This is a genomic window from Ottowia sp. (assembly GCF_035444425.1).
In the GTDB taxonomy this organism is placed as follows: domain Bacteria; phylum Pseudomonadota; class Gammaproteobacteria; order Burkholderiales; family Burkholderiaceae_C; genus Ottowia.
Genome location: NZ_DAOMOQ010000029.1, coordinates 1 through 40857, shown reverse-complemented (window position 1 = coordinate 40857; position 40857 = coordinate 1). Strand labels below are relative to the sequence as shown.

42 protein-coding genes and 1 tRNA gene are annotated in these 40857 nt (G+C 68.4%); 27 read left to right on the top strand and 16 right to left on the bottom strand.

Annotated elements, in window-relative coordinates:
• A partial coding sequence (locus PK606_RS11785; protein WP_324564162.1) for a putative PEP-binding protein occupies positions 1–356 on the top strand: 356 nt, incomplete at its 5' end.
• Positions 357–420: 64 nt separating this feature from the next.
• On the top strand, positions 421–834 hold the full coding sequence (locus tag PK606_RS11780) for an acyl-CoA thioesterase (protein WP_324564160.1): 414 nt from the start codon (positions 421–423) through the stop codon (positions 832–834).
• 10 nt (positions 835–844) lie between these two features.
• Here the strand turns inward: PK606_RS11780 and PK606_RS11775 are convergent, their stop codons facing one another.
• Positions 845–1729 carry a DMT family transporter gene (locus PK606_RS11775; RefSeq protein ID WP_324564157.1) on the bottom strand — a complete coding sequence of 295 codons (885 nt, stop codon included), beginning with the start codon at positions 1727–1729 and terminating at the stop codon, positions 845–847.
• A gap of 124 nt (positions 1730–1853) precedes the next feature.
• Between PK606_RS11775 and PK606_RS11770 the strand changes: the two genes are divergently transcribed.
• A complete protein-coding gene (locus PK606_RS11770; RefSeq protein WP_324564155.1) occupies positions 1854–2432 on the top strand; it encodes an antibiotic biosynthesis monooxygenase in 579 nt (192 codons plus the stop codon).
• 28 nt (positions 2433–2460) lie between these two features.
• Here the strand turns inward: PK606_RS11770 and lipA are convergent, their stop codons facing one another.
• Together lipA and lipB are read right to left on the bottom strand one after the other, a co-directional pair.
• On the bottom strand, positions 2461–3492 hold the full coding sequence (lipA, locus tag PK606_RS11765) for a lipoyl synthase (protein WP_324564153.1): 1032 nt from the start codon (positions 3490–3492) through the stop codon (positions 2461–2463).
• Positions 3493–3504: 12 nt separating this feature from the next.
• Complete coding sequence (gene lipB, locus PK606_RS11760; RefSeq protein WP_324564151.1) at positions 3505–4191, bottom strand: lipoyl(octanoyl) transferase LipB; 687 nt, start codon at positions 4189–4191, stop codon at positions 3505–3507.
• Between the two features lie 58 nt (positions 4192–4249).
• On the opposite strand from lipB, the gene PK606_RS11755 reads away from it, so the two are divergent.
• Both PK606_RS11755 and PK606_RS11750 read left to right on the top strand, forming a co-directional pair.
• Positions 4250–4768, top strand: coding sequence for an O-acetyl-ADP-ribose deacetylase (locus PK606_RS11755; RefSeq protein WP_324564148.1), 519 nt, complete (start codon positions 4250–4252; stop codon positions 4766–4768).
• Between the two features lie 140 nt (positions 4769–4908).
• Complete coding sequence (locus PK606_RS11750) at positions 4909–5814, top strand: DMT family transporter (protein WP_324564146.1); 906 nt, start codon at positions 4909–4911, stop codon at positions 5812–5814.
• A 58-nt stretch (positions 5815–5872) separates the two neighbouring features.
• On the opposite strand, the gene PK606_RS11745 is transcribed toward PK606_RS11750, so the two are convergent.
• Together PK606_RS11745 and PK606_RS11740 are read right to left on the bottom strand one after the other, a co-directional pair.
• Positions 5873–6217, bottom strand: a complete 345-nt coding sequence (locus PK606_RS11745; protein ID WP_324564143.1) for a YbeD family protein — start codon at positions 6215–6217, stop codon at positions 5873–5875.
• A complete protein-coding gene (locus PK606_RS11740; protein WP_324564140.1) occupies positions 6214–7116 on the bottom strand; it encodes an aminotransferase class IV in 903 nt (300 codons plus the stop codon). The genes PK606_RS11745 and PK606_RS11740 overlap by 4 nt, the downstream gene beginning before the upstream one ends.
• Positions 7117–7385: 269 nt before the next feature.
• On the opposite strand from PK606_RS11740, the gene PK606_RS11735 reads away from it, so the two are divergent.
• The 9 genes from PK606_RS11735 (at position 7386) to PK606_RS11695 (ending at position 14663) form a co-directional block, all read left to right on the top strand.
• Positions 7386–7859, top strand: a complete 474-nt coding sequence (locus tag PK606_RS11735; RefSeq protein WP_324564138.1) for an ATP synthase subunit I — start codon at positions 7386–7388, stop codon at positions 7857–7859.
• Between the two features lie 39 nt (positions 7860–7898).
• Entirely contained in the window at positions 7899–8786 is an 888-nt protein-coding gene (gene atpB / locus PK606_RS11730) for a F0F1 ATP synthase subunit A (RefSeq protein WP_324564136.1), read from the top strand.
• Positions 8787–8847: 61 nt separating this feature from the next.
• Complete coding sequence (gene atpE, locus PK606_RS11725; RefSeq protein ID WP_231695453.1) at positions 8848–9096, top strand: F0F1 ATP synthase subunit C; 249 nt, start codon at positions 8848–8850, stop codon at positions 9094–9096.
• Positions 9097–9132: 36 nt separating this feature from the next.
• Positions 9133–9603 (top strand): F0F1 ATP synthase subunit B, encoded by a 471-nt coding sequence (locus tag PK606_RS11720; RefSeq protein WP_324564132.1) that lies wholly within the window; start codon positions 9133–9135, stop codon positions 9601–9603.
• Positions 9604–9631: 28 nt separating this feature from the next.
• The gene (locus tag PK606_RS11715) at positions 9632–10162 is read left to right on the top strand and encodes a F0F1 ATP synthase subunit delta (protein ID WP_324564130.1); all 531 of its coding nucleotides are present in this window, start codon (positions 9632–9634) and stop codon (positions 10160–10162) included.
• Between the two features lie 55 nt (positions 10163–10217).
• Entirely contained in the window at positions 10218–11777 is a 1560-nt protein-coding gene (gene atpA, locus PK606_RS11710; protein ID WP_324564128.1) for a F0F1 ATP synthase subunit alpha, read from the top strand.
• Between the two features lie 26 nt (positions 11778–11803).
• Positions 11804–12682 (top strand): F0F1 ATP synthase subunit gamma, encoded by an 879-nt coding sequence (gene atpG / locus PK606_RS11705; RefSeq protein ID WP_324564126.1) that lies wholly within the window; start codon positions 11804–11806, stop codon positions 12680–12682.
• Between the two features lie 37 nt (positions 12683–12719).
• Positions 12720–14150, top strand: coding sequence for a F0F1 ATP synthase subunit beta (gene atpD, locus PK606_RS11700; protein ID WP_324564124.1), 1431 nt, complete (start codon positions 12720–12722; stop codon positions 14148–14150).
• Positions 14151–14243: 93 nt separating this feature from the next.
• Positions 14244–14663 carry a F0F1 ATP synthase subunit epsilon gene (locus PK606_RS11695; protein ID WP_324564122.1) on the top strand — a complete coding sequence of 140 codons (420 nt, stop codon included), beginning with the start codon at positions 14244–14246 and terminating at the stop codon, positions 14661–14663.
• Between the two features lie 94 nt (positions 14664–14757).
• On the opposite strand, the gene PK606_RS11690 is transcribed toward PK606_RS11695, so the two are convergent.
• From PK606_RS11690 to PK606_RS11680, 3 genes are read right to left on the bottom strand one after another with little or no spacing between them, the layout of a single operon-like run.
• On the bottom strand, positions 14758–15312 hold the full coding sequence (locus PK606_RS11690) for a TPM domain-containing protein (RefSeq protein ID WP_324564120.1): 555 nt from the start codon (positions 15310–15312) through the stop codon (positions 14758–14760).
• A 2-nt stretch (positions 15313–15314) separates the two neighbouring features.
• Positions 15315–16244 (bottom strand): TPM domain-containing protein, encoded by a 930-nt coding sequence (locus tag PK606_RS11685; RefSeq protein ID WP_324564117.1) that lies wholly within the window; start codon positions 16242–16244, stop codon positions 15315–15317.
• Positions 16245–16288: 44 nt separating this feature from the next.
• Positions 16289–16909: a LemA family protein gene (locus tag PK606_RS11680; protein ID WP_324564114.1), complete on the bottom strand. Its 621-nt coding sequence runs from the start codon at positions 16907–16909 to the stop codon at positions 16289–16291.
• A 184-nt stretch (positions 16910–17093) separates the two neighbouring features.
• On the opposite strand from PK606_RS11680, the gene PK606_RS11675 reads away from it, so the two are divergent.
• The 3 genes from PK606_RS11675 (at position 17094) to PK606_RS11665 (ending at position 19265) form a co-directional block, all read left to right on the top strand.
• Positions 17094–17540 carry a YybH family protein gene (locus PK606_RS11675; RefSeq protein WP_324564164.1) on the top strand — a complete coding sequence of 149 codons (447 nt, stop codon included), beginning with the start codon at positions 17094–17096 and terminating at the stop codon, positions 17538–17540.
• Between the two features lie 144 nt (positions 17541–17684).
• Positions 17685–18680: a YheT family hydrolase gene (locus PK606_RS11670; RefSeq protein WP_324564112.1), complete on the top strand. Its 996-nt coding sequence runs from the start codon at positions 17685–17687 to the stop codon at positions 18678–18680.
• Positions 18681–18722: 42 nt separating this feature from the next.
• Positions 18723–19265 (top strand): DUF2946 family protein, encoded by a 543-nt coding sequence (locus PK606_RS11665; protein ID WP_324564110.1) that lies wholly within the window; start codon positions 18723–18725, stop codon positions 19263–19265.
• Between the two features lie 93 nt (positions 19266–19358).
• On the opposite strand, the gene PK606_RS11660 is transcribed toward PK606_RS11665, so the two are convergent.
• The 4 genes from PK606_RS11660 to PK606_RS11645 all read right to left on the bottom strand — a co-directional run bounded on the left by PK606_RS11660 (position 19359) and on the right by PK606_RS11645 (position 26573).
• A complete protein-coding gene (locus tag PK606_RS11660) occupies positions 19359–20318 on the bottom strand; it encodes a c-type cytochrome (protein ID WP_324564107.1) in 960 nt (319 codons plus the stop codon).
• A 128-nt stretch (positions 20319–20446) separates the two neighbouring features.
• Positions 20447–21976 (bottom strand): efflux transporter outer membrane subunit, encoded by a 1530-nt coding sequence (locus PK606_RS11655; protein WP_324564105.1) that lies wholly within the window; start codon positions 21974–21976, stop codon positions 20447–20449.
• Positions 21973–25245 (bottom strand): efflux RND transporter permease subunit, encoded by a 3273-nt coding sequence (locus PK606_RS11650; protein WP_324564102.1) that lies wholly within the window; start codon positions 25243–25245, stop codon positions 21973–21975. The genes PK606_RS11655 and PK606_RS11650 overlap by 4 nt, the downstream gene beginning before the upstream one ends.
• Positions 25246–25265: 20 nt before the next feature.
• The gene (locus PK606_RS11645; protein ID WP_324564100.1) at positions 25266–26573 is read right to left on the bottom strand and encodes an efflux RND transporter periplasmic adaptor subunit; all 1308 of its coding nucleotides are present in this window, start codon (positions 26571–26573) and stop codon (positions 25266–25268) included.
• 202 nt (positions 26574–26775) lie between these two features.
• Between PK606_RS11645 and PK606_RS11640 the strand changes: the two genes are divergently transcribed.
• From PK606_RS11640 to PK606_RS11630, 3 genes are all read left to right on the top strand, one after another.
• The gene (locus PK606_RS11640) at positions 26776–27456 is read left to right on the top strand and encodes a TetR family transcriptional regulator (protein WP_324564097.1); all 681 of its coding nucleotides are present in this window, start codon (positions 26776–26778) and stop codon (positions 27454–27456) included.
• Positions 27447–27522 (top strand) — tRNA-Arg (locus PK606_RS11635). The genes PK606_RS11640 and PK606_RS11635 overlap by 10 nt, the downstream gene beginning before the upstream one ends.
• Before the next feature lie 228 nt (positions 27523–27750).
• Complete coding sequence (locus PK606_RS11630; protein ID WP_324564095.1) at positions 27751–28740, top strand: Bug family tripartite tricarboxylate transporter substrate binding protein; 990 nt, start codon at positions 27751–27753, stop codon at positions 28738–28740.
• A 130-nt stretch (positions 28741–28870) separates the two neighbouring features.
• On the opposite strand, the gene mnmA is transcribed toward PK606_RS11630, so the two are convergent.
• The 3 genes from mnmA to PK606_RS11615 form a co-directional block, all read right to left on the bottom strand.
• Entirely contained in the window at positions 28871–30037 is a 1167-nt protein-coding gene (gene mnmA / locus PK606_RS11625) for a tRNA 2-thiouridine(34) synthase MnmA (RefSeq protein WP_324564093.1), read from the bottom strand.
• Between the two features lie 70 nt (positions 30038–30107).
• Positions 30108–31364, bottom strand: a complete 1257-nt coding sequence (locus tag PK606_RS11620; RefSeq protein WP_324564091.1) for an FAD-dependent oxidoreductase — start codon at positions 31362–31364, stop codon at positions 30108–30110.
• 317 nt (positions 31365–31681) lie between these two features.
• A complete protein-coding gene (locus PK606_RS11615) occupies positions 31682–32173 on the bottom strand; it encodes an NUDIX hydrolase (protein WP_324564089.1) in 492 nt (163 codons plus the stop codon).
• 159 nt (positions 32174–32332) lie between these two features.
• On the opposite strand from PK606_RS11615, the gene PK606_RS11610 reads away from it, so the two are divergent.
• From PK606_RS11610 to PK606_RS11585, 6 genes are all read left to right on the top strand, one after another.
• Positions 32333–33493 (top strand): Re/Si-specific NAD(P)(+) transhydrogenase subunit alpha, encoded by a 1161-nt coding sequence (locus PK606_RS11610; protein WP_324564087.1) that lies wholly within the window; start codon positions 32333–32335, stop codon positions 33491–33493.
• A gap of 16 nt (positions 33494–33509) precedes the next feature.
• Positions 33510–34316 carry a hypothetical protein gene (locus PK606_RS11605; RefSeq protein WP_324564085.1) on the top strand — a complete coding sequence of 269 codons (807 nt, stop codon included), beginning with the start codon at positions 33510–33512 and terminating at the stop codon, positions 34314–34316.
• Positions 34317–34383: 67 nt separating this feature from the next.
• Positions 34384–34698, top strand: coding sequence for an NAD(P) transhydrogenase subunit alpha part 2 (locus tag PK606_RS11600; RefSeq protein ID WP_324564082.1), 315 nt, complete (start codon positions 34384–34386; stop codon positions 34696–34698).
• A 4-nt stretch (positions 34699–34702) separates the two neighbouring features.
• A complete protein-coding gene (locus PK606_RS11595) occupies positions 34703–36133 on the top strand; it encodes an NAD(P)(+) transhydrogenase (Re/Si-specific) subunit beta (protein WP_324564079.1) in 1431 nt (476 codons plus the stop codon).
• A 257-nt stretch (positions 36134–36390) separates the two neighbouring features.
• Positions 36391–38103 (top strand): long-chain-fatty-acid--CoA ligase, encoded by a 1713-nt coding sequence (locus tag PK606_RS11590; RefSeq protein ID WP_324564077.1) that lies wholly within the window; start codon positions 36391–36393, stop codon positions 38101–38103.
• Positions 38104–38196: 93 nt separating this feature from the next.
• Entirely contained in the window at positions 38197–38922 is a 726-nt protein-coding gene (locus PK606_RS11585; RefSeq protein ID WP_502920836.1) for a 5'-methylthioadenosine/adenosylhomocysteine nucleosidase, read from the top strand.
• A gap of 250 nt (positions 38923–39172) precedes the next feature.
• On the opposite strand, the gene corA is transcribed toward PK606_RS11585, so the two are convergent.
• Positions 39173–40159 (bottom strand): magnesium/cobalt transporter CorA, encoded by a 987-nt coding sequence (gene corA / locus PK606_RS11580; RefSeq protein WP_324564072.1) that lies wholly within the window; start codon positions 40157–40159, stop codon positions 39173–39175.
• Positions 40160–40507: 348 nt separating this feature from the next.
• On the opposite strand from corA, the gene hpf reads away from it, so the two are divergent.
• On the top strand, positions 40508–40837 hold the full coding sequence (gene hpf, locus PK606_RS11575) for a ribosome hibernation-promoting factor, HPF/YfiA family (RefSeq protein ID WP_324564070.1): 330 nt from the start codon (positions 40508–40510) through the stop codon (positions 40835–40837).
• The last annotated feature ends 20 nt before the right edge of the window (positions 40838–40857 follow it).

The following is a 40857-nucleotide window of genomic DNA, read 5'->3' as shown; positions in this document are numbered from 1 at the left end:
ACTTCCTGTCGATCGGCACCAACGACCTGATCCAGTACACGCTGGCGATCGACCGTGCCGACGAATCGGTCGCGCACCTGTTCGATCAGCTGCACCCGGCGGTGCTGCGCCTGATCGCCGACACCATCGCCGCCTGTCAGGCCCAGGGCAAGGGCGTCACCGTGTGCGGCGAGATGGCCGGCGACACCGAGATGACGCGGCTGCTGCTGGGCCTCGGCCTGCGCAGCTTTTCGATGCACCCGGCGCAGATCCTGGCGGTGAAGCAGGAGATTCTGCGCGCCGATGCCGGCAAGCTCAAGCCCTGGGCCGAGGCGGTGCTGGACAGTGACGAACCGGCCGTGCTGCTGGGGCTGTAGCTTCCGCCGCTCCTTGGTTTACGCCCGCGGTCGCGCAGAATGGATGCCTGAGAGGTGCGCCACGATGAATGAGTTCCAGCGCCAGCGGCGCATCCGTTTTTCCGACTGTGACCCGGCCGGCATCGTGTTCTACCCGCAGTATTTCGTCATGTTCAACGGGCTGGTGGAAGACTGGACCGGGCACCTTGGCTTCGAATACCAGCGGCTGATCGGGCAGCGCCGCATCGGTCTGCCGACGGTGCGGCTGGAGGCCGATTTCCAGGCCGTCAGCCATTTCGGCGACGAGGTGGTGCTGCGGCTGGCGGTCGAGCGGCTGGGCGGGCGCTCGATCACGCTGGGCCTGCGCTGCACCGGCGCGGACGAGGCTGATCTCCGGATGGCGGTGCGCCAGGTGCTGGTGACGACCTCGCTGGTCGACCACCGGTCGATCGACATTCCCGCCGACCTGCGCGCGGCGATCGAGCGTTTCCAGACCTGATCACCCACCCTCAGTGCGCGCGGGTGCCGACCACTGCGGCGCCCAGGATCAGTGCCGTCGCCAGCGCCACGTTCCAGCTCAGGGGGCGGCCGCTGGCCCACAGCAGCAGCAGGGTGGACAGCAGCGGCGTCAGGTAGCTCAGCACGCCGATCTGGCGCGCATCGCCCAGCTTGAGTGCCTTGTCCCACAGGAAGAACGCGCCGCCCAGCGGGCCCAGGCCCAGCACCGCGATCAGCAGCAGATCCTGTGCCGACAGGCTCGTAGGCGGCTCCAGCAGCGCGTGGCAGAGCAGCGCGAGCAGGCCGGAAACCAGGCCGAAGCTGCCGATCGCGGCGGTCGGAAAACCGTGCCCGGTCAGCGCCAGCCGCTTGGTCAGCAGCGAATAGCTGGACCAGATGAAGGCCGCGGTCGCCGCGCTGGCGTAGCCCAGCATGGCGTCGCCCGGCGCCTCACTGCTTAGCCCCGAGCGGCCGAGGATGGCGATGGCCGCACCGGCGAAGCCGGCCAGCGCCGCCAGCACATGGGCGCGGCTGAGCCGCACGCCGGGCAGGAACAGCGGTGCCATCAGCACGATGCCGAGCGGCCACAGGTAGTTGACCAGGTTGGCCTCCACGGCCGGCGCCTGCCCGAGCGCGGTGAACAGCAGGAAGTGGTAGCCGAACAGGCCGTAGACGCCGATTGCCAGCGTTCGCCAGGGGACAGCCAGCCGCCGCAGATCGAAGCGCGCCAGCGGCAGCGCGATCAGGCTGCCGGCCAGCAGCCCGAGGCCGGTCAGCAGGAATGGCGGCACGTGGCGCAGCGTCGCGCCCAGCGTCGCCAGGCTCGCCCACAGGGCGATGGTGGCCAGCGCGAGCAGATTGGCGCTGGCGTGGCTTGAGCGCGGGGATGCGGACATGGAGGGCGGTTCGGGCGGAGTGCGCGCATCTTATGCGGGCGCCGGCGCAGCGCGCATGGCGGACAATTTCGGCGCGGGCGCTGGCCCGTCACTTCATGATTTCCTGCCGGAGAAATGCCAGGCCATGTCAACCGCTTCCGCACAGGCCGCCATCGGCGACCAGGCCGCTTCCGTGACGCGCATCGCACGCCGCCGCCCCCGGCCGGGTCAGGCGCCGGCCTATGAGGCGCTGGCGCGCGAGATGCTGGCGACGATGCGCCAGTGGCCCGGCTTTCAGCGCGGAGAATTGATCCCGCCGGCTGAATCCGACGGCGATTACCACCTCATCAGCCGCTGGGACAGCGCGTCGGCGCTCGGGCGCTGGGACGGCAGCCCCGAGCGTGCCGCGATCCTGGCGCGCATGAACCTGGTGGCCGAGGCCGAGCCGCAGTACCGCGTGCTGACCGGGCTGGAGGCCTTTTTCGGGCTGCCCGTGGTGCCGGCCAGCATGCATCCGCCACGTGCGCGCATGGCGTTCGTGACCTGGCTGGGCATCTTCCCGACGGTCGCGTTCTACCTCTGGTTCGTGATGCCCTGGCTGGCCGACTGGCCGTTCCTGCCGCGCACGGCAGTGCTCACGCTGCTGATCGTCTACACCATGTCCTACGGCGTGGCGCCCTGGCTGACCCGCTGGCTGCGGCCGTTTCTGCACCCCACGACCTGAGGGGTCGGGCGGCGCCCGCGGCGCGGACTCAGACGCCCGCCGCGTGCGCCTGCTGGTCGGCGTGGTAGCTGGAGCGCACCAGCGCGCCGGCGGCCGCATGGCTGAAGCCCATGGCACGCGCCTCGCGCCCGTACATCTTGAAGGTGTCCGGGTGCACGTAGCGGCGCACCGGCAGGTGCGCGTTGCTGGGCGCCAGGTACTGGCCGATGGTGAGCATGTCGATGCCGTGCGCGCGCATGTCGCGCATCACCTCGAGGATTTCCTCGTCGGTCTCGCCCAGGCCGACCATCAGTCCGCTCTTGGTCGGGATGTCGGGGAACAAGGCCTTGAACTTCTTCAGCAGGTTGAGCGAGAACTGGTAGTCGGCGCCCGGGCGCGCCTGCTTGTACAGGCGCGGCACCGTTTCCAGGTTGTGGTTCATCACGTCCGGCAGCCCGTGCTTCAGGATCTCGAGCGCGCGGTCGTCGCGGCCGCGGAAATCGGGTGTCAGGATCTCGATCTGGGTGCCGGGCGCGCGGGCCCGGGTTTCGCGGATGCAGTCGACGAAATGCTGCGCACCGCCGTCACGCAGGTCGTCGCGGTCGACGCTGGTGATGACCACGTATTTCAGCTTGAGCTCGGCAATGGTGTTGGCCAGGTTGACCGGCTCGTTGACGTCGAGCGGGTCGGGCCGGCCATGGCCAACGTCGCAGAACGGGCAGCGCCGCGTGCACTTGTCGCCCATGATCATGAAGGTCGCGGTGCCGCGGCCGAAGCATTCGCCGATGTTGGGGCAGCTGGCCTCTTCGCACACGGTGACCAGATGGTTCTTGCGCAGGATGTTCTTGATCTCGTAGAAGCGCGTGTTGCCGGAGCCGGCCTTGACCCGGATCCACTCGGGCTTCCTGAGCGCCGGCCCGTCGTTCTGCACCTTGACCGGGATGCGGCTGAGCTTGGCCTCGGCCTTCTGCTTGGCGTGCGGATCGTAGCTGGCCTGCGGCTGTGCCTCGCGCACCACGGGCGCGTCGGGTCCGACGGGCGTCGCCGCGCTCTGGCCGGCAACGGAGGAGGGAGAAGTCATGAATCGCGTCCTTCACAGCGCCAGCAAACGGGTGAGCTGCGTGGCTAGGGTGTGTGCGGCTTCGTCCCAACTGGCGGAAACGCCGATTGTAGAAAGATCGACCGTCTGCAGCCCGGCGTAGCCACAGGGGTTGATGCGCTGGTAGGGTTGAAGATCCATCGCCACGTTCAGCGCCACCCCATGGTAGGCGCGGTGGTTGCTGACCTTGATGCCGAGCGCGGCGATCTTGCCCAGGCCGCTGAAGTCGGGCCGCGGCGCCGGCGATCCGGGCGTGCGCCGCTGTGGACGCTGCGGCAGCACGGCGTGGCTAAACGGGTCGCCCGGCCGCACGTAGATGCCAGGCGCGCCGCCGACGCGGTGGCCGGTGACGCCGAACTCGGCCAGCGCGCGGATCACCGCCTCCTCGATGCGGTAGACGTACTCCTTGACGAAATAGCCGCGCGTCTTCAGGTCGATCAGGGGGTAGGCCAGCACCTGCCCCGGCCCGTGGTAGGTGACCTGCCCACCACGGTCGGTTGCCACCACCGGAATGTCGCCCGGCGCCAGCACGTGTTCCGGCTTGCCCGCCAGGCCGAGCGTGAACACCGGCGGATGCTCGCAGATCCACAAGGCCTCACCAGCAGCCGATGAAGCGCTGAAATCCTTCATGGCCTGGAGCGTGGACGCGTAATCGACGCGGCCCAGAAAGCGGACGTCCATGCGCGAAGTGTGACAGCATCGCCATGGGCGCATTCGCAGCGCTGCGAAAGGATTTGCCATGACCATCCTGCGCGCGGTTCAGGCCGACATCACCACGCTGACGGTCGATGCCATCGTCAACGCCGCCAACAGCAGTCTGCTGGGCGGCGGTGGCGTGGACGGCGCGATCCACCGTGCGGCCGGACCCGAACTGCTGGCCGAATGCCGCACGCTGGGCGGCTGCGCCACGGGCGACGCCCGGATCACGCGCGGGCACCGCCTGCCGGCGCGCTGGGTGATCCACGCGGTGGGGCCGGTGTGGCATGGCGGCGGGCGGGGCGAGGCGGAACTGCTGGCCGCCTGCTACCGGCGCGCGATCGAACTGGCGGCGCAGCACGGTGTGCGCACCATCGCGTTCCCGGCCATCAGCACCGGCGTCTACGGCTACCCCAAGCAGCAGGCGGCGCGGGTGGCGGTGGCGGCGGTGCGTGCGGCGCTCGCTGCGCACACGGGCATCGAGGAAGTCGTGTTCTGCTGCTTCAGCGAGGACGACCGGGCCGTGCTGCAGGCGGCGCTGGATGCCGGTTCGCGGTCATAGGCCCACCGTGATGCCGGTGCGCCCCGGTCGCGGCTAACATGCCCGCGCATGCTGGCGCCTTCCTTTTCCCACCGTGCGCCGAGGCGATCGGCATGGGTTCGTGATCTGGCGCGCCCAGGCCCGACGCCGGTGTGCAGGTAATGCGCCTGCCGCTGCAATCACCCGCCACGCTGCTGCTGGCCGTCGGCGCCCTGTTGGGGCTGAACTTCCCGCTCGGCAAGCTGGCGCGCCTGGCCGAGGTGTCGCCGACGCTGTGGGCGGCGCTGATCTCGCTCAGCGTCAGCCTAGTGCTCGGCGGCTGGCTGTTGCTGCAGCGCCGGCCGCAGCCGTGGAACGCCCAGTACGCGCGCTATTTCGTGCTCACCGGCGTATTTTGCAATGCGCTGCCCAACCTGCTGATCCTCAGCGCGCTGCTGCACCTGGGCAGCGGCCCGACCTCGGTGATGCTGACGCTGTCGCCGATGGTCACGGCGCTGCTGTCCAGGCTGGCGGGGCTGCGCGCGCCGGGCCGGCTGGAGTACGGGGGCATTGCCGTCGGCTTCGTCGGCGCGCTGCTGGTGGTGCTGGCGCGCGGCAACGGCGGAGCTTCCGCGACCTGGCTGTGGATGGCGGTCGGGCTGTCGATTCCCTTGCTGCTGGGTGTCGGCAACGTCTACCGCTCGCTCGACTGGCCGCAGGGTGCCGACGAGACCTGGCTGTCGGTCGGCAGCCACGCCGTGGCCGCCGTGCTGCTGCTGGCCGCCTGCGCGCTGACCGGGGCCTTCGACAGCCTGCCGCGACTGCTCGAGATCCCCTGGATCGTGATCGCGCAGATGGTGGCCAGCGTGCTGACCTTCCCGCTGTTCTTCCGCCTGCAGGCGGTGGGTGGGCCGGTGCTGCTGAGCCAGATCGGCACCGTGGCGGCGGCCGTCGGCGTGGCGGTCGGCGCCGGCCTGCTTGGTGAACGCTACCCGCCAGGGGTCTGGAGCGGCGTGCTGCTGATCGCGCTCGGCATCGGCCTGACGGTGCGAGCGCAGCGTGGCAGGTCAGGCGTGCGGATGCAGTAGAAGTCGGGCGCTTTCGATGGCGCGCGCCCCGGCGCGGCTCAACGCGGTCGGATGCGGCCTAAAGCACCCACTTGGCCATCGGGTGCGTGTTGAGCGTGCGGTACAGCTCGTCGAGCTGTTCGCGGCTGGTGGCCAGCACGGTGAAGGTCAGGCCCAGGTACTTGCCGCCGCCGCTGGCGCGCAGTTCGATGGTGGCGGCGTCGAAGCCGGGGTCGAACTGCCTGACGAGGTGCGTCATGGCGTGCACGAAACCGTCCTCGTTGAGGCCGACGACCTTGATCGGAAACCGGGATGGGTAGTCGATCAGCGATTCGCGCGCCTGCTGCGCCGGGCTCAGGCCCTCCTGCGCTCCGGCGCCGGCCGGTGGCGGGGCGGGCGGCTTGGGGTTGGTGTCGTCGCTCATGTGGCGAACAGCGCCTGCTTGGCGCGTTGGTAGGCGGCGTAGAGGCGCTGGTACACCGGGCCCGGCCGGCCGGAGCCCACCGGCCGGCCGTCGAGCGTGGTGATGGCCAGCACTTCCTTGGTCGCCGAGGACAGCATCAGCTCGTCGGCGCTCAGGACTTCGTCGCGTGCGATGCGGCGCAGTTCGAAACCGATGCCTTCCTGCGCGCACAGCTCCTCGATGGCGCCGTAGCGGATGCCTTCCAGCACCAGGTTGTCCTTGGGCGGGCCCATGACGGTGCCGTTCCGGACCACCCAGACGTTGCTGGCGGCGGCCTCGCTGAGGAAGCCGTCGCGGAACATCACCGTTTCCAGCGCGCCCTGCTCGTAGCTGAGCTGGCGCGCGAACACCGCGCCCAGCAGGCTGATCGATTTCAGGTGCGCCTTCTGCCAGCGGAAGTCGTCGGCTGTCACGCAGGCCACGCCTTGCGCGCGCTGCTCGGCCGTGGGCGGCTTCATCGGCAGGCAGGTGGCGAACACGGTGGGCGTCAGGCCGGGCAGCATCGGGTGATCGCGCAGCGCCACGCCGCGCGTGACCTGGAAGTAGTAGAACCAGTCGAGCACCTGCTCGCGCGCCGGGTGGGCGGCGATCAGGTGCAGCGCGATCTGGCGCCATTCCTCGCGCGTGTGCGGGTTGGGAATGCGCGTTTCCTTCAGGCCGCGCTCCAGCCGCGCCATGTGCTGCTCGAAACGGAACGGCTGCGGCGTGTGACCAGGCTTGCCGTAGACGGCAATGCCTTCGTAGATGCCGTCGCCGAAGATGAAGCCGCGGTCGAGCGGACTGATGCGCGCCTCGCGCAATGTGGTCAGTTCGCCGTTCAGATGGCAGGGCAGCGCGGGCAGGTGGCTGGTATCGATCATGGGTGGGGATTCCGGTCGGCGGACTCGGGATTGTGGCGCAGTCGCCGTCAGGCTGTTGTGCCTGCGCGACGTGTCGCCGCCGTGGATGGCATGCCGTTGCGCGGCAAGCCTCGACCGCTATGCATTTTGAACCCGAGCGGCTTTATTGATGCCGGATGCGGGCTGGAACAAGGGTTTAACGAGGGTTTCTCCGTATAATCGATTGGTTTTGCGGAAGCGGACAGGGCGTCAACGCGGTGTCAGACGAAACCATCACAATAGCACCGCGCGTGGCTACTGGCGACGCCGAATCCCGATACGAAGAGGAATCCGACGAGGGCTTTGAGCCGCTCAGCGCCGAACAGGCGCGAGAGTGGCGCACGAGGAACCCGCCCCTGTCGCTCTGGCGCGTGCTGGCCATCCAGGTGGTGGCCGGCGCCGCAACCACGCTGCTGACCTGGTCGGTGGCGGGTGCGCAGGGTGGCTGGTCAGCGGCCTGGGGTGTGCTGGCGGTGGTGTTGCCAGCGGCGTTGTTTGCACGCGGCCTCAGTCGGGCTACCACGGGCAGTGCCGGTGGTGCGTTGGCCGCACTTTTCGTCTGGGAGGGTGCCAAGCTGCTCCTGACGCTGGCCCTGCTGGGCCTGGCGGTCAAGGTGCTCGGTTCCGTGAACTGGCTGGCTTTGCTGGCGGGTTTCGTGGTGACGCTGAAGGTGTACTGGCTGGCCCTGTGGTGGCTGGCAGCGCGCCGAGGTCGCCACGGCTGAATGGCTTTGGTTGTGCTTGATTTCTTGGATTGATGAGATATGGCTGCTGAAGGCGCTGCGCAAGGACAAACCGCTGGGGAGTACATCCAGCACCACCTGCATCACTGGCAGAAGAACTTCTCGTTCGAGAGCGTGCAACAGCACAGCATCGTCGATTTCAGCCTGTTCAACCTCGACTCCGTGCTGTGGTCGATCGTGACCGGGGTGATCTGCTGCTGGTTCTTCTACCGCGGCGCGCGCAACGCGACCTCGGGCGTGCCGGGTCGCTTCCAGGCGGCGGTGGAAATCCTCTCCGAGATGGTGGAGAACCAGGCCAAGGGCGTGATTCACAACGCCAAGAGCCGCAAGCTGGTGTCGCCGCTGGCGCTCACCGTGTTCATCTGGATCCTGCTGATGAACGCGATGGACCTGCTGCCGGTCGATGGCATCCCCTACCTGTGGCACACGCTCGGCCCGGCCATGGGCGAGCCCGATTTCCAGCGCATCGTGCCGACCGCCGACCTGTCGACCACGCTGGGCCTGTCGGTCAGCGTGCTGGTGGTCTGTCTGGTCTACAACGTCAAGATCAAGGGCGCGGGCGGCTGGGCGCACGAGCTGATCTCGGCACCGTTCGGCGCCCATCCGCTGCTGTGGCCGTTCAACTTCCTGATGCAGATCATCGAATTCGTCGCCAAGACCGTCTCGCACGCGATGCGACTGTTCGGCAACATGTTTGCCGGCGAACTGGTTTTCATGCTGATCGCCCTGATGGGCGGCGTATGGGCCTGGCAGTTCAACCCCCTCACGGGTGGGTTCTGGCTGGGTGTCGGGCACGTGATTGCGGGGTCTGTGTGGGCCATCTTCCACATCCTGATCATTACGCTGCAGGCGTTCATCTTCATGATGCTGGCGCTGATTTATGTGGGTCAGGCGCACGACGCGCACTAAGACTTCCGTCAACCACTTCCTTTTCTCTCAACTCTTCCCTTTCTTTCACCTAGGAGCAATCATGGAAAACATTCTCGGCCTCGTCGCTCTGGCTTGTGGTCTGATCGTCGGCCTGGGCGCCATCGGCGCCTCGATCGGCATCGCGCTGATGGGCGGCAAGTTCCTCGAGGCATCGGCACGCCAGCCCGAGCTGATGAACGAGTTGCAGACCAAGATGTTCGTTCTGGCCGGCCTGATCGACGCCGCGTTCCTGATCGGCGTCGCCATTGCCCTGTTGTTTGCCTTCGCCAACCCGTTTACCCTTGCTTAAGCGGCGAAGCCTTTCGGGACTGAAAGGAGTCGAACCGTGAATATCAACGCGACCCTGTTCCTGCAGGCCGTTGTCTTCGCGATCCTGGTCTGGTTCACGATGAAGTTCGTGTGGCCGCCGATCACGAGGGCACTGGACGAGCGGGCTCAGAAAATCGCCGATGGCCTCGCTGCCGCCGACAAGGCCAGAACCGAGCTCGCCGCCGCCAACCAGCGCGTCGAGCAGGAACTGGCCAGCTCGCGCAACGAGACCGCGGCGCGCCTGGCGGATGCCGAGCGTCGCGCGCAGCAGATCATCGAGGATGCCAAGCTGCGTGCCGCCGACGAAGCCAGCAAGATCATGGCGGCCGCCAAGGCCGACGCCGAACAGCAGGTGGTGCAGGCGCGCGAAGCGCTGCGCGACCAGGTGGCGGTGTTGGCTGTCAAGGGCGCCGAGCAGATCCTGCGCAAGGAAGTCAACCCGGCGGTGCATGCGGACCTGCTGTCCCGCCTGAAGACCGAGCTCTGATCCAGGGCGTCGGCACGAGGAAACGACCATGGCAGAACTCGCCACCATCGCCAGACCCTACGCCGAGGCCTTGTTCAAGGCGGCCCGCGCTGATCTGGCCGCGACCCAGGGCTGGCTCGACGGCCTGGCCGGCGCGGCGGGCAGCGATGAGTTGCTGCAGTTCGCCGCCAACCCCAAGGTCGAGGCCGAACAGGTGTTCGACCTGGTGGGCAGCGTGCTGAAGAGCCCGCTGCCGCCGCAGGGCGTCAACTTCCTGCGCACCGTGATCGACAACGACCGGCTGGCGGCGCTGCCCGAGATGGCGCGCCAGTTCCGGCTGCTCGCCAACGGCGTCAGCGGTTCTGCCGACGCGCTGATCCAGAGCGCGTTCCCGATCGGCGAGGCCGAGCTGGCCGCGCTGGTGGCGACGCTGGAACAGCGCTTCGGCCGCAAGCTGCAGGCCAGCGTTCAGGTCGATCCCGAACTGATCGGCGGCGTGCGCGTGACGGTCGGCGACGAGGTGCTGGACACCTCGGTCAAGGCCCGCCTCGACCAAATGAAGATGGCCCTCACGGCCTGAGCCCGGCTCAGACTTTCCGGAGCCCCTCGATAACCTTTAGGACAAGGAAAGAGTCATGCAACTCAATCCCGCAGAAATTTCAGAACTGATCAAGAGCCGCATCGAGGGCCTGGGCGTCAGCGCCGATGTGCGCAACCAGGGCACGGTGGTGTCGGTGACCGACGGCATCGTGCGCGTGCACGGCCTGTCCGAGGCCATGCAGGGCGAGATGCTGGAGTTCCCGCCCACGGCGGCCGGCGAGCCCACCTTCGGCCTGGCGCTGAACCTCGAGCGCGACTCGGTCGGCGCCGTGATTCTGGGCGAATACGAGCACATCTCGGAAGGCGACACCGTCAAGTGCACCGGCCGCATCCTGGAAGTGCCGGTCGGCCCCGAGCTGATCGGCCGCGTGGTCAACGCCCTGGGCCAGCCGATCGACGGCAAGGGCCCGATCGAGGCCAAGATGACCGACGTGATCGAGAAGGTCGCGCCCGGCGTGATCGCGCGCCAGTCGGTCAGCCAGCCGGTGCAGACTGGCCTGAAGTCGATCGACTCGATGGTGCCGATCGGCCGCGGCCAGCGCGAGCTGATCATCGGCGACCGCCAGACCGGCAAGACCGCGGTGGCGATCGACACGATCATCAACCAGAAGGGTCAGAACATGACCTGCGTCTACGTCGCCATCGGCCAGAAGGCGTCGTCGATCAAGAACGTGGTGCGCGCGCTGGAGCAGTACGGTGCCATGGACTACACCATCGTGGTGGCGGCATCGGCCTCCGAGTCGGCCGCCATGCAGTACGTGGCCGCCTATTCCGGCTGCACCATGGGTGAGTACTTCCGCGACCGCGGCCAGGACGCGCTGATCATCTACGACGACCTGTCCAAGCAGGCCGTGGCGTACCGCCAGGTGTCGCTGCTGCTGCGCCGTCCGCCGGGCCGCGAGGCCTATCCGGGCGATGTGTTCTACCTGCACTCGCGCCTGCTGGAGCGCGCCGCACGCGTCAACGCCGACTACGTCGAGGCCTTCACCAAGGGCGAGGTCAAGGGCCAGACCGGCTCGCTGACCGCACTGCCGATCATCGAGACGCAGGCCGGTGACGTGTCCGCCTTCGTGCCGACCAACGTGATCTCGATCACCGACGGCCAGATCTTCCTGGAGACCAGCCTGTTCAACGCCGGTATCCGCCCCGCCATCAACGCCGGTATCTCGGTGTCGCGCGTCGGTGGTGCCGCTCAGACGGACCTGATCAAGAAGCTGTCCGGCGGTATCCGTACCGACCTGGCGCAGTACCGTGAACTGGCCGCGTTCGCGCAGTTCGCGTCCGACCTCGACGCCGCCACCAAGAAGCAGCTCGACCGCGGTGCCCGCGTGACCGAGCTGCTCAAGCAGCCGCAGTACGCGCCGCTGCCGATCAGCCTGATGGCGGCCTCGCTGTTCGCCGTCAACAAGGGTTACATGGACGATGTCGAAGTCAAGCAGATCCTGCCGTTCGAATCCGGCCTGCACAGCTTCCTGAAGGACAAGCACGGCGAGCTGCTCGGCAAGATGGAGGCCGGCAAGGCGCTCGACAAGGACAAGGAACTCGAGGCGGCCCTGACCGCCGCCATCGAAACCTTCAAGAAGTCGTTCGCCTGAGCGCCTTGGCATAAGGAGCTTTCACTATGGCAGTCGGCAAGGAAATTCGCGGCAAGATCAAGTCGGTGGAGAACACCAAGAAGATCACCAAGGCCATGGAAATGGTGGCTGCGTCCAAGATGCGCAAGGCGCAGGACCGCATGCGCGCCGCCCGCCCCTACGCCGAGAAGGTGCGCAACATCGCAGCTCACCTGGGCGAGGCCAACCCCGAGTACGTGCACCCCTTCATGCGGGCGAACGAGGTCAAGAAGGCCGGCCTGATCGTGGTGACCACCGACAAGGGGCTGTGCGGCGGCATGAACACCAACGTGCTGCGCGCCGTCACCACCAAGCTGCGCGAGCTGCAGGCGGACGGCATGGCGATCGACACGGTGGCGATCGGCAACAAGGGCCTGGGCTTCCTGACCCGGATCGGCGCCAAGGTGGTGTCGCAGGCGACCCAGCTGGGCGACACGCCGCACCTCGAGAAGCTGATCGGGCCGGTCAAGACCCTGCTGGATCAGTACGAGCAGGGCGAGTTGAGCGCGGTCTACATCGCCTACACCCGCTTCATCAACACCATGAAGCAGGAAGCGGTGATCGAGCAGCTGCTGCCGCTGTCGGGCGAGCAGATGCAGGAAGACACGTACGCCAGCGGCACGCAGCATTCCTGGGACTACCTCTACGAGCCGGACGCGCAGTCGGTCATCGACGACCTGCTGGTGCGCTACGTCGAGTCGCTGGCCTACCAGGCGGTGGCGGAAAACATGGCGTCCGAGCAGTCGGCCCGCATGGTGGCCATGAAGGCCGCCACCGACAACGCCGGCAACGTCATCGACGAGCTCAAGCTGGTCTACAACAAGACGCGCCAGGCGGCGATCACCAAGGAGCTGTCCGAAATCGTGGCCGGCGCGGCCGCCGTCTGAGCGCGGTTCACCGAATCAAATCATTGGAGCAAGAGAAATGGCCCAAGAGAACATGACGACGAGCGCCGGTGGCGTTCAGGGAAAAATCGTTCAGTGCATCGGCGCCGTGGTCGACGTCGAGTTCCCGCGCGACCGGATGCCCAAGGTGTACGACGCGCTCAAGATGGAGGGCTCGGCGCTGACGCTGGAAGTGCAGCAGCAGCTCGGCGACGGCATCGTGCGCACCATCGCGCTGGGCTCGTCGGACGGCCTGCGCCGCGGCATGATGGTGACCAACACCGACAATCCGATCACGGTGCCGGTGGGTCCCGCCACGCTCGGCCGCATCATGGACGTGCTGGGCAACCCGATCGACGAGCGCGGCCCGGTCGACCTGACGCAGACCGCCTCGATCCACCGCAAGGCGCCCAGCTACGACGAGCTGTCGCCGTCGCAGGAACTGCTGGAGACCGGCATCAAGGTGATCGATTTGATCTGCCCGTTCGCCAAGGGCGGCAAGGTCGGCCTGTTCGGCGGCGCCGGCGTCGGCAAGACCGTCAACATGATGGAACTCATCAACAACATCGCCAAGGCGCACTCGGGCCTGTCGGTGTTCGCCGGCGTGGGTGAACGCACCCGCGAGGGCAACGACTTCTATCACGAGATGGCCGAATCCGGCGTGGTGAACCTGGAGAACCTGGGCGAGAGCAAGGTGGCCATGGTGTACGGCCAGATGAACGAGCCGCCCGGCAACCGCCTGCGCGTGGCGCTCACGGGCCTGACCATCGCCGAATCGTTCCGCGACGAGGGCCGCGACGTGCTGTTCTTCGTCGACAACATCTACCGCTACACGCTGGCCGGTACCGAGGTCTCCGCCCTGCTGGGCCGCATGCCTTCCGCCGTGGGCTACCAGCCGACGCTGGCCGAGGAAATGGGCCGCCTGCAGGAGCGCATCACCTCCACCAAGGTCGGCTCCATCACCTCGATCCAGGCCGTGTACGTGCCGGCCGACGACCTGACCGACCCGTCGCCCGCCACCACCTTCGCCCACCTGGACTCGACCGTGGTGCTGTCGCGCGACATCGCGGCACTGGGCATCTACCCGGCCGTCGACCCGCTCGACTCCACCAGCCGCCAACTCGACCCGCTGGTGGTCGGCGAGGAGCACTACAACGTCGCCCGCCAGGTGCAGGGCACGCTGCAGCGCTACAAGGAACTGCGCGACATCATCGCGATTCTGGGCATGGACGAACTGAGTCCCGAGGACAAGCTGGCGGTGGCGCGCGCGCGCAAGATCCAGCGCTTCCTGAGCCAGCCGTTCCACGTCGCCGAGGTGTTCACCGGCTCGCCCGGCAAGTACGTGTCGCTGAAGGACACCATCCACGGCTTCAAGATGATCGTGGACGGCGAGTGCGACGCCATGCCCGAGCAGGCCTTCTACATGGTCGGCACCATCGAAGAGGCGATGGAGAAGGCCAAGAAGGTCTGATTCGCAGGTTCAGCGTTCGGCGTTCAGCGTTGAGCGTATGCCCGTGGTCTCCACGCCCAACGCCCAACGCTCAACGCTCAACTGGAGATAAGCATGGCCAATACCATCCATGTGGACGTCGTCAGTGCCGAGGAGTCGATCTTCTCGGGTCCGGCCACGTTCGTGGCGCTGCCCGGCGAGGCCGGCGAACTCGGCATCTACCCACGCCACACGCCGCTGATCACGCGCATCAAGCCGGGTTCGGTGCGCATCACCAAGCCGGACGGTGGCGAGGAGTTCGTCTTCGTCGCCGGCGGCATCCTGGAAGTCCAGCCCAACGTCATCACGGTGCTGTCCGACACCGCCATCCGCGGCAAGGACCTCGACGAAGCCAAGGCAGCCGAGGCGCGCAAGCAGGCCGAGGAGGCGCTGAAGAACGCCAAGAGCGAGATCGACATGGCACGGGCCACGTCCGAGCTGGCGATCCTGGCGGCGCAGATTGCGGCGCTGCGCAAGTACCGGCAGAAGCGCTGATCAGCGCTGGCTGACTCGTCACAAGCCCGCCACCCGGCGGGTTTTTGCTTTTCAGCCAGTCGTATTTTTTCGGGCCCGGCGTGAGGCTGCCGGATCAGCGGAACACCGGCTCGTCCGGCAACTGGTTCTGTGCTACTGCATCCGGCTGGTCCGGTTCGGCGCCGGCAGCTTCGGGGAAGTGCATCACCAGCACCGCCGAGACTTCCTCCAGCGCCCGGGTCAGGCCGTCCTCGAAGCGGCCTTGCTTCAGCGCGCTGCCCATGCGCTCGACCACGGCCTGCCAGGCCTCGGCGCCGACGCGCTGATGCACGCCGCGGTCGGCCACCAGTTCGATCGCGTGCTCGGCCAGCAGCAGGTAGATCAGCACGCCGTTGTTGTGCTCGGTGTCCCAGACCCGCAGCTTGCTGAACATCATCAGCGCGCGCTGCTGCACGATCTCGGCCATCGGCACGCGATCGCGCAGATGGCGCCACAGGTAGCTGGTCGGCAGCCCGCCCTCGACGCAGATGCGCACCTCGCCGGTGTGGCGCTGCTCGCTGGCATGCACGCGGCGGCGCAGCTGCTCGGCCAGCGCCGGTGGCACGGCGCGGCGTGCATCGGCCTCGTCGAGCCAGCGGTGGCGGATCAGGCGGGCGATGGTCTTGAACATGCTCACCATCCTCCGCTGGCGCCGCCGCCGCCGAAATCGCCGCCGCCACCGGAGCCGAAGCCGCCACCGAACCCGCCGCCGCCAAAGCCGCCACCACCGCCCCAGCCGCCGCCGGGCGGCAGCGGCCAGCCGCCCGAGTGGCCGCGTCCGCGTGGACGGGCCTGCGGCAGCGCCGACATCACGCCGCTGAACAGCGCGAAGATCAACGCCAGGACACCGGCGGCGAGTGCCAGCGCCAGGCTGGCGGTGATCAGGAAGGCCAGCCCGCCGGCGCCGGCGCCGGTTGCCAGCGCCCCCAGCTTGCGGCCGAAGATGCCGCGCGCGAAGGCGTTGATGACCGGCACGAAGATGAACAGCAGGATCGCCAGCTCGAATAGGTCGAATCCTTCCGAGCCGCCGCCGCGCTGGCCGGGCGCGGCGACCGGCGGCAGCGGCTCGCCGCGGATGCGCGCGGCGATCTGGTCGATGCCGGCGTTCAGGCCGCCGGCGTAGTCGCCGCTGCGGAAGAACGGCGTGATGGCTTCATTGATGATGTGGCTGGCGGCGATGTCGGGCACCGCGCCTTCCAGCGTCTTGGCGACCTCGATGCGCACGCGCCGGTCCTGCACCGCCACCAGCAGGATCAGTCCGTCGCCGACCTCGCGGCGGCCGATCTTCCAGGTATTGCCGACCCGGTTGGCGTAGGCGGCGATGTCTTCCGGCGCCGTCGTCGGCACCATCAGCAGTATCACCTGCGAGCCCTTGTCCCGCTCCAGCGCCGCCAGCTTGGCCTCCAGCCCGGCCTTCTGCGCCTCGCTGAGCGTGCCCGAGGTGTCGATCACGCGGGCGGTCAGCTCCGGCACCGGCTGCAGGGGCTGCGCCTGTGCCGACAGCGCCGCCCAGGCCAGCAGCACGATGGCGGCCAGCGTTTTCAGAAGCTGGATAAGGGGCACGGCGTGGCGAGCGGTGCGGATTCAGGCCAGGCGCGAGACGTGTATCACTTCGCCGGCGCGGGCTTCGGACCGGCCGAGAAGTCGACCTTCGGCGGTGTCGAGATCGCGGCCTCGTTGGCGACGCTGAAGTTTTCCTTCGGCTTGTAGCCGAAGATCATGCCTGTCAGATTGGTCGGGAACTGGCGCGCCAGCACGTTGTAGTCCTGCACCGACTTGATGTAGCGGTCGCGCGCGACGGCGATGCGGTTCTCGGTGCCTTCCAGCGCCACTCGCAGGTCGGCGAAGGCCTTGTTGGCCTTCAGGTCGGGGTAGCGCTCCACCGTCACCATCAGGCGGCTCAGGGCACTCGACAGCTCGCCCTGCGCGGCCTGGAACTGCTGGAACGCCTGCGGGTTGTTCAGTGTCTCGGGCGTGACCTGGATGCTGGTCGCCTTGGCGCGCGCGTTGATCACCTGGTTCAGCGTGTCCTGCTCGAACTGCGCCTCGCCCTTGACGGTGTTGACCAGGTTGTCGATCAGGTCGGCGCGGCGCTGGTACTGGTTGACCACTTCGCTCCAGGCCGACTTGGTGGCTTCGTCCAGGCGCTGGAAGTCGTTGTAGCCGCAGCCGCTGAGTGACAGCGCCAGCGCGAGCAGGGCACCGAATTTGATGAGCCAGTTTTGCATGGCGTGGGTTCCTTTGCTGAGGTGATGGGGATCAGGCGCGCAACATAGCATGCCGCGTCGCCGACGCTTGTAGGCGGAAGGCGTTTTCTCGCCAGGCGCCGCCGGCCGGCGTGATGGATGTCCGCAAGCTGACGTGGGTGGCCGACACGGCACAATGGGGATCGGATTGTTGCACCTGCACGCCATGCTCAAGTCACGCTACCGCGCCGCCCAGACGGGCGGCTCCGCCGACGACGTCGAAGCCGCGTTCTACGAAGCGCTGCAGGCCGGCGATCTCGTGCAGATGATGGCCTGCTGGGCCGACGAGGACGACATCTTCTGCGTGCACCCGGGCGGGCCGCGGCTGGTCGGCGCGGCGGCGATCCGCGCCGCCTTCGAGGCCATGTTCAGCCACGGCAGCGTGCGCGCCTACCCGGAGCGGCTGCGCAAGGTCGAATCGCTCGGCGCCGCCGTGCACAACGTGCTGGAGCGCATCGACCTGACGACCGCCGAGGGCACGCAGCACGCCTGGGTGGTGGCCACCAACGTCTACATGAAGACCGCGCAGGGCTGGCGACTGGTGGCGCACCATGCCAGCCCCGGCCGCAGCGAGGTGGCCGAGGTGGCGGCGACGGCGCAGGTGCTGCATTGAGCGTCTTGAACATGAATGACGTCGCTGCCGTGCGGCATCGCTGACAAATGACCGATGCCGTGTGGCCAGCGCGCAAGCATGGCCAAGCGCGTTTGTCATGCCGGCGCAGCCACGGGTCATCGAAGCGCAGCGAAGTCGTTTGTCATGGCCGCCGTGCCTGACTACCAAGCCCCCGCCTGGTTGCCCGGCGGTCATCTGCAGACCATCTGGCCGGCGCTGCATGCGCGCCGCGTCGCCGGTGCACGCGTGGCCTACCGGCGCGAGCGCTGGGACACGCCGGACGGCGACTTCATCGACGTCGACTGGCTGCTGCCCGCGCCGCCGCCCGGCGCGCCGCTGCTGGTGCTGCTGCACGGGCTGGAAGGCTCGTCGCGCAGCCACTACGCCGAGGCCTTCGCCGGTTGGGCGCGCCAGCGCGGCTGGGGCTTCGCGGTGCCGCATTTTCGCGGTTGCTCGGGCGAGCTGAACCGCGCGCCGCGTGCCTACCACTCGGGTGACCACGAGGAGGTCGGCTGGATGCTGCAGCGCTTTCGCGTCCGTCAGCACGCACGCGGCGGTGGCCCGCTGCTGGTGGTCGGGGTGTCGCTGGGCGGCAACGCGCTGCTGCACTGGGCCGGTGCGGCCGGGCAGTCGGCGTCGTGCGTGGTCGACGCGGTGGCGGCGGTGTGCGCGCCGCTCGACCTGGCCGCCGGCGGCCATGCGATCGGGCGCGGCTTCAACCGGCAGGTCTACAACCGCCTGTTCCTGCGCAGCATGAAGGCCAAGGCACGCGCCAAGCTGGCGCAGCACCCGGGCCTGTTCGATGCGCGTCGCCTGCAGGCGGCGCGCGACCTGTACGCCTTCGATGACGTGTTCACCGCGCCGCTGCACGGCTTTGCCGGTGTGGAGGACTACTGGCGCCGTGCTTCCGCCAAGCCGCAACTGGCCGGCATCCGGGTGCCGGCGCTGGCGCTGAACGCAGGTAACGACCCGTTCGTGCCGGCGGCGTCGCTGCCGCGCGCCGAGGAGGTCGGCTCCTGGGTCACGCTGTGGCAGCCCCAGGCAGGAGGTCACGTCGGCTTTGCCCAAGGCCGTCCGCCCGGCCAGGTGTTCTGGCTGCCTGAGGCCGTGGGCGGCTGGCTGCGGTCGATGCTGCGCTGATGCGGGTCGGGGTGCTTTCCCCGCGCCCGATAAGATGCCTGCATGGACGAGATCGTCAGGCAGGCCATGGCCAAGTGGCCGCAGGTGCCGAACGCCTATGGCTGGCTGGGTCTGGATGCGCGCGGCAACTGGTACCTGCGCGACGCGGCGGCGCAGGCGCTGGGCGGCTTCGCCAGCGGCGTGCCCGGTGCCAAGGGCGCGTTGCTGCAACACGCCAAGCTGATCGACTTCATCCAGCGCAACTACGAGGCCGACGCCGTTGGCCAGTGGTTCTTCCAGAACGGGCCGCAGCGCGTGTTCGTCGAGCTGGAGGCGGCGCCCTGGATCTGGCGCGTCGACGACCGGGGCGCGGTGGCGGCGCACGACGGGCGCCCGGTGCGGGTGCAGCAGGTGCTGCTCGACGAACTCGGGCGCGTGTTCATGCGCACCGACCTGGGTTTCGGGCTGGTCCACACGCAGGACATGGGCGCGGTGGCGGATGCGGTCGAGGCCGGCCGCTGGACCCCCCAGCCGGTGCAGAGCGCGCAATTGCCGGCGCGGGAGGGTTTCGTGCCGAGTCCGTTGGCGCTGCGAACCGGCCGCTGAAGGCGCGGGGCGCCTGCCGGGCCGCCGCAGCCGCATGCGCCGGCGAAGAAAAAAAGCCGCTCGGCGAGCGGCTTTCGTGCGGGTGCCGGCGCCTTACTTGGCGGCGTTCACCATGTAGTCGGTGGCGGCGTGCAGTTCCTCGTCGGTCGCGGTCGACGCGCCGCGCGGCGGCATGGCGTTCAGACCCTTGATGGACGAGGTGTAGAGCGCCTCCATGCCCTTGGCGATGCGCGGTGCCCAGGCCGCCTTGTCGCCGAACTTCGGCGCGCCGGCGACGCCGGCCGCGTGGCACATCGCACAGGACTTGTCGTACACCGCCTTGCCGACTGCCGGGTCGGTGGCAGCCACCGCCGCCGGCGCGACAGCTGCTGCCGGAGCCGCTGCAGCGGCAGGTTCGGCGGCCGATGCCGGCGCGGAAGCAGCGGGGCTCTCGGCCGGTGCGGAGGCTGCTGCAGGTGCGGGAGCCGCGGCCGGCGCCGGTTCGGCAGCCGGAGCGGGCGATGCGGCCGGTGCCGCAGCCGCCGCGGGTGCGGCCGCCGAAGCAGCGCCGCTGGCCGGTGCGGCCGGCTCGGCCATCTTGCCGCCGGCGTTGTTGACCATGTAGACCACGGCGCGACCGATCTCCAGGTCGGAGAAGTTGCCGCCACCCTGCGGCGCCATGGCGCCCTTGCCGTGCAGCGCCGACTTCAGCAGCGTCTCGTAGCCGAGCTTGATGCGCGGCGCCCATTCGGTGGCGTTGCCGGACTTGGGCGCGCCTGCCACGCCGGTGGCATGGCAGGCCGTGCACTGGGCCTTGTAGACTTCCTCGCCGCTAGCCAGCGGGCGGTTGGCATCGCGGATCTCGACGCTGCCCACCTTCTGCAGGCGCGCGGCGACGCCTTGCTCGACATTGGTGGCGCCCGGCGCCAGCAGGTTGGCCGAGGTGACGTAGTAGACCAGCCCGATGATGATGAAGATCGGCAACACGAACGCGCCCATGCTGACCCAGAACAACTGCTTGGGCGTCTTGATCAGGCCGGTGTGTGCTTCCTCGTGCGTGTTGTTGTCGCTCATGGCGTCCTCGGGGGCTTTGTCGGGATGAATGAAACGCGTCGCGCGGCCACGGTCGCCGCGCGGAAATCAGTCCGCAACGATTATAGGACGCAGCCGTGCGCGGCCGCGCCGGGCGCGTTCCCGGCGGTTCAGTTGGCCGTGCGCGTTCCCGGCAGCTCCGCGACCGGCTCGGTCCAGCCGCCGCCCAGCGCCTTGTACAGCTGCACCTCGTTGGCGCGCTGCGCCAGCCGCACCTGGGCCAGCGCCTGCTCGATGGCGAACAGCGAGCGCTGCGCGTCCAGCAGGTCGAGGTAGTTGGCGATGCCGTTGCGGTAGCGCAGGTCGACCAGGCGGAAGCGCTCGCGCTCGGCCTCGGCCTGCGCCTGCAGCGCCGCCAGCTGGTCCGTCCAGGTGGCGCGGCCGGCCAGCGCGTCGGCGACTTCACGGAAGGCGGTCTGGATCGCCTTCTCGTACTGTGCCACGGCGATCTCGCGTGCCGCCTGGGCGGCTTCCAGGGTGGCCTGGTTGCGGCCCATGTCGAAGATCGGCAGCAGCAGGCTGGGGCCGAACGACCAGGCACGGCTGCCGCCGGAGCCCAGCAGGCCGTCGAGGTCGCTGCTGACGCGGCCGAGCGAGCCGGTGAGCGAGATGCGCGGGAAGAAGTTGGCGCGCGCGGCGCCGATGTTGGCGTTGGCGCCGATCAGCTGCTGCTCGGCGGCGCGGATGTCGGGCCGGCGCAGCAGCAGCTCGGACGGCAGGCCCGCCGGCACCTCGGCGAAGGCCGGCAGCTCGGCCACTGGCGCCACCACTGGCGTCGGCTGTGACAGGTCGCGCGGCGGCTCGGGCGTGAGCACGGCCGGTACCGAAGGTAGCAGGTGCGCGGGAATCGGCTGGCCGACCAGCAGCGTGAGCAGGTTGATGTCCTGGGCCCGCAGGCGTGCCTGCTGCGCACGCGTGGCCTGCGCGTTGGCCGTCAATGACTCGGCCAGCCGCATGTCGAGCGCCGACGAGGCGCCATGGTCGAAGCGCAGGCGCGTCAGCTTGAGCGACTGCTCGCGCGTGCCGAGCGTGCGCTCGGCCAGGGCCAGCAGCTCGGTGTCGGTCTTGAGCTGCAGCCAGCTGCTGCTGACGGCGGCGATCAGGCTGATCTGCGCCGACTTGCGCGCTTCCTCGGTGGCCAGGTAGTTGGTCAGCGCCACGTCCTTGAGCGCGGCGACGCGACCGAAGAAGTCGAGCTCCCAGGAGGCGCCGCCGACCATCACGCTGTAGTTCGAGGCCACGCTGGGCGCGTCGGGGCCGGCCGGGTTGGGCGCCGAGCGCGAGGCCGCGGCGCTGACGCCGATGGTTGGGAACTGGTCGGAACGGCGGATCTGGTACTGGGCCCGCGCCTGCTCGATGGCCTGCACCGCCACGCGCAGGTCGCGGTTGCTGTCGAGCGCGAGCTGGATCAGTTCGCGCAGCTGCGCGTCCTGCACGAACTGCTGCCAGGGCAGGTCGGCGGCGGCCACGGCGCCTTCCAGCTGGGCGCCGGCGCTGTCGGGCCAGCTGCTCGCGACCGGCGCCGCGGGGCGCTCGTACACCGGCACGAAGGAGCAGGCCGCGAGCGTGGCCAGCAGCACGCCGGCGCCAAGCAGGCGGCCGACGGGGCGCAGCAGGGTGGGCGAGGTGATCGATCTCATGACGGCTCCCTTGAGGTCGGCGCTGATCCGGTGTTGCCGTTGTCGTTGCCCTTGCCGAGTGCACGGCGCTCCGCATCCGACAGCTCCGACTCGGCGTCGGCCACGTACTGCTGGGCTGCCTCGGCGGTGATGCCGGCATCGAGCGCGTGCTCGGCGGCGCGTGCCTGCTCGTGCGCGGTGGCCTTGAACACGCTGCGCACGACGACGAAGAACAGCGGCACGAAGAACACCGCCAGCGCGGTGCCGACGATCATGCCGCCCATCACGCCGGTGCCGATGGCGCGCCGCGCGGCCGAGCCGGCGCCGGTGGCGATCGCCAGCGGCAGCACGCCGAAGGTGAAGGCCAGCGAGGTCATCACGATTGGCCTAAAGCGCAGGTGCGCCGCCGCCAGCGCCGCGCGCGCCACGCTCATGCCCTGCGCCTGCAGGTCCTTGGCGAACTCGATGATCAGGATGGCGTTCTTGGCCGACAGGCCGATGATGGTGATCAATCCGACCTGGAAGTAGACGTCGTTCAGCAGCCCGCGCCCGGTCACCGCCAGCAGCACACCCAGCACGCCCAGCGGCACCACCAAGATGACGGCGAACGGGATCGACCAGCTCTCGTACAGCGCCGCCAGCGCCAGGAACACCGCCAGGATGGCGAAGGCGTACAGGATCAGCGCCTGGTTGCCGGCCAGCTTCTCCTCGCGTGACTGGCCGGTCCACTCGAAACCGAAGCCCTCGGGCAGTTTCGCGGCGAGCTGCTCCATCTCGAGCATGGCCTCGCCGGTGCTGTAGCCGGGCGCCGCGCCGCCGGCGATGCGCATGGCCGGATAGCCGTTGTAGCGCACCGTCTGCATGGCACCGGTGATCCAGCGCGTGCTGGCGAAGGTGGCCAGCGGAACCGGCTGGCCCTTGCTGTTGAGCGCAGTGAGCTGCAGGATGTCGTCCGGCTTCATGCGCGCTGGCGCGTCGGCCTGGATGATCACGCGCTGCAGCCGGCCCTGGTTCGGGAAGTCGTTGACGTAGGCCGATCCGAGCGAGGCCGAGATGGCGTTGTTGATGGCGGCGAAGCTGACACCCTGGGCAGCGGCCTGGTCACGGTCGATGTCCACCTGCAGCTGCGGTGCATCCTCCAGCCCGTCCGGCCGCACACCGGCCAACACCTTGCTCTGCATCGCCATGCCCAGCATCTGGTTGCGCGCTGCCACCAGCGCCTCGTGCCCCTTGCCGCCGCGGTCCTGCAGGCGGAAGGTGAAGCCCGAGCTGACGCCCAGTTCCGGGATCGGCGGCGGGTTGAGTGGGAAGATGAAGGCGTCCTTGATGCCCGACAGCGCGCCCATGGCGCGGCCGGCGACGGCGGTGGCCGAATGCTGGGCGCCTGCGCGTTCGCTCCAGGGTTTCAGCGACACGAAGGAGATGCCCGCGTTCTGCCCCTGGCCCGAGAACGAGAAGCCCATCACCGCCACCATGTTGGCGACCTCGGGCTGCTGGAGCAGATAGCCTTCCACCTGCTCGACCACGCGCTGCGTGCGCTCCTGCGTGGCGCCGGGCGGCAGTTGGATGTTGACCAGGATGTTGCCCTGGTCCTCCTGCGGCAGGAACGAGGTCGGCAGGCGCAGGTACATCCAGCCGACCACGGCGGCCAGCGCCAGGTAGATCACCATCATCCGGCCGGCGCGCCGCACCAGCTTGGCGACGACGCCCTCGTAGCCCTTGGCGGTGCGCTTGAAGCGGCGGTTGAACCAGCCGAAGAAGCCGCGCTTTTCCAGCGCGTGGCCTTTCTCCACCGGCTTGAGCAGGGTCGCGCACAGCGCCGGCGTCAGCGACAGCGCCATGAAGGCCGAGAACGAGATCGACACGCCCATCACGGCCGCGAACTGGCGGTAGATGTTGCCAACCGAGCCGGCGAAGAAGGCCAGCGGCACGAACACCGAGATCAGCACCACGGTGATGCCGATGATGGCGCCCGAGATCTGGCTCATTGCCTTGCGCGTGGCCTGCAGCGGCGGCAGGCCTTCCTCGTGCATGATGCGCTCGACGTTCTCGACCACCACGATGGCGTCGTCGACCACGATGCCGATCACCAGCACCATGCCGAACATGGTCAGGGTGTTGATCGACATGCCGAAGGCCAGCAGCGCGCCGAACGCGCCCAGCAGCGCCACCGGCACCACGATGGTGGGGATGATGGTGTAGCGCCAGTTCTGCAGGAACAGGAACATCACCAGGAACACCAGCGCCACCGCTTCCAGCAGCGTCTTGACCACCTCGCTGATCGAGATGCGCACGAAGTCCGAGGAGTCGTAGGGAATGGTCCAGCTGACCCCGGGCGGGAAGAATCGCTCCAGTTCGGTCATGCGCGCGCGCACCGCGTCGGCGGCGGCCAGCGCGTTGCCGGTGGGCGACAGCTGCACGCCCATGCCGGCGGCCGGCTTGCCGTTCAGGCGTGCGGCGGTGGCGTAGCTCTGCGCGCCCAACTCCAGCCGCGCGACGTCGCGCAGGCGCACCGTGCTGCCGTCGGCGCGGGCACGCAGCGAGATGGCGCCGAACTGCTCCACCGTGCTGATCTGCCCCGGCACCACCACCGTCGCGCTCATGACCTGGCCGCCGGCCAGTGGCAGGTCGCCGATGCTGCCCGCCGCGACCTGGGCGTTCTGCTGCGCGATCGCGCTGGCCACGTCGGCCGGCGACAGCCCGTAGCTCTGCAGCTTCACCGGATCGATCCACACCCGCATGGCTCGTTCGGCGCCGAACAGCTGCACCTGGCCGATGCCGGGCAGGCGCTGCAGTTCGGGCAGCACGTTGCGCGAGGCGTAGTCACTGAGTTGCGTGATGTCGAAGTTCGGATCCGACGACGACAGCATGGTGAACAGCAGGAAGTTCGAGCGCGCCTTGTCGACCCGCACGCCCTGCTGTACCACCGTGGTCGGCAGCCGCGGCGTGGCGCGCGAGAGGCGGTTCTGCACGTCCACCTGCGCCAGGTCGGGGTCGGTGCCGGGTTCGAAGCTGAGCGTGATCTGCCCGGTGCCGTTGGCCTGCGCCACCGACTCCATGTAGGCCAGGCCGGGCGAGCCGTTCATCTCGCGCTCGATCACTGCCAGCACGGCGTCTTCCAGCGTCTGCGCCGAGGCGCCGGGGTAGGTGGCCGACAGCACGATGGTGGGCGGTGCCACCGGCGGGTACTGGGCGATCGGCAGCTGGGTGATGGCGGTCACCCCCAGCACCATGATGAACAGCGCGATCACCCAGGCGAAGATCGGGCGATCGATGAAGAACTTGGCCATGCGTGCGCCTTACCGTCTGGTCAGCGGGATGCCGCAGGAGCCGGACCGGAGGCGGCGGGCGCAGCGGATGCCACTGCCGCCGGGGCGGCGGCGCTGGCGGCCGCGGAGGCAGGCGCCTGCGCTGCGCGCGGCGCCGGCTTGCCGGGCTGCCAGGGCACCGGCTTGACCACCTTGGCGCCCAGCATCAGCTTCATGGCGCCTTCCACCATCACCTGCTCGCCCGCTTGCAGGCCTTCGGTGACGATCCAGTTCTGGTCCTTGGCGCCGCTGATCTTGATCGACCGCGGCGCCACGCTGCCATCGGGCGCCACCACCATCACGGTGTCGCCCTGGTTGCCGCGCGTGACGGCCTGCTGCGGCAGCAGGATGGCGTTGTCGACCTGCGCCTGCTTCAGGCGCACGCGCACGTACATGCCCGGCAGCAGCAGCCCGCCGGGGTTGGGCAGTTCGGCGCGCAGGCTGACCTGGCCGGTGGCCGGATCGACGCTCAGGTCGGTGAACAGCAGGCGCGCGGCCTGGCCGTGCGGCTGGCCGTTTTCCAGCAGCACCTGCACCCGCGCCGCCTCGGCGCCGCCGGCGCGCGCCAGCCGGCCGCTTTGCAGCGACTGGCGCAGTGCCATCACCTCGGCCGCCGACTGCGTGATGTTGATGTACAGCGGGTTGATCTGCTGGATCAGCGCCAGCTGCGTGCCTTCCTGCGCGCTCACCAGCGCGCCCTCGGTCACCAGCGAGCGACCGATGCGGCCCGAGATCGGCGCCGTCACCGTGGCGTAGCCGAGGTTGATGCCGGCCGTGCGCACGGCGGCGCGGCCCGCCGCCACCTGCGCCTGCGCCGCCTTCTCGGCGGCGACGGCGGCATCGAACTCCTGCTTGCTGACGGCGTTGGCCGTCACCAGGGGCTTGAGGCGCGTCACCACGGCGCTGGCGTTGGCCAGTTGCGCCTGCGCCTGTGCCAGCTGGGCCTGCGCGCTTTGCTGCGCCGCCTGGTAGGGCGCCGGATCGATCTGATAGAGCAGCTGGCCGGCGCGCACATCGCTGCCCTCGGTGAACACGCGCTTGTTCAGGATGCCGGTGGCGCGTGCGCGCACCTGTGCCACGCGCGAGGCTTCCAGCCGTCCCGGCAGCTCGGTGCTCAGGCTCACGGTGCCCGGCTGAACCGTGACCACAGCGACCTCTGGCGGCGGCATGCCGCCGCCCGGCCCACCCGGGCTGGCGGTCTGGCCCGGCTTGTCGCCGCAGGCGGCGAGCGTGAAGCTGAACAGCAGCGCGGCGCCCACGGGCAACAGGCGGCGCGGCAACAGGCGGCGGGCGGCGGGATGGTCGGGCATGCTTGCTTTTCTTGCGGATGCGTCCGCTGCCCCGAGAGCCAGCGCCAACGCGAATGGGTCACGCGATCATGCGCGCTGTGCCGGGATTCTCCGTGACAACGACTGCGATCCGGTGGACGTGAAGCGGTGAATTGTACATACATCCGTGAATGTATGTGCTAAAGTCCGGCGATCATGAACACTGGAACCGGTTGCTGAATCCATGGCGCGCCGCACCAAGCGCGATGCGCTGGCCACGCGTGAAGCCTTGCTGGACGCGGCCGAGCGCATGTTCGAGCATGGCGGCGTGTCGCGCACCTCGCTGGCCGACATCGCGCAGGCGGCGGGCGTCACGCGCGGCGCTCTGTACTGGCACTTCAAGGACAAGGCCGACCTGTTCAACGCCATGATGGAGCGCGTCACGCTGCCGCTGGAGTGCGAACTGGCTGGCGCGGCGCAGGTGCCGGGCGATCCGGTCGATGCGCTGGTGGCGCGCCTGCTGCGCTCGTTTGGCCAGATCGCCGGTGATGCGCGCATCCAGCGCGTGCTGAGCATCGCCGTCATGATGGTCGAGCATGTCGAGGACCTGTGGCCGGTGCGTGAGCGGCACGTGCAGATGGACCGCGCCAACGTGGAGGTCGTGCGGCAGGTGTTCGAGCGAGCCAGCGCGTTGCGTGGCCAGCCGCTGCCGGCAGCGCCGCGGGAACTGGCGGAAGGCTTCCATGCGATGGTGCGCGGACTGGTCTACAGCTGGCTGCTGCAACGCGCGTTCGACCTCGAGGCCACGGCGCGCGTGGCGGTGCAGGCCTACCTTGACGGCATCGGCCTGCCGCGCCAGGCACTGCTGCCGCCCCCGGCGCCCGCGCAATCGGGGATAATCGCCCACTTGCCTGCGCGGCTGTAGCTCAGTGGATAGAGTATCGGCCTCCGAAGCCGAGGGTCGTGGGTTCGATCCCCGCCAGCCGCGCCAAATGAGGGTCTCAAGAAGCCCCGAAACCCCTCAAAACCCGCGTGCCATCCAGGTTCGCGGGTTTGCTGCTTTTCCGGCAACGCCTGCCGGGCAGCATGAAATGCCGGCAGGTCGCCGGCATCTGAAGCGCCCGCCTCGCAGGCATCCGATCAGGTTTTCACCTCTTGCCATCCAGTGCGCGATTCCCCTAGAGTCGGCAGCCTCAACCGCTGTCAAGGAAATCGACCGATGACCTCGCCTCACGCACCGAATCGCCGCCGCATCGCCCAAGCCATCACCGCCTCCCTGGCCTTCGCGGCCCTGGGCGCCGCGGCGCAGGCCAGTTACCCCAGCAAGCCGGTGCGCATCATCGTCGGCTTCTCGGCCGGCGGCACCACCGACATCGTGGCGCGCCTGATGGCCAAGGAAATGACGGCGGCGCTGGGCCAGTCCTTCGTGGTCGACAACCGCCCCGGCGCGGGCAGCAACATCGCCACCGATTTCGTCGCCGCCGCGCCGCCCGACGGCTACACGCTGCTGTTCGTCGCCGTCACCAGCACCATCAACCAGACACTGTATTCCAACGTCAAGTTCAACCTGGAGCGCGACTTCGACGCCATCGCCCTGGGCGCCAAGGTGCCCAACATGCTGGTGGTGCACCCCAGCGTGCCGGCCAACAATGTCAAGGACTTCATCGCCTGGGCGCGCGCCAACGACGACAAGATCGCCTACGCCTCGTCGGGCAGCGGCACCTCGATCCACATGGCGGGCGAGCTGTTCAAGGCGCGCACGGGCCTGAAGACGCAGCACATCCCCTACAAGGGCAGCGCGCCTGCGGTGACCGACCTGATCGGCGGCCAGGTGCAGTTCATGTTCGACAACATGCCGGCGTCCTGGCCGCATGTGCAGGCCGGCAAGCTGAAGGCGCTGGCGGTGACCACCAAGACGCGCTCGGCGACGGCGCCCGATCTGCCGACCATGGAGGAGAGCGGCGTGACGCCGTTCGACGTGTCGTCCTGGTTCGGCCTGATCGCGCCCAAGGGCACACCCAAGGAAGTCATCGACAAGCTCAACAAGGTGATGAACGACGCCTTCGACAAACCCGAGGTGAAGGAAGCCTACGCCAAGCTGGGCGCGGTGGCCGAGAAGAACAGCCCGCAGGACTTCAGCCGCTTCATCCAGTCGGAGGTCAAGAACTGGGCGCCGATCGTCAAGGCATCGGGCGCCAAGGTCGATTGAGGGTTCATACCGAACAGCGTTCCAAAGCATAGGAACCGTTCGGGCTGAGCGTGTCGAAGCCCTGCGTGCAGTCGGCACTTCGACGGGTTCAGTGCGAACGGGTTTCTAAACCGTCGAGAGCTAACCGGTATCAGGCGTTCGCTGGCGCCGGCGCAGCGTCGGCACCCGCGTGCTGCCGGTCCAACGTGCGCGCGCCGGTGATGACGCCGCCGCCGAGGCAGACGGCGCCGTCGTAAAGCACCGCGCTCTGTCCGGGCGTCACCGCCCATTGCGGCTCGGTGAAGCGCAGGCGGAAGCTGCCGGCTCCCGATCCGGCGGCCAGCGTGCAGGGCGCATCCTGCTGGCGGTAGCGGGTCTTGGCGCTGTAGCCGCCCAGCGCAGGTGGCGCACCGGCAATCCAGGCCGCATCGTCGAACACCAGTTCGCGCGACAGCAGCCAGGGGTGGTCGTGGCCCTGCACCGCAATCAATGTGTTGCTGGCCATGTCCTTGCGCGCCACGAACCACGGCGCATGGTCGCCGCCGCCGCGTTGGGCGCCTTTTTCCTTCACGCCGCCGATGCCCAGCCCCTGGCGCTGGCCGAGCGTGTAGAAGCTCAGGCCGACGTGTTCGCCGATGGTGCGGCCGCGCTGGTCCTTGATCGGGCCGGGCCGGGTCTGCAGGTAGCGGCCGAGGAACTCACGGAAAGGCCGCTCGCCGATGAAGCAGATGCCGGTCGAATCCTTCTTCTTCGCGTTCGGCAGCCCGATCTCGGCCGCGATGCGGCGCACCTCGCTCTTGTGCAGTTCGCCGACCGGGAACAGGGTGCGCGCCAGCTGCGCCTGCGTCAGGCGGTGCAGGAAGTAGCTCTGGTCCTTGCTCGGGTCGAGCCCTTTCAGCAGTTCGTGCCGCTGCACGGCGTCATTGAAGCGCGCCCGCGCGTAATGTCCAGTGGCGATCTTCTCGGCGCCCAGCCGCATCGCGTGGTCGAGAAAGGCCTTGAACTTGATCTCGGCGTTGCACAGCACGTCCGGGTTGGGCGTGCGGCCGCTTGAATATTCCCGCAGGAACTCGGCGAACACGCGATCCTTGTAGTCGGCGGCGAAATTGACGTGCTCGATCTCGATGCCGATCACGTCGGCCACCGCCGCCGCATCGACGAAGTCGACGTTGGACGAACAGTACTCGCTGTCGTCGTCATCTTCCCAGTTCTTCATGAAGATGCTGACCACCTCGTGGCCCTGGGCTTTCAGCAGCCAGGCGGCGACCGCGGAATCGACTCCGCCGGACAGGCCGACCACGACGCGCATCTTCTTCATGACGCGGGAATTATCCCGCGCGCACCGAAAGCGTGCGCTCCAGGGTGGTTCTGGCGTGCGCCCGCCGGGCTCAACCCAGCATCTGCTGCCACATGCCGCGGCCCCAGTTCATGGCGCTGGTGCCGGAGCTGCGGTTGTGCTCGGGATCGACGGTGAACTTCAGCTGCGGCGGCTGGCCCGGCGCCACGCTGGCGGTGACGTTGATGTTGACGGCCTCGTCGCGCGTCACGTTGGCCCAGCAGATGCCCATCGGCAGCGGGGTCGGGCCGGTGTGGGCCGGCGGTGCCTTGCCGGCCAGGCGATCCAGCACCTGCTCGCCGACCTGCTTGCCGGCGCCGAAGGCCACGTGGCCGCTCTTGGGCAGCGGCGTGCCCTGGGCGTCGCCGATGATGTAGATGCGCGGGTCGGCCTGGCTCTCAAAGCTCGGCAGCCGCACGGCGGCCCAGCGCTCGCCCAGGCCGGCCTGGCGCACGATGTCGGGCGCGCGCATCGGCAGGATCAGGTTGGCGGCACGGAAGTCGACGTCGCCGAAGCTGGTCGCCAGCCGGCGCCGGCCGATGTCGACGGCGGTGACGTCGGTGTTCGGCAGGTACTCGATCTGCCCCGCGTACAGCTTGCGCATGCCGTTGATCAGCGGTGGCGCGATGGCCGCCGGCATGGGTGCGGCATTGGCGTCCAGCAGCAGGATCTTGCCCTTGGTGCCGCGCTGCTTCATGGCCTCGGCGATCATGAAGGCGCGTTCGTACGGCGCCGGCGGGCAGCGGTAGGGCGGCTTGGGCGCCGACAGCACGAAGTTGCCGCCCTCGGCCAGGAAGCGGTCGACCTCGCGCCGCACCGCCATCTGCTCGAAGGCGCGAAAGCCGACCGGCAGCTGCTCGCGCGCCTCGGCGTAGCCCTGCACGGCGTCTTCCATGTAGTCGATGCCGGGTGACAGGATCAGCATGTCGAACGGCAGCCGCTGCGTGGGCGTGACCACCAGGCCGGCGGCGCGGTCGATCTGCAGCGCACGCTCGCGCAGCCGCCGCACGCCCAGGCGGTCGATGGCTGCGTAGCTGCGCTGGAAGTCCGATGCCGGCTGGTGGCCGGCAATGTAGTGGGCGCTCAAGGGGCACGACATGAAGCCGTCGTTGGGCTCCACCAGCGTCACCTCGACGCCGGGCTGCTGGGCCAGTGCGCGCACCGCGCCGAGGCCGCCCCAGCCGCCGCCGACCACCACCACGTGCGATCGCGCGCTGCCGATGGGCGTGGCGCAGCCGGTCGCCAATGCCGCCAGCCCGAGGCCGCCAGCCTGAAGAACACGCCGTCGGGTGCTGTTGCCGATCTTCATGAGACCTCCTCCTTGCAATCAAGCGGATGGAAACGTACGCGATCAAAATCAGTTTATGCGCAAGTGCGCAATTAGTTATTCGCGTAAACCCTAGTGCGTCGCCCCGGAGATTTCGGAACAAGGTGAAAGTGATGGGTTCGACCCGAGGGCAAGGCGCCAAGCGCAGCGATACCGGGCGGTATCGCGAGCATTGGCAATGCCGCCATCGGGGCGAAGCCGCGCTCTCACGTTTCGAAGTTTCCGGGGCGGTGTACCGGTTGTGAATGGGGTACTGAGCGTGGTCGCTGGCGGTGGGAGCCGCGGCTCATCCAGACGCGCTACACGAAGTTGCCGCCCGCGCTCGCCGAGTCGTCCATGTGGACCACGTCGAGCGCAAAGCGCTGGCCGTGCAGGTGGTCCTGCACGCAGCGCCACACCAGCGGGCTGCGGTGGCGGTCGCGGCTGGCCTCGATCTCGGCCGGCGTCAGCCACAGCGTGCGCACGATGCCGGTGTCGAGCGCGCGTGTCGGGTCGGGCTCGGAAGCGCTGCCGCAGAAGGCGAAGCGCAGCCAGGTCGTGGGCACGCCCCCCGCGTCGGCGGCTGCCGCCATGTAGATGCCCAGCAAGCTGGTGGGCGTGAACACGCGCCCGGTTTCCTCCAGTGCCTCGCGCACCGCGCCCTGCTGCGGCGATTCGCCTGCCTCCAGGTGTCCGGCCGGTGTGTTCAGGCGCAGCCCGGCGGCGGTCTGCTCCTCGACCAGCAGGTACCTGCCGGCCTGTTCGATCACCGCCGCCACGGTGACGCTCGGCTTCCATCGCGCGCTGTTCATCGCCGGATTATCGGTATGCACGTGCGCCGTGATGCGGCGCCGATTTGCGATGCCGCAAAATCCGGCCCTTGGCTTTTGTTAAGCTTACGGTCCACTGACCAGGCCGGTGCATCACTCGCGTGACGTCGAGCCGCGCAACCCAGAACAAGGAGATCTTCCATGCTGATTGGCGTGCCCACAGAGACGGCCGCTGGTGAGACTCGCGTTGCCGTGACCCCGGAAACGACCAAGAAGCTGGTGGCCCAGGGGCATACCGTGCGGGTGCAGTCCGGCGCGGGGCTGCGTGCCAGTGCCACCGACGAGGCCTACCGCGCCGCCGGCGCCGAGATCACCGACGCGGCCGGCGCGTTCGGCGCCGAGATGGTGCTGAAGGTGCGCAATCCCTCGCCCGAGGAGATCGCGCAGATGCAGCCCGGCACGGTGCTGGTCGGCATGCTGGAGCCGTTCAACGCTGACGGCCTGCAGCGTCTGGCGGCGGCCCGGTTGACCGGTTTCGCGCTCGAGGCGGCGCCGCGCACCACGCGCGCGCAGAGCATGGACGTGCTGTCTTCGCAGGCCAACATCGCCGGCTACAAGGCGGTGATCGTGGCGGCCGACCGCTACCAGAAGTTCTTCCCAATGCTGATGACGGCGGCCGGCACCGTGAAGGCGGCGCGCGTGGTCATCCTGGGCGTCGGCGTGGCCGGCCTGCAGGCCATCGCCACCGCCAAGCGCCTGGGCGCGGTGATCGAGGCCAGCGACGTGCGGCCGAGCGTGAAGGAGCAGATCGAGTCGCTGGGCGGCAAGTTCATCGACGTGCCCTACGAGACCGCGGAGGAGAAAGAGGCCGCCGAGGGCGTCGGCGGCTATGCGCGGCCGATGCCGCAAAGCTGGCTGGACCGCCAGAAGGTCGAGGTGGCCAAGCGCGTGGCGCAGGCCGACGTGGTGATCTCCACCGCGCTGATTCCGGGCCGCGCGGCGCCGGTGCTGATCACCGAGGACATGGTGAAGAGCATGAAGCCCGGTTCGGTCATCGTCGACATGGCCGCCGGCAAGGGTGCGCCCAATCCCGACGGCACGGTGGGCGGCAACTGCCCGCTGACCGAGGCTGACAGGACGGTGCACAAGCACGGTGTGGTCATCGTCGGCGACACCAACCTGGCGGCCCAGGTGGGCGCCGATGCCTCGGCCCTGTACGCGCGCAACGTGCTCGACTTCCTCAAGCTGGTGCTGCCGCCGGCCGCCAAGGGCGAGCCGCCGGCGGCGTTCCGGATCGACAAGGAAGACGACATCGTCGTCGCCTGCCTGGTGGCGCACGAGGGCGCGGTGACGCGCGCATGACCCGGGCGATGAACTGATGCAAGTTCGATTCACGTTCTCGCGGGCCGGCTCCGCGTGTGCCTTGGCGCTGGCCGCGCTGCTGGCCGGCTGCGCCGTGCCGGGCGCGGCGCCACCCGCCGCCGCGCCGACGACCGCGACTGCGGCCGCAGCACCGGTGATCATGGCGCCGCCCACCAGCGTCGGCACCTGGTACGACCTGGGCCACTTCCTGGCGCCCTGGATGGGCGGTGACGGGCCGGTGCCGGTCACCGGCGCGAGCGCGCCGACCCGGGTCGCCGGCCTGCGGCGCGAGGACGGGCACTGGCTGGCTATCGTCGTCGCCCAGACCGCGCCGGCTGGCAGCGCGCCATGCCCGCAGCCCAACAGCCTGAACGTGGCCGACACCGGCGCCGACACCGTCGGCTGCCTGCGGCTGCGGCGTGACGCCGATTTCGACCAGTGGCTGCAGCAGGAGCACTCGGTGCTTTACCAGTGGCTGGACCAGCGTGACTGGACCTCGCGTCCGCGCGCCTGGGTCAGCGACCGCGTGCCCGCTGGCGCCATCGAAACGCATGCGCTGATCGACCCCTCGCTGATCGAGCCGACCACGCGCAACAACCTCGATTTCCTGGAAGGCGGCCAGCCCGGCCTGCAGTGGGCGCGCCAGTTCGCCGCCGCCACGCGCGCCGCCACGGGCGGCACGCTGCGGGTGCCGCCGTTCCCATCCGCACCGCAGGTCGCACCGCCGCCACCGCCGGTGGTGGTGGCGCCACCGGCGCCGGCCCGCGCCATCCAGGTCGAGCCGCCACGCGCGCCATTGAACGCCCGCCCGGACCGCAACTGACGCGGCCGGCACCTCCCATCACCCGCCGCCCTTGGAGCCGCACCGAGCCACTATCTTGGAGCCCCGCATGGAAGCCATCTCACCCACCGTCATCAACCTGATCATCTTCGTGCTGGCGATCTACGTCGGCTACCACGTGGTATGGACCGTGACCCCGGCACTGCACACGCCGCTGATGGCGGTGACCAACGCCATCTCGGCGATCGTCATCGTCGGCGCCATGCTCGCGGTGATGCTGACCAGCGGCATCGTCGGCAAGGGCATGGGCGTGCTGGCGGTGGGACTGGCCTCGGTCAACATCTTCGGCGGCTTCCTGGTCACCAAGCGCATGCTGGAGATGTTCAAGAAGAAGGACCGGCCGGCCAAGAAGGCCGAGGAGTGAACCGATGAGCATGAATCTCGTCACCCTGTTGTACCTGGTCGCCAGCGTCTGCTTCATCCAGTCGCTCAAGGGCCTGAGTCACCCGACCACCTCGATCCGCGGCAACCTGTTCGGCATGGTGGGCATGGCGATCGCCGTGTTCACCACGCTGGCGCTGATCATCAAGCTCGGCAGCGGCATGTCGCTCGGCCTGGGCTGGGCGCTGCTGGCGCTCGGCATGCTGGTCGGCGGCGGCTACGGCACCTGGCGCGCGAAGACGGTCGAGATGACCAAGATGCCCGAGCTGGTGGCCTTCTTCCACAGCATGATCGGCCTGGCGGCGGTGTTCATCGCCATCGCCACCGTCGCCGAACCGTCGGCATTCGGCATCGCCGACAGCGTCGGCGCCATTCCGGGTGGCAACCGGATCGAACTGGCGCTCGGCGCCTTCATCGGCGCGGTCACCTTCTCCGGCTCGGTGATCGCCTGGGGCAAGCTGTCGGGCACCTACAAGTTCCGCCTGTTCCAGGGCGCGCCGGTGGTGTTTCCGGGCCAGCACATGCTGAACCTGGGGCTGGGCATCGCGGCGATCATCCTGATCGCACTGTTCTGGCAGTCGCAGAATGCGTGGGCGTTCGCGCTGATCTGCCTGCTGGGCTTCGTCATCGGTGTGACGCTGATCATCCCGATCGGCGGCGCCGACATGCCGGTGGTGGTGTCGATGCTCAACAGCTACTCGGGCTGGGCGGCGGCCGGCATCGGCTTCTCGCTCAACAACAGCATGCTGATCATTGCCGGCTCGCTGGTGGGCTCTTCGGGCGCGATCCTGAGCTACATCATGTGCAAGGCCATGAACCGCTCTTTCTTCAACGTCATCCTGGGCGGCTTCGGTGGTGACGCCGGTGCCGCCGCCGGCGGTGCGCAGGAGCAGCGCCCGGTCAAGAGCGGCAGTGCCGAGGACGCCGCCTTCATGCTCGGCAACGCCGACAGCGTGATCATCGTGCCCGGCTACGGCCTGGCGGTGGCGCGCGCCCAGCACGCGGTGAAGGAACTGGTCGACAAGCTCACCGACAAGGGCATCGACGTCAAGTACGCGATCCACCCGGTGGCCGGCCGCATGCCGGGCCACATGAACGTGCTGCTGGCCGAGGCCGAGGTGCCCTACGACCAGGTGCACGAGATGGAAGACGTCAACGGCGAGTTCGGCCAGGCCGACGTGGCCATCATCCTGGGCGCCAACGACGTGGTGAACCCGGCCGCGCTGCAGAAGGGCAGCCCGATCTACGGCATGCCGATCCTCGAGGCCTACAAGGCCAAGACCGTCATCGTCAACAAGCGTTCGATGGCTGCCGGCTATGCGGGCCTCGACAACGAGCTGTTCTACATGGACAAGACCATGATGGTGTTCGGCGACGCCAAGAAGGTGGTCGAGGAAATCGGCAAGGCGATCGAGTAAGCGGTCGGGCCAGGGCGCGGTTCCGAATGCGCCGGTGACGCCTGGCTGGCAACCGCGCTGCCTGCGGCGCTTGCGCCTGTCGCGCAAGGGACGCCACCCTATTGCCATGATGGGAAACGCCACTGGCGGCATCCCGCGGGGTGTTACACAATGTGGCGAGAGGATGCGGATGCGGCGGCACGGCCGCGGGTCCGCTATCCACCCGCGCTGCACCAGGCGGCGCGCTATCCATTTCTAGAAGCAGGAGTTGTCACGACATGAGCGATCCGCGCATCTGGCTGCAGGAATACCCCGAAGGTGTCCCGGCCGACATCGACCCGTCGCAATACCCTTCGCTGGTGGCGCTGATCGAGGAAAGCTTCGGCAAGTATGCTGACCGCACCGCCTACAGCTACATGGGCAAGGACTTCAGCTACGAGGACACCGATCGCCAGTCGCGTGCGCTGGCCGCGTACCTGCAGGGCCTGGGCCTGGCGCGCGGCGATCGGGTGGCGATCATGATGCCCAACGTGCCGCAGTACCCGGCCACGGTGGCGGCGATCCTGCGTGCCGGCTACGTGGTGGTCAACGTCAACCCGCTCTACACCGCGCGCGAACTCGAGCACCAGATGAAGGACTCGGGCGCCAAGGCCATCGTCATCATCGAGAACTTCGCCGCCACGCTGCAGAAGTGCATCGCCAACACGCAAATCAAGCACGTGGTGCTGGCCAGCATGGGCGACCGCCTGGGCGGCCTGAAGGGCATGATCGTCAACTTCGTGGTGCGCAAGGTCAAGAAGCTGGTGCCGGCGTTCAGCCTGCCGGGCGCGGTGCGCTACAACAGCGCCGTCGCCAAGGGGCAGGGCGCGCCGTTCACGGCGCCGGACATCGGCCCCGACGACGTCGCCGTGCTGCAGTACACCGGCGGCACCACCGGCGTCGCCAAGGGCGCCGTGCTGCTGCACCGCAACCTGATTGCCAACGTGCTGCAGTCGGAGGCCTGGAACGAGCCGGTGATGAAGCAGATCCCGGAGAACGAACAATCCACCAGCGTGTGCGCGCTGCCGCTCTACCATATCTTCGCCTTCACGGTGAACATGATGCTGAGCCTGCGCAACGGCGGCAAGGTGATCCTGATCCCGAACCCGCGCGACCTGCCGGCGGTGCTCAAGGAGCTGTCCAAGCACACCTTCCACAGCTTCCCGGCCGTCAACACCTTGTTCAACGGCCTGGCCAACCACCCCGACTTCAACAGCGTCAACTGGAGCAACCTGAAGGTGTCGGTGGGCGGTGGCATGGCGGTGCAGAGCGCGGTCGCCAAGCTGTGGCTGGAGAAGACCGGCTGCCCGATCTGCGAGGGCTACGGCCTGTCGGAGACCAGCCCATCGGCGACCTGCAACCCGGTGACCTCGAAGCAGTTCAACGGCACCATCGGCCTGCCGATTCCCAGCACCTGGGTCAGGATCCTCGACGACGACGGCAACGAGGTGCCGCTCGGCCAGCCCGGCGAGATCGCCATCAAGGGGCCACAGGTGATGGCCGGCTACTGGCAGCGCCCGGACGAGACCGCCAAGGTCATGACGCCGGACGGCTACTTCAAGTCGGGCGACATCGGCATCATGGACGAGCGCGGCTACACCAAGATCATCGACCGCAAGAAGGACATGATCCTGGTCAGCGGCTTCAACGTCTACCCGAACGAGATCGAGGACGTGGTCGCCAGCATGCCCGGCGTGCTGGAAGTGGCCGCGGTCGGCGTGCCGGACGAGAAGATGGGCGAGGCGGTCAAGATCGTGGTGGTGAAGAAAGATCCGGCGCTGACCGAGGACGCGGTGCGCAAGTTCTGCCACGAGAACCTGACCGGCTACAAGCGGCCGCGCGTCATCGAGTTCCGCACCGAACTGCCCAAGACGCCGGTCGGCAAGGTGTTGCGGCGCGAACTGCGCGATGCGTCGGCCCCGGTCAAGGTCGAGGGCGCACCGGTCACGTGATGCGTGGCGCCGCGGCATGGGTGCCGGCGGCGTGACGCCCCCTTTCCACCACGCAGCAGGCGGCTTGTCGTGCGCATCGGTCTGGTCAGTGCCATGCACCAGGAACTGGCGGCGGTGCTCGACCGCATGCCGGACGAGCAGCGCCAGCGCGCCGCCGGGCGCGACTTCTGGGTCGGCCACTGGCATGGTCACGAGGTGGTGGCCGTGCTGTCGCGCGTCGGCAAGGTGGCGGCCGCGACCACGGCGGTGGTGCTGATCGAGCGCTTCGGCGTCGACCGCATCGTCTTCACCGGCACCGCCGGCGGTCTGGGCGACGGCGTGCGGGTGGGGGATCTGGTGCTGGCGCGCGAGTTCCTCCAGCATGACATCGATGCCTCGCCGCTCTTTCCGCGCTTCGAGGTGCCGCTCACCGGCCGTGCGCGCTTCCCGACCGATGCGGAGCTATCGGGTGCGCTGACGGCTACGGCGCGTGCGGTGCTGGCGGCACCCGCCGACACCCTGGGCGCCGACGTGGTGGCGGAGTTCGGCCTGCAGGCGCCGCGCGTGCACGAGGGCCTGATCGTCAGCGGCGACCGTTTCGTCGCCACCACGCCGGAGAGCGCGGCGCTGCGGCGCGCGCTGCCCGATGCGCTGGCGGTCGAGATGGAAGGCGCCGCCGTGGCCCAGGTCTGTCACGACTACGGCCTGCCCTTCGCCGCCCTGCGCACCATCAGCGACCGTGCTGACGATGCCGCGCACGTCGACTTCATGCGCTTCATCGACCAGGTGGCGAGCCGCTACAGCGCAGCGGTGCTGGAGGCGTATTTCGGCTCGCTGTGAGTTCACCGGTTGTTGCCGTCGGTGGGGTGTTGGCCGGTTCTTGGAGCCCGGCCTTCATCCCCTTCGACAAGCTCATGACAGGCCAATGCTCTTCTGCCAGCTGGAGAGGACGCCAATAGCGCTGCGCAGCAAGCGCACCAGATGGCCGCGGAGCAGGCCAGTCGGGGGCACCCGTGGAGCGGGCTTCGCCCGGCCACTGGGTGCGTCCCCCCTCAGGGGGGAAGGCGCGTCAGCGCCACAGGGGGGAGCGTCATTTCAACCAGCCCTTGCGCCTGAAATACCACATCGGCAGCAGCGCGCTGCAGATCATCAGCACGATGGCGAACGGGTAGCCCAGCGGCCATTCCAACTCGGGCATGTGGCGGAAGTTCATGCCATACAGGCTGGCCACCAGCGTCGGCGGCAGCAGCGCCACGCTGGCGACCGAGAACAGCTTGATGATCTTGTTCTGGTTGATGTTGATGAAACCGACCGTCGCGTCCATCAGGAAGTTGATCTTGTCGAACAGGAAGGTGGTGTGGCTGTCGAGCGAGTCGATGTCGCGCAGGATCTGGCGCGCGTCCTCGAACTGCTCGGCGTCCAGCATCTTGCTGCGCATCAGGAAGCTCACCGCGCGGCGCGTGTCCATGACGTTGCGCCGGATGCGGCCGTTCATGTCCTCCTGGCGCGCGATGGTGGCCAGCACCACGCCGGCGACCTCGTCGTTGACGTTGCCGTCCAGCACCTTCTTGCCGGCCTCCTCGAGTTCATCGTAGATGCCTTCCAGCGTGTCGGCGCAGTATTCGGCGTCGCCGTCCAGCAGCGCCAGCAGCACGTCGCGCGCGTCGTCCAGCAGGCCGGGCATGCGGCGCGCGCGCATGCGCAGCAGCCGGAATGCCGGCACCGTCTCTTCGTGGATCGAGAACAGCACGCCGTGGCTGCGCAACTGCTCGTTGACGTTGTTCAGGATGAAGGCCACGCGCGCCTGGCGCGGCTCGTCCGGATCGGCCACCAGGAAGTCGCTGCGGATGTGCAGCTCGCCGTTGTCTTCCTCGTAGAAACGCGCCGACTCCTCGATGTCGTCGTCGATGGCGTCTTCCGGGATCGACAGCCCGTAGTACTGCTTGATCCAGCGCTTTTCCTCGGCCGTCGGCTCTTCCAGATCGACCCAGATCGGGCGAAAGCGAGACAGCTCTTCCAGCGATTCGATCTCTTCCTGAAACAACCGCCCGTTGGACAGCGAAAAGACGTTGAGCATGGCAAGGCTCCCTTGAGGCACGGATGGCGTCTGGCGGACGGTTTGTGTGTGGGTGGCTTTCGGCCTTCCCCGCCAGCGCTCAAGGAAGGTGAAAGCTATCGACTCGGGGTGGTTTCCAAGACGGGCTTTCGACGTGGGATGAAACCACTGATTATGGCATCGTCGGGTGACTGCCGCGTGACGGCACGAGCGCGCCGGCAGCGGCCTGCCGGCGGTCGGCGCGGGGATTGCTTTCGGCTAGGATCGGCGGCATAGTGGACTCGAATGACCGCGTGATGACGAGGCTTCGTCGTCCGCAGTTGCCCCTGGCGCCACGGGCGCCCGTTCATCCGACGAAGGAGGTTCTTCATGAATTTGACGATCAGCGGCCACCACCTGGATATCACGCCCGCCCTACGCAGTTACGTGACCACCAAGCTGGAGCGGGTCACCAAGCATTTCGATCAGGTGGTGGACGTGCGGGTGCTGCTCTCGGTCGAGAACAAACAGGAGAAGGACAAGCGCCAGCGGGCCGAATGCCGCATCGGGGTCAAGGGCAATGACCTGTTCGCGGAAAGCAGCCACGAGGATCTGTACGCCGCCATCGACGAGTTGGCCGACAAGCTGGACCGCCAGATGGCCAAGCACAAGGAAAAATTGCAATCACACGATCGTGCAGCCGCCAAGCATTTGATGTAGTATGGTGTGACAACAACGAG

What these genes read in the sequence shown, in the direction of transcription:
- corA (WP_324564072.1), bottom strand. Translation starts at nt 40,159, where the DNA reads ATGCTCAACGTCTTTTCGCTGTCCAACGGGCGGTTGTTTCAGGAAGAG.
- PK606_RS11615 (WP_324564089.1), bottom strand. Translation starts at nt 32,173, where the DNA reads ATGAACAGCGCGCGATGGAAGCCGAGCGTCACCGTGGCGGCGGTGATC.
- PK606_RS11630 (WP_324564095.1), top strand. Translation starts at nt 27,751, where the DNA reads ATGACCTCGCCTCACGCACCGAATCGCCGCCGCATCGCCCAAGCCATC.
- PK606_RS11610 (WP_324564087.1), top strand. Translation starts at nt 32,333, where the DNA reads ATGCTGATTGGCGTGCCCACAGAGACGGCCGCTGGTGAGACTCGCGTT.
- PK606_RS11680 (WP_324564114.1), bottom strand. Translation starts at nt 16,909, where the DNA reads ATGCAAAACTGGCTCATCAAATTCGGTGCCCTGCTCGCGCTGGCGCTG.
- PK606_RS11770 (WP_324564155.1), top strand. Translation starts at nt 1,854, where the DNA reads ATGTCAACCGCTTCCGCACAGGCCGCCATCGGCGACCAGGCCGCTTCC.
- lipA (WP_324564153.1), bottom strand. Translation starts at nt 3,492, where the DNA reads ATGACTTCTCCCTCCTCCGTTGCCGGCCAGAGCGCGGCGACGCCCGTC.
- atpB (WP_324564136.1), top strand. Translation starts at nt 7,899, where the DNA reads ATGGCTGCTGAAGGCGCTGCGCAAGGACAAACCGCTGGGGAGTACATC.
- PK606_RS11640 (WP_324564097.1), top strand. Translation starts at nt 26,776, where the DNA reads ATGGCGCGCCGCACCAAGCGCGATGCGCTGGCCACGCGTGAAGCCTTG.
- PK606_RS11660 (WP_324564107.1), bottom strand. Translation starts at nt 20,318, where the DNA reads ATGAGCGACAACAACACGCACGAGGAAGCACACACCGGCCTGATCAAG.
- PK606_RS11695 (WP_324564122.1), top strand. Translation starts at nt 14,244, where the DNA reads ATGGCCAATACCATCCATGTGGACGTCGTCAGTGCCGAGGAGTCGATC.
- PK606_RS11590 (WP_324564077.1), top strand. Translation starts at nt 36,391, where the DNA reads ATGAGCGATCCGCGCATCTGGCTGCAGGAATACCCCGAAGGTGTCCCG.
- PK606_RS11715 (WP_324564130.1), top strand. Translation starts at nt 9,632, where the DNA reads ATGGCAGAACTCGCCACCATCGCCAGACCCTACGCCGAGGCCTTGTTC.
- mnmA (WP_324564093.1), bottom strand. Translation starts at nt 30,037, where the DNA reads ATGAAGAAGATGCGCGTCGTGGTCGGCCTGTCCGGCGGAGTCGATTCC.
- PK606_RS11665 (WP_324564110.1), top strand. Translation starts at nt 18,723, where the DNA reads ATGGACGAGATCGTCAGGCAGGCCATGGCCAAGTGGCCGCAGGTGCCG.
- PK606_RS11690 (WP_324564120.1), bottom strand. Translation starts at nt 15,312, where the DNA reads ATGTTCAAGACCATCGCCCGCCTGATCCGCCACCGCTGGCTCGACGAG.
- PK606_RS11620 (WP_324564091.1), bottom strand. Translation starts at nt 31,364, where the DNA reads ATGAAGATCGGCAACAGCACCCGACGGCGTGTTCTTCAGGCTGGCGGC.
- atpG (WP_324564126.1), top strand. Translation starts at nt 11,804, where the DNA reads ATGGCAGTCGGCAAGGAAATTCGCGGCAAGATCAAGTCGGTGGAGAAC.
- PK606_RS11780 (WP_324564160.1), top strand. Translation starts at nt 421, where the DNA reads ATGAATGAGTTCCAGCGCCAGCGGCGCATCCGTTTTTCCGACTGTGAC.
- PK606_RS11585 (WP_502920836.1), top strand. Translation starts at nt 38,197, where the DNA reads ATGCACCAGGAACTGGCGGCGGTGCTCGACCGCATGCCGGACGAGCAG.
- PK606_RS11650 (WP_324564102.1), bottom strand. Translation starts at nt 25,245, where the DNA reads ATGGCCAAGTTCTTCATCGATCGCCCGATCTTCGCCTGGGTGATCGCG.
- PK606_RS11675 (WP_324564164.1), top strand. Translation starts at nt 17,094, where the DNA reads ATGCTCAAGTCACGCTACCGCGCCGCCCAGACGGGCGGCTCCGCCGAC.
- PK606_RS11670 (WP_324564112.1), top strand. Translation starts at nt 17,685, where the DNA reads ATGGCCGCCGTGCCTGACTACCAAGCCCCCGCCTGGTTGCCCGGCGGT.
- PK606_RS11755 (WP_324564148.1), top strand. Translation starts at nt 4,250, where the DNA reads ATGACCATCCTGCGCGCGGTTCAGGCCGACATCACCACGCTGACGGTC.
- lipB (WP_324564151.1), bottom strand. Translation starts at nt 4,191, where the DNA reads ATGGACGTCCGCTTTCTGGGCCGCGTCGATTACGCGTCCACGCTCCAG.
- PK606_RS11655 (WP_324564105.1), bottom strand. Translation starts at nt 21,976, where the DNA reads ATGAGATCGATCACCTCGCCCACCCTGCTGCGCCCCGTCGGCCGCCTG.
- PK606_RS11745 (WP_324564143.1), bottom strand. Translation starts at nt 6,217, where the DNA reads ATGAGCGACGACACCAACCCCAAGCCGCCCGCCCCGCCACCGGCCGGC.
- hpf (WP_324564070.1), top strand. Translation starts at nt 40,508, where the DNA reads ATGAATTTGACGATCAGCGGCCACCACCTGGATATCACGCCCGCCCTA.
- PK606_RS11595 (WP_324564079.1), top strand. Translation starts at nt 34,703, where the DNA reads ATGAGCATGAATCTCGTCACCCTGTTGTACCTGGTCGCCAGCGTCTGC.
- atpA (WP_324564128.1), top strand. Translation starts at nt 10,218, where the DNA reads ATGCAACTCAATCCCGCAGAAATTTCAGAACTGATCAAGAGCCGCATC.
- atpD (WP_324564124.1), top strand. Translation starts at nt 12,720, where the DNA reads ATGGCCCAAGAGAACATGACGACGAGCGCCGGTGGCGTTCAGGGAAAA.
- atpE (WP_231695453.1), top strand. Translation starts at nt 8,848, where the DNA reads ATGGAAAACATTCTCGGCCTCGTCGCTCTGGCTTGTGGTCTGATCGTC.
- PK606_RS11750 (WP_324564146.1), top strand. Translation starts at nt 4,909, where the DNA reads ATGCGCCTGCCGCTGCAATCACCCGCCACGCTGCTGCTGGCCGTCGGC.
- PK606_RS11600 (WP_324564082.1), top strand. Translation starts at nt 34,384, where the DNA reads ATGGAAGCCATCTCACCCACCGTCATCAACCTGATCATCTTCGTGCTG.
- PK606_RS11775 (WP_324564157.1), bottom strand. Translation starts at nt 1,729, where the DNA reads ATGTCCGCATCCCCGCGCTCAAGCCACGCCAGCGCCAATCTGCTCGCG.
- PK606_RS11605 (WP_324564085.1), top strand. Translation starts at nt 33,510, where the DNA reads ATGCAAGTTCGATTCACGTTCTCGCGGGCCGGCTCCGCGTGTGCCTTG.
- PK606_RS11740 (WP_324564140.1), bottom strand. Translation starts at nt 7,116, where the DNA reads ATGATCGATACCAGCCACCTGCCCGCGCTGCCCTGCCATCTGAACGGC.
- PK606_RS11645 (WP_324564100.1), bottom strand. Translation starts at nt 26,573, where the DNA reads ATGCCCGACCATCCCGCCGCCCGCCGCCTGTTGCCGCGCCGCCTGTTG.